This is a genomic window from Pseudomonas sp. 58(2021) (assembly GCF_017491585.1).
Lineage (GTDB): Bacteria > Pseudomonadota > Gammaproteobacteria > Pseudomonadales > Pseudomonadaceae > Aquipseudomonas > Aquipseudomonas fluorescens_BT.
In genome coordinates, this window is the sequence record NZ_JAFGYZ010000029.1 from 1 (window position 1) to 56,543 (window position 56,543).

General features: G+C 59.6%; 52 protein-coding genes, 1 tRNA gene and 1 riboswitch (1 of these 54 running past the window's edge). Of the genes, 27 read left to right on the forward strand and 26 right to left on the reverse strand.

Going from position 1 to position 56,543, the window contains the following annotated elements:
* The first annotated feature begins 251 nt into the window (after positions 1–251).
* Positions 252–1,484, forward strand: coding sequence for an SAM-dependent methyltransferase (locus J5M72_RS25585; protein ID WP_207867668.1), 1,233 nt, complete (start codon positions 252–254; stop codon positions 1,482–1,484).
* Here the strand turns inward: J5M72_RS25585 and J5M72_RS25590 are convergent.
* Positions 1,474–2,388, reverse strand: coding sequence for a DMT family transporter (locus J5M72_RS25590; RefSeq protein WP_207867670.1), 915 nt, complete (start codon positions 2,386–2,388; stop codon positions 1,474–1,476). The two genes, J5M72_RS25585 and J5M72_RS25590, sit on opposite strands and share 11 nt — an antisense overlap.
* 169 nt (positions 2,389–2,557) lie before the next feature.
* Here J5M72_RS25590 and J5M72_RS25595 point away from each other — a divergent pair, with 169 nt between their 5' ends.
* On the forward strand, positions 2,558–3,139 hold the full coding sequence (locus J5M72_RS25595) for a DJ-1/PfpI family protein (protein ID WP_207867672.1): 582 nt from the start codon (positions 2,558–2,560) through the stop codon (positions 3,137–3,139).
* 22 nt (positions 3,140–3,161) lie between these two features.
* Positions 3,162–3,506 (forward strand): YegP family protein, encoded by a 345-nt coding sequence (locus J5M72_RS25600; protein WP_169429208.1) that lies wholly within the window; start codon positions 3,162–3,164, stop codon positions 3,504–3,506.
* A gap of 61 nt (positions 3,507–3,567) precedes the next feature.
* Here the strand turns inward: J5M72_RS25600 and J5M72_RS25605 are convergent, their stop codons facing one another.
* Entirely contained in the window at positions 3,568–4,449 is an 882-nt protein-coding gene (locus J5M72_RS25605; protein ID WP_207867674.1) for a dihydrodipicolinate synthase family protein, read from the reverse strand.
* 26 nt (positions 4,450–4,475) lie between these two features.
* Positions 4,476–5,258 carry an aldolase gene (locus J5M72_RS25610; RefSeq protein WP_207867676.1) on the reverse strand — a complete coding sequence of 261 codons (783 nt, stop codon included), beginning with the start codon at positions 5,256–5,258 and terminating at the stop codon, positions 4,476–4,478.
* Positions 5,259–5,366: 108 nt separating this feature from the next.
* On the opposite strand from J5M72_RS25610, the gene J5M72_RS25615 reads away from it, so the two are divergent.
* Positions 5,367–5,909, forward strand: a complete 543-nt coding sequence (locus tag J5M72_RS25615; protein WP_169429211.1) for an XRE family transcriptional regulator — start codon at positions 5,367–5,369, stop codon at positions 5,907–5,909.
* Here the strand turns inward: J5M72_RS25615 and J5M72_RS25620 are convergent, their stop codons facing one another.
* The gene (locus J5M72_RS25620; RefSeq protein ID WP_207867678.1) at positions 5,910–6,929 is read right to left on the reverse strand and encodes a DUF4917 family protein; all 1,020 of its coding nucleotides are present in this window, start codon (positions 6,927–6,929) and stop codon (positions 5,910–5,912) included.
* Between the two features lie 155 nt (positions 6,930–7,084).
* Between J5M72_RS25620 and yiaY the strand changes: the two genes are divergently transcribed.
* Complete coding sequence (gene yiaY / locus J5M72_RS25625; RefSeq protein ID WP_207867680.1) at positions 7,085–8,233, forward strand: L-threonine dehydrogenase; 1,149 nt, start codon at positions 7,085–7,087, stop codon at positions 8,231–8,233.
* 137 nt (positions 8,234–8,370) lie between these two features.
* On the opposite strand, the gene J5M72_RS25630 is transcribed toward yiaY, so the two are convergent.
* On the reverse strand, positions 8,371–9,606 hold the full coding sequence (locus J5M72_RS25630; protein WP_207867682.1) for an aminotransferase class I/II-fold pyridoxal phosphate-dependent enzyme: 1,236 nt from the start codon (positions 9,604–9,606) through the stop codon (positions 8,371–8,373).
* A gap of 233 nt (positions 9,607–9,839) precedes the next feature.
* Here J5M72_RS25630 and J5M72_RS25635 point away from each other — a divergent pair, with 233 nt between their 5' ends.
* The 4 genes from J5M72_RS25635 to J5M72_RS25650 all read left to right on the forward strand — a co-directional run bounded on the left by J5M72_RS25635 (position 9,840) and on the right by J5M72_RS25650 (position 14,381).
* Complete coding sequence (locus J5M72_RS25635; protein WP_207867684.1) at positions 9,840–10,748, forward strand: LysR family transcriptional regulator; 909 nt, start codon at positions 9,840–9,842, stop codon at positions 10,746–10,748.
* Between the two features lie 103 nt (positions 10,749–10,851).
* Positions 10,852–12,045, forward strand: coding sequence for a CaiB/BaiF CoA-transferase family protein (locus tag J5M72_RS25640; protein WP_207867686.1), 1,194 nt, complete (start codon positions 10,852–10,854; stop codon positions 12,043–12,045).
* A complete protein-coding gene (locus J5M72_RS25645) occupies positions 12,042–12,968 on the forward strand; it encodes a hydroxymethylglutaryl-CoA lyase (RefSeq protein ID WP_207867688.1) in 927 nt (308 codons plus the stop codon). The genes J5M72_RS25640 and J5M72_RS25645 overlap by 4 nt, the downstream gene beginning before the upstream one ends.
* 81 nt (positions 12,969–13,049) lie before the next feature.
* On the forward strand, positions 13,050–14,381 hold the full coding sequence (locus tag J5M72_RS25650; RefSeq protein ID WP_207867690.1) for an MFS transporter: 1,332 nt from the start codon (positions 13,050–13,052) through the stop codon (positions 14,379–14,381).
* A gap of 32 nt (positions 14,382–14,413) precedes the next feature.
* Here J5M72_RS25650 and J5M72_RS25655 read toward each other — a convergent pair whose 3' ends face one another.
* Entirely contained in the window at positions 14,414–14,902 is a 489-nt protein-coding gene (locus tag J5M72_RS25655; protein WP_207867692.1) for a DMT family transporter, read from the reverse strand.
* A gap of 78 nt (positions 14,903–14,980) precedes the next feature.
* Here J5M72_RS25655 and J5M72_RS25660 point away from each other — a divergent pair, with 78 nt between their 5' ends.
* From J5M72_RS25660 to J5M72_RS25695, 8 genes are all read left to right on the forward strand, one after another.
* On the forward strand, positions 14,981–15,892 hold the full coding sequence (locus J5M72_RS25660) for a LysR family transcriptional regulator (RefSeq protein ID WP_207867693.1): 912 nt from the start codon (positions 14,981–14,983) through the stop codon (positions 15,890–15,892).
* 20 nt (positions 15,893–15,912) lie between these two features.
* Complete coding sequence (locus J5M72_RS25665; protein WP_207867695.1) at positions 15,913–16,650, forward strand: hypothetical protein; 738 nt, start codon at positions 15,913–15,915, stop codon at positions 16,648–16,650.
* A 35-nt stretch (positions 16,651–16,685) separates the two neighbouring features.
* A complete protein-coding gene (locus J5M72_RS25670; protein ID WP_207867698.1) occupies positions 16,686–17,402 on the forward strand; it encodes a hypothetical protein in 717 nt (238 codons plus the stop codon).
* Positions 17,403–17,406: 4 nt separating this feature from the next.
* A complete protein-coding gene (gene fos / locus J5M72_RS25675; RefSeq protein WP_207867699.1) occupies positions 17,407–17,823 on the forward strand; it encodes a fosfomycin resistance glutathione transferase in 417 nt (138 codons plus the stop codon).
* A gap of 60 nt (positions 17,824–17,883) precedes the next feature.
* Positions 17,884–18,522: a LysE family translocator gene (locus J5M72_RS25680; protein ID WP_169429222.1), complete on the forward strand. Its 639-nt coding sequence runs from the start codon at positions 17,884–17,886 to the stop codon at positions 18,520–18,522.
* Between the two features lie 76 nt (positions 18,523–18,598).
* Positions 18,599–19,948, forward strand: coding sequence for a GGDEF domain-containing protein (locus tag J5M72_RS25685; protein ID WP_169429223.1), 1,350 nt, complete (start codon positions 18,599–18,601; stop codon positions 19,946–19,948).
* A gap of 118 nt (positions 19,949–20,066) precedes the next feature.
* Complete coding sequence (locus J5M72_RS25690; RefSeq protein WP_082302357.1) at positions 20,067–20,222, forward strand: KGG domain-containing protein; 156 nt, start codon at positions 20,067–20,069, stop codon at positions 20,220–20,222.
* 75 nt (positions 20,223–20,297) lie between these two features.
* Positions 20,298–20,801: a DUF4142 domain-containing protein gene (locus J5M72_RS25695; protein ID WP_207867700.1), complete on the forward strand. Its 504-nt coding sequence runs from the start codon at positions 20,298–20,300 to the stop codon at positions 20,799–20,801.
* 49 nt (positions 20,802–20,850) lie between these two features.
* Here the strand turns inward: J5M72_RS25695 and J5M72_RS25700 are convergent, their stop codons facing one another.
* The gene (locus J5M72_RS25700; protein ID WP_011332870.1) at positions 20,851–21,261 is read right to left on the reverse strand and encodes a low affinity iron permease family protein; all 411 of its coding nucleotides are present in this window, start codon (positions 21,259–21,261) and stop codon (positions 20,851–20,853) included.
* A gap of 214 nt (positions 21,262–21,475) precedes the next feature.
* Here J5M72_RS25700 and tam point away from each other — a divergent pair, with 214 nt between their 5' ends.
* Positions 21,476–22,246 carry a trans-aconitate 2-methyltransferase gene (gene tam, locus J5M72_RS25705; RefSeq protein WP_207867701.1) on the forward strand — a complete coding sequence of 257 codons (771 nt, stop codon included), beginning with the start codon at positions 21,476–21,478 and terminating at the stop codon, positions 22,244–22,246.
* A 42-nt stretch (positions 22,247–22,288) separates the two neighbouring features.
* On the opposite strand, the gene J5M72_RS25710 is transcribed toward tam, so the two are convergent.
* On the reverse strand, positions 22,289–23,017 hold the full coding sequence (locus J5M72_RS25710) for a class I SAM-dependent methyltransferase (RefSeq protein ID WP_207867702.1): 729 nt from the start codon (positions 23,015–23,017) through the stop codon (positions 22,289–22,291).
* Between the two features lie 528 nt (positions 23,018–23,545).
* Between J5M72_RS25710 and J5M72_RS25715 the strand changes: the two genes are divergently transcribed.
* Together J5M72_RS25715 and J5M72_RS25720 are read left to right on the forward strand one after the other, a co-directional pair.
* Positions 23,546–23,914 (forward strand): DUF6124 family protein, encoded by a 369-nt coding sequence (locus J5M72_RS25715; protein ID WP_207867703.1) that lies wholly within the window; start codon positions 23,546–23,548, stop codon positions 23,912–23,914.
* A gap of 260 nt (positions 23,915–24,174) precedes the next feature.
* The gene (locus tag J5M72_RS25720) at positions 24,175–25,338 is read left to right on the forward strand and encodes an ATP-binding protein (RefSeq protein WP_207867704.1); all 1,164 of its coding nucleotides are present in this window, start codon (positions 24,175–24,177) and stop codon (positions 25,336–25,338) included.
* Positions 25,339–25,628: 290 nt separating this feature from the next.
* Here the strand turns inward: J5M72_RS25720 and J5M72_RS25725 are convergent.
* From J5M72_RS25725 to J5M72_RS25780, 12 genes are all read right to left on the reverse strand, one after another.
* Positions 25,629–25,702, reverse strand: a tRNA-Gly gene (locus J5M72_RS25725).
* Positions 25,703–25,872: 170 nt separating this feature from the next.
* Positions 25,873–26,757 carry an alpha/beta hydrolase gene (locus J5M72_RS25730; RefSeq protein WP_169429227.1) on the reverse strand — a complete coding sequence of 295 codons (885 nt, stop codon included), beginning with the start codon at positions 26,755–26,757 and terminating at the stop codon, positions 25,873–25,875.
* Positions 26,758–27,073: 316 nt separating this feature from the next.
* The gene (locus J5M72_RS25735) at positions 27,074–27,766 is read right to left on the reverse strand and encodes a pseudouridine synthase (protein WP_207867705.1); all 693 of its coding nucleotides are present in this window, start codon (positions 27,764–27,766) and stop codon (positions 27,074–27,076) included.
* Between the two features lie 33 nt (positions 27,767–27,799).
* Entirely contained in the window at positions 27,800–28,018 is a 219-nt protein-coding gene (locus J5M72_RS25740; RefSeq protein ID WP_207867706.1) for a cysteine-rich CWC family protein, read from the reverse strand.
* A 5-nt stretch (positions 28,019–28,023) separates the two neighbouring features.
* A complete protein-coding gene (locus J5M72_RS25745) occupies positions 28,024–29,511 on the reverse strand; it encodes a sensor domain-containing diguanylate cyclase (protein ID WP_169429230.1) in 1,488 nt (495 codons plus the stop codon).
* Positions 29,512–29,679: 168 nt separating this feature from the next.
* The gene (gene atzF, locus J5M72_RS25750; protein ID WP_207867707.1) at positions 29,680–31,452 is read right to left on the reverse strand and encodes an allophanate hydrolase; all 1,773 of its coding nucleotides are present in this window, start codon (positions 31,450–31,452) and stop codon (positions 29,680–29,682) included.
* Positions 31,453–31,476: 24 nt separating this feature from the next.
* Entirely contained in the window at positions 31,477–35,109 is a 3,633-nt protein-coding gene (uca, locus tag J5M72_RS25755; protein WP_207867708.1) for an urea carboxylase, read from the reverse strand.
* A gap of 218 nt (positions 35,110–35,327) precedes the next feature.
* Positions 35,328–35,969 (reverse strand): urea amidolyase associated protein UAAP2, encoded by a 642-nt coding sequence (locus J5M72_RS25760; RefSeq protein ID WP_207867709.1) that lies wholly within the window; start codon positions 35,967–35,969, stop codon positions 35,328–35,330.
* A gap of 11 nt (positions 35,970–35,980) precedes the next feature.
* A complete protein-coding gene (locus J5M72_RS25765) occupies positions 35,981–36,706 on the reverse strand; it encodes an urea amidolyase associated protein UAAP1 (RefSeq protein WP_207867710.1) in 726 nt (241 codons plus the stop codon).
* A gap of 13 nt (positions 36,707–36,719) precedes the next feature.
* Positions 36,720–37,508, reverse strand: a complete 789-nt coding sequence (locus tag J5M72_RS25770; RefSeq protein ID WP_207867711.1) for an ABC transporter ATP-binding protein — start codon at positions 37,506–37,508, stop codon at positions 36,720–36,722.
* Positions 37,505–38,320 (reverse strand): ABC transporter permease, encoded by an 816-nt coding sequence (locus J5M72_RS25775; protein WP_102685956.1) that lies wholly within the window; start codon positions 38,318–38,320, stop codon positions 37,505–37,507. The genes J5M72_RS25770 and J5M72_RS25775 overlap by 4 nt, the downstream gene beginning before the upstream one ends.
* Positions 38,321–38,338: 18 nt before the next feature.
* Complete coding sequence (locus J5M72_RS25780; protein ID WP_207867712.1) at positions 38,339–39,406, reverse strand: putative urea ABC transporter substrate-binding protein; 1,068 nt, start codon at positions 39,404–39,406, stop codon at positions 38,339–38,341.
* A 63-nt stretch (positions 39,407–39,469) separates the two neighbouring features.
* Positions 39,470–39,570, reverse strand: a riboswitch (guanidine-I (ykkC/yxkD leader).
* A 284-nt stretch (positions 39,571–39,854) separates the two neighbouring features.
* On the opposite strand from J5M72_RS25780, the gene J5M72_RS25785 reads away from it, so the two are divergent.
* The 5 genes from J5M72_RS25785 to J5M72_RS25805 all read left to right on the forward strand — a co-directional run bounded on the left by J5M72_RS25785 (position 39,855) and on the right by J5M72_RS25805 (position 48,551).
* Complete coding sequence (locus J5M72_RS25785; RefSeq protein WP_169429235.1) at positions 39,855–40,118, forward strand: hypothetical protein; 264 nt, start codon at positions 39,855–39,857, stop codon at positions 40,116–40,118.
* 178 nt (positions 40,119–40,296) lie between these two features.
* The gene (locus J5M72_RS25790) at positions 40,297–40,680 is read left to right on the forward strand and encodes a hypothetical protein (protein WP_169429236.1); all 384 of its coding nucleotides are present in this window, start codon (positions 40,297–40,299) and stop codon (positions 40,678–40,680) included.
* Between the two features lie 203 nt (positions 40,681–40,883).
* The gene (locus J5M72_RS25795) at positions 40,884–42,083 is read left to right on the forward strand and encodes a glycosyltransferase family 4 protein (protein ID WP_207867713.1); all 1,200 of its coding nucleotides are present in this window, start codon (positions 40,884–40,886) and stop codon (positions 42,081–42,083) included.
* Positions 42,084–42,129: 46 nt separating this feature from the next.
* Complete coding sequence (locus J5M72_RS25800) at positions 42,130–42,990, forward strand: hypothetical protein (protein WP_207867714.1); 861 nt, start codon at positions 42,130–42,132, stop codon at positions 42,988–42,990.
* 2 nt (positions 42,991–42,992) lie between these two features.
* Positions 42,993–48,551 carry a calcium-binding protein gene (locus J5M72_RS25805; protein WP_207867715.1) on the forward strand — a complete coding sequence of 1,853 codons (5,559 nt, stop codon included), beginning with the start codon at positions 42,993–42,995 and terminating at the stop codon, positions 48,549–48,551.
* 77 nt (positions 48,552–48,628) lie between these two features.
* On the opposite strand, the gene J5M72_RS25810 is transcribed toward J5M72_RS25805, so the two are convergent.
* The gene (locus J5M72_RS25810) at positions 48,629–49,741 is read right to left on the reverse strand and encodes an enoyl-CoA hydratase/isomerase family protein (RefSeq protein ID WP_207867716.1); all 1,113 of its coding nucleotides are present in this window, start codon (positions 49,739–49,741) and stop codon (positions 48,629–48,631) included.
* A gap of 133 nt (positions 49,742–49,874) precedes the next feature.
* Here J5M72_RS25810 and ung point away from each other — a divergent pair, with 133 nt between their 5' ends.
* Together ung and J5M72_RS25820 are read left to right on the forward strand one after the other, a co-directional pair.
* The gene (ung, locus tag J5M72_RS25815) at positions 49,875–50,570 is read left to right on the forward strand and encodes a uracil-DNA glycosylase (protein WP_169429241.1); all 696 of its coding nucleotides are present in this window, start codon (positions 49,875–49,877) and stop codon (positions 50,568–50,570) included.
* A 158-nt stretch (positions 50,571–50,728) separates the two neighbouring features.
* Positions 50,729–51,175 (forward strand): hypothetical protein, encoded by a 447-nt coding sequence (locus tag J5M72_RS25820; protein ID WP_207867717.1) that lies wholly within the window; start codon positions 50,729–50,731, stop codon positions 51,173–51,175.
* Between the two features lie 66 nt (positions 51,176–51,241).
* Here J5M72_RS25820 and J5M72_RS25825 read toward each other — a convergent pair whose 3' ends face one another.
* The 5 genes in view from J5M72_RS25825 to J5M72_RS25845 are tightly spaced (at most 58 nt apart) and all read right to left on the reverse strand, a layout consistent with a single transcriptional unit that may run on beyond the window.
* Entirely contained in the window at positions 51,242–52,282 is a 1,041-nt protein-coding gene (locus tag J5M72_RS25825; protein WP_207867718.1) for an AbrB family transcriptional regulator, read from the reverse strand.
* A complete protein-coding gene (locus J5M72_RS25830; protein WP_085729996.1) occupies positions 52,275–53,789 on the reverse strand; it encodes a tripartite tricarboxylate transporter permease in 1,515 nt (504 codons plus the stop codon). Before J5M72_RS25830 ends, J5M72_RS25825 begins: the two co-directional genes overlap by 8 nt.
* Before the next feature lies 1 nt (position 53,790).
* Entirely contained in the window at positions 53,791–54,249 is a 459-nt protein-coding gene (locus tag J5M72_RS25835) for a tripartite tricarboxylate transporter TctB family protein (RefSeq protein WP_169429244.1), read from the reverse strand.
* Between the two features lie 58 nt (positions 54,250–54,307).
* A complete protein-coding gene (locus tag J5M72_RS25840) occupies positions 54,308–55,285 on the reverse strand; it encodes a tripartite tricarboxylate transporter substrate binding protein (protein ID WP_169429245.1) in 978 nt (325 codons plus the stop codon).
* A 39-nt stretch (positions 55,286–55,324) separates the two neighbouring features.
* Positions 55,325–56,543, reverse strand: partial view of an OprD family porin gene (locus tag J5M72_RS25845; protein WP_207867719.1) — the 3' portion only. 74 nt of this gene lie beyond the right edge of the window; 1,219 of the gene's 1,293 nt are visible here — the last part of the coding sequence; its start codon lies off the right edge, out of view — the gene reads right to left on this strand; the stop codon is at positions 55,325–55,327.

Consider the following 56,543-nt stretch of genomic DNA (forward strand, 5'->3'; position numbering starts at 1 on the left):
AGACTAGCTGCACGGTAGACACCTCTTCCCAAGACACAGGCCATCTCCTTCGCGATGAGCAATGTGTCTATTTAAAAGTGTCCACCATGTCTCCGAACACCTGTCCACCATGTCTCCGGTACATACAGGGAGAGGGCTGGGGTGAGGGCCGCTTTTAAAAGCCGTTCGGTAAATAAGAGCGTGTCCCCAATCCCCATCCCCCCTAAACTAGCGTCCATTCCCGATTTGCCCGTCCGAGGCCGCTTTTTCCCATGTCCGTTACCGCTCCCTCCGCATCTGCCAAACCGGCGCCCGATCACCACGCCCGGTTCATCGAGCTGCTGCAAACCAGCCTCGAACAGAACGGCTTTATCAAACTGGTGCTGGCCAAGTACGTCGGCGAAGAAGCGGACCTGCAGCGGATCATCATCAAACCGGTGACGGTCAAGGCGCAGCCGTGCCTGTCGTTCGTCTATCGCTACAAGACCCGCGACATCACCAAGAATCTGCCGCTGGACGAAGCAGTGGCGACGATTGCCGGGCTGCTGCCGGCGGCGTTCAAAAATGCGCATTTGCTGGCGTTGACTGACGAAGCCCAGCTCGAATACAGCAAAAAGGGCAAGAGCTCGCTGTTCATGAGCAAGCCCCAGCAATTGCGTGAAGTGCCGTCTGCCGAGCATAACCGCGAGAAAAACCGCTTCCTCGACCTGAACCGACCGTTCCTCAAGGATCTGGGCGTCACCAACGCGCAACACGAGCTGATTCCAGCGATGTCGCGCAAGTGGAAGCAGATCAACAAGTTCATCGAAGTCTTCAGCCGTGCTTTGACTTCGTCACCGCTGGCTCTCGACAAACCGGTGCGGGTGGCGGATTTCGGTTCGGGCAAGGGTTACCTGACGTTCGCCATTCATGACTATCTGCGCAACACGTTGAAGGCCGAGGGCGAAGTCACCGGTGTCGAGCTGCGTGAAGAAATGGTCAACCTGTGCAACACCGCCGCGCAGAAGCTCGAACACCCGGGGCTGGTGTTCAAGTGCGGCGATGTGCGCAGTGTGGCGCCGAGCGAGCTGGACGTGATGATCGCCCTGCATGCCTGCGACATCGCCACCGATTATGCGATCCACACCGGCATCCGCTCCGGTGCCTCGATCATCATGTGCTCGCCGTGCTGCCACAAACAGATCCGCCTGCAGATCCAGAGCCCGGCGCTGCTCAAGCCGATGCTGCAATACGGCCTGCACCTGGGCCAGCAGGCGGAAATGGTCACCGACAGTTTGCGTGCGCTGTTCCTCGAAGCCTGCGGTTACGAGACCAAGGTGTTCGAGTTCATCTCCCTGGACCACACCAACAAGAACAAGATGATCCTCGCCGTGAAGCGCGCCGAGCCGGTGGACCCGACTCAGCTGCTGGTGAAGATCCAGGAATTGAAAGCGTTCTACCAGATCAGCGAGCACTGCCTCGAAACCCTGCTGCTCGCTGATGGCCTGCTGAAGCTCAAGGCTTGAGCTGAACCCCGGCCGGTAACGTGCCCGGTTGAGCCGGGCGCACCGCGGTCTTGCGCCCGAGCATCACCGTCGCGATCACCCCGCAGGCGAACAGCCAGGTGATCGGTTCCACGTGTTCGCCGAAGAACAGCGCGGAAAACGCGATGGTGAAGAAGATCTGCAACAACTGGATCTGACTGACCCGGGCAATGCCCCCCATGGCCAGCCCGGCGTACCAGGCGAAAAAGCCCAGGAACTGCGAAAACAGCGCGACGTAACCGAAGGCCCACCAGGTTTTCGCCGACACCGCGCCCTGATGCTGGAAACCCAGATACAGCACCGGGCCGATCAGCAGCGGCGTCGACAGCACCAGCGCCCAGCAGATCACTTGCCAGCCGCCCATCTCCCGGGCCAGACGCCCGCCCTCGGCATAACCGAGGCCGCCTACCGCGATCGCACCCAACATCAGCAAATCACCGGCCTGAATGCTGCCGGCGCCGGTATACAACGCATAGCCCAGCACCAGCGCACTGCCCAGCGCGGCACAGGCCCAGAAGGCTTTCGACGGACGTTCATGGGACAGCCACGCGGCATACAGCGCCACGCACAGCGGCTGCAAACCGTTGACCAGCGCGCCGTGGGACGCCGGCAAGGTCTGCATGGCCCAGGCCGACAGCACCGGAAAACCGAGAATCACCCCGGCGATCACCAAACTCAGGCCTTTGACCTGCTTCCAGGTCGGCCACTTTTCCCGTCGCCACAACAGCAGCGCCGCTGCCGGAATCGCCGCGAACAACGCACGGCCCAGGCCATTGAGCAGCGGGTGCAGTTCCTGCACCACGATGCGGGTGAAGGGCAGGGTAAGGCTGAAAATCACCACGCCGAGCAGGCCGAGGGCCATGCCGGTGTTTTCGCGCGAAGACATGAGGGCAACCAGATTCGAGGGTGGCAGGGAGATTCATTCATCTAGCCACAAACCACGGCAATCGGGCTGTTACAGCTGAGAGCAGAGTTATCCATACAGTTTGCGAACGCCATCGCGGTCCTTGGACTATTTTGAATACTCCTGTGCATTCACCAGAGGAGCCCTGCCCATGGCCGCGAAAAAGATTCTGATGCTGGTTGGCGATTACGTCGAAGACTACGAAGTGATGGTGCCGTTCCAGGCCCTGCAAATGGTCGGGCACACCGTCCACGCCGTGTGCCCGGACAAAGCCGCCGGCAAGACGGTGCGCACCGCAATTCATGACTTTGAAGGCGACCAGACCTACAGCGAGAAACCCGGGCATCTGTTTGCCCTGAACTTTGATTTCGCCAAGGTCGATGCCAAGGACTACGACGCACTGCTGGTACCCGGTGGCCGTGCGCCGGAATACCTGCGGCTGAACGAAAAAGTCCTGGAACTAGTGAGGGCTTTCGACAAGGCCGGCAAGCCGATTGCTGCCGTCTGTCACGGTGCGCAGCTGCTGGCGGCGGCGGGGATTCTCGAGGGACGCGAGTGCAGCGCCTATCCGGCCTGTGCCCCGGAAGTGCGTCTGGCCGGTGGCACCTACATCGACATCCCGGTCACGGACGGCCATGTCCAGGGCAATCTGGCCACGGCTCCCGCCTGGCCGGCGCACCCGAACTGGCTGGCCGGTTTCCTGGGGTTGCTTGGAACCAAAATCACCCTGTGACACATCGATAAGGAGAAACAGCATGTCCGGATGGTATGAGTTGAGCAAAAGCAGCAACGGCCAGTACAAGTTCGTGCTGAAAGCGGCGAATGCCGAAACCATTCTGACCAGCGAGCTGTACACCACCCGCACGGCCGCCGACAACGGCATCGCTTCGGTGCAGGTCAACAGCCCGCTGGACGAGCGCTACGAGAAGAAATCGACAAAGGACGGGCATCCGTATTTCAACCTCAAGGCTGCCAATCACCAGGTCATCGGCAGCAGCGAGTCCTACTCGTCCGACGCCGCGTGTGCCAAAGGCATCGCCGCCGTGAAGGCCAATGGGCCGACCAAGGTGATCAAGGATAAAACCCTGCCGGTGCTTTGAATCCAGCACAAAACCCTGTGAGAGCGAGGTTGATCCCACAGGGTTGGTGTGTACGTTGAACTCAGCTCAGGGTTTTGAGAATGGCCTGCAACTGATTGCGCCCGGCCTCGCTCAGCGGGAACACCGGCAACCGCGGATCGCCGACTTCCAGATCGGTCAGTCGCAGCCCGGCCTTGATCGTCGCCGGCAAGCCGCCCTTGAGGATGAAGTCCAGCAGCGGCAACTGGCGGTAGAACAGCTCACGCGCCTTGCCCAGATCCCCCGCCAGCGTGGCTTCGTACAAATCCAGGTTGAGTTGCGCAATCAGGTTCGGCGCCGCCGTGCACCAGCCTTTCGCCCCGGCGGCGAACGCTTCCAGCGCCAGCGGATTGCAGCCGTTGTAGAACGGCACCCGGCCTTCGCCGAGCAGTTGCAGCTTGTGCATGCGCTGGATGTCGCCGGTGCTCTCCTTGACCATGGTCACGTTTTCCACGCCGTTGACGATGCGCAGGATCAGCTCCACCGACATGTCGGTGCCGCTGGTGGCCGGGTTGTTGTAGAGCATGATCGGCACGCCGATGCTGTCGCCGATGGCGCGGTAATGCGCAAGGATCTCCGCTTCGGTGAGCTTCCAGTAGGACGCCGGCAGCACCATCACCACGTCGGCGCCGTGAGCTTCGGCAAAGCGTGCGCGACGCACCGCTTTGGCGGTGGTCAGGTCGGATACGCTGACCACGGTCGGCACCCGTTTGGCCACGTGTTTGATGCTGAACTCGGCGACCTGATCCCACTCCGCATCGCTCAGGTAAGCGCCTTCGCCGGTGCTGCCCAGCGGGGCGATGGCGTGGACGCCGCCGGCGATCAGCCGGTCGATCGAACGGCCGAGGGCCGGCAGGTCAACGCCTTCGCCGTTGGCGCCGAACGGGGTGATGGTGTAGCCGATGATGCCGTGAATGTTGGACATGTGAGTGCTCCGCAAGGATGAGGTGTTCAGTTCAGGCAATCGGCGTGCTGACGCAGGTTCTGCCGGGCGTAGTAGTTGAATGCAGCGGCGTGGCGTTTGGGTTTCGAGACCCAGTCATGGGCCTCGCGACCCAGCTCGGGGATGATCGGCTTGATCGTCCCGGCAGCCATCGCCAGCAATTGCAGCTTGGCGGCGCGCTCGATCAGTTGCGCGATGACACAGGCTTCCTCGATGGTTGTGCCGGTGGACAGCTGCCCGTGGTGGGAAAGCAGGATCGCCCGTTTGTCGCCCAACGCACCGGCAATCAACTCGCCTTCTTCGTTGCCCACCGGCACACCCGGCCAGCCTTCAAGGAACGCGCAATCGTCGTACAGCGGGCACAGGTCCATGTGGGAAATCTGCAGCGGCACTTCCAGCATCGACAGCGCGGCAATGTGCGTCGGGTGAGTGTGAATGATGCAGTTCACGTCCGGCCGGGCGCGGTACACCCAGCTGTGGAAGCGGTTGGCCGGGTTGGCCATGCCGTGGCCTTCGAGCACTTCCAGGTCTTCGTTGACCAAAAGCAGATTGCTCGCGGTGATTTCGTCGAAACCCAGGCCCAGTTGCTGCGTGTAGTAAGTACCCGGCTGAGGGCCACGGGCGGTGATCTGCCCGGCGAGGCCCGAATCGTGGCCGTTCTCGAACAGGATCCGGCAGGTCAGGGCCAGCTTTTGCCGGTCCGTCCACGTATTATCCGCCAGGTTTTTTTGCATCTGGGTCAGCGCTTGCTTGACCAGTTGGTCTTTGGGTAGTGCTAATGTCTTGGCCATATCCGTGTCCTGTGGTGGTTGCCATGGATGACACTTATGAGGCTATATGACACTTTGTGTCATTGGCAAGGACAAATCGTCTTTCCTTTGCTGGATTAATCGCTTCGCATGTCTATCCGTTTGAAATTATTGAGAAAAAAACTTGGCGTAACCCTTGAGGCGCTGGCCGAGAAATCCGGCATGACCAAGAGTTATCTGTCGAAGGTCGAGCGCGGGTTGAACACGCCGTCGATTGCCGCCGCGCTGAAACTGGCCAAGGCGCTGAACGTGAAAGTCGAAGAGCTGTTCTCCGAAGACAACGTCAGCCTCGACAGCTACAGCCTGGTGCGCAGCCACGAACGTCAGTCCCTGGCGGCCAACGATCACAGCCCGGGTTACGCGGTGCTGGCCCATCAGGTCAGTGAACGCAGCCTGCTGCCGTTCATCATCTATCCGCCGACTGAATTCACCGACAAGACCTTCAAGGAACACTTGGGTGAGGAGTTTTTGTTCGTTCACGAAGGCCGGGTCGAAGTGGACTTCATGAACGAACGGGTGTTGCTGGAGCGGGGGGACGCGCTGCACTTCAATGCGCAGAAACCGCACCGGATCCGCTCGGTGGGCGAGGAGCAGGCGCAGTTACTGGTGGTGGTGCACAGCCGCGAGGAGTGATCAGACCTCGACCGGCACCGACAGCTTTGGATTGCCCAACGCATGGCTCTTCGAGTCATAGAACCGCAATCGGGCGCCCGTGCCCTCGAACACCTTCGCGTAGTGGCGCTTCTGGTGCTGGATGAACGCCGCGCTGCGCGGGTAGATCGAGATCGCCACGGTCTTCGGTTTCGCCAGCCGCAGCGCCCGGACTATGTGCGCATCCTGCTCGCCCAGGGCATGGCCGAAGATGCACAGGTTGTCGCCGTGCGCGAGCAACTGGTCATAGCAGAACGACAGGTAATCGGAACTGCGGATGGTCTTGAGCTTGTCCGCGCTCGGCCCTTCGTTGACGAACAGTGGCACGTCATCGAGGGTCTTGATCGTGTTGTTGATCGCGAAACTGCCCAGCAGCGTGCCCTCGGTGGCGGTCAGTTTGCGGGCGGTGCCGTCCTGGTTGCGTACCAGATGCAGGCCGCCGTGCAGGTACAGCAAACGTGGTTTGTCAGTGCTGCTTTCGCACAGATCGAAGCTGGCGTCGGGGCCGTTGAACAGGTCGTCGATGGCCTCGCCCTGGTGTTGCAGGGCCCAGTAGTTGAGCAGGTCGTAATTGGTGGTGAACACCGTGCGGTAACTCGCCAGTTCGCGGTTAAGAATGCTCAGGGTCGAGGCTTCGACCAGTCGCCACGGAATGTGCAAATCGTGGACGGCGTTGATCAGCGCCTCCTTGATCGCGTAGTAGCGATTGCGCGGCGCGGCCGAGCTGACGGCCAGTGCCTTGTTGACCCGGCTGGTGGTTTTCAGCGCGCCGAGCACCTGCTCGAAGCTGCGCGTGTGCAGGGCGTCGAACACGCTCAGTTCCGACGGGCTCAACGGTTTTTCTTCCACCGTGCGGGCGTTTTCGAACAGCGAGTCGTAGCCGAAATCGTCCCACACCGCGCGACTGGCGCCGTTGCCCAGCAGCAGGCCACTGAAGTCGGTGGTGGCGCGCAACGCGTTCCAGTCTTCGAGTGTGGCGTCGACATCCAGAAAATCGGTCATTGCAGGGCACGTCTCAAAACAAAGGGGCAGATGGACGGCGACTTTATCACGAGCGGGCATTGAGCCAGATCAACATCCGCCGTGACCGATCAGTCGATCCTTTGCGCACCCGCCGAATTGCAAGCGTCGATTCGGCCCCAGTCAGGAGACGCGCCATGAGCAGCACCTTTTTCATTCCCGCGGTCAACATCATGGGCAGCGGCTGCCTTGATGAAGCCATGAATGCGATCCGCAACTACGGTTTTCGCAAGGCGCTGATCGTCACCGACGCCGGTCTGGCCAAGGCCGGTGTGGCGACGATGATTGCCGAGAAACTGGCGATGCAGGACATCGATTCGGTGATCTTCGACGGCGCCAAGCCCAACCCGAGCACCGCCAACGTCGAGTCAGGCCTGGCGCTGCTCAAGGAGAGTCGTTGCGACTTCGTCGTCTCCCTCGGCGGTGGCTCGCCCCACGACTGCGCCAAAGGCATCGCCTTGTGCGCCACCAACGGCGGGCAGATCCGCGACTACGAAGGTGTCGATCAATCGACCAAGCCGCAACTGCCGCTGATCGCCATCAACACCACCGCCGGCACCGCCAGCGAAATGACCCGTTTCTGCATTATCACCGACGAAACCCGCCACGTGAAAATGGCCATCGTCGACCGCAACGTCACGCCGCTGCTGTCGGTCAACGACCCGGCGCTGATGGTCGCCATGCCGAAAAGCCTGACCGCCGCCACCGGCATGGACGCGCTGACCCATGCGATCGAAGCCTACGTGTCCACCGCTGCCAATCCGATCACCGACGCCTGCGCGCTGAAAGCGATGACCCTGATCAGCAACAACCTGCGTTTGGCGGTACGCGACGGCAGTGACCTGGCCGCACGGGAAAACATGGCGTATGCGCAATTCCTCGCGGGCATGGCGTTCAACAATGCGTCCCTCGGCTACGTGCATGCGATGGCGCACCAGTTGGGCGGTTTCTACGATTTGCCTCACGGGGTGTGCAACGCGGTGTTGTTGCCCCATGTGCAGACGTTCAACGCATCGGTCTGCGCCGATCGCCTCACCGATGTGGCCCACGCCATGGGTGCCGACATTCGCGGCTTCAGTCCGGAGGAGGGCGCGCAGGCGGCGATTGCCGCGATCCGTTGTCTGGCCAAAGACGTCGACATCCCCGGTGGCTTGCGTGACCTTGGTGCCAAGTGCACCGACATCCCGGTACTCGCGGCCAACGCCCTGAAAGACGCCTGCGGTTTCACCAACCCACGGGCGGCGGATCAACGGCAGATCGAAGAGATTTTCCGCAGCGCGTTTTAAGCGGACTGACGATCGGGCGTGAGCCTCGTGCAGAGCACCACGCCCAACGCCAGGACGCAGCACAGCAGCGCCAACGGCCACGGTCGAGCAGGTAACAAGCAGGATGAGGCTGGGGTTCATGAGTCGTCCGTGAAGGTTCAGCGGTGGCGATGGCCGCTGTGAGTCAGTAACAGTCCGGTGATCAAATCACAGAAGTGATGGATCAGTGTCGATGCCATGTCGGCGCGCAGGGTCACGCGGATCGCGGCCTTGCCTTGGGCCACTACCGGGAAAAACACCGCGCTGGTGAAAAAGCCGTGTTCGGCCAGTTCAATGGCGATTCGATTGGCCAGAGCGGCCTCGCCGCAGTTGATCAGGCGGATGGCCATGGGGCTGCCGTGCTGTTCGGTGCTCAAGAGGCTGTCGAACAGGCGAATATTGGCCTGGAGCCGAACCTGCAAGGCGCGCAGTTCGGCACTGCGATGCAACTGGATCGACGCAAGGCCCGCGCCGATGGCCGCGCAATTGAGGCTTTGCGACCAGTTGCTCGGCCCGCCGTAACGCTGGATCAACTTCCTCTGCCGCTCATTCCCGAGCATCACCAGACCACCGCTGGCCCCGAACGATTTGGCCAGCGAAGCGACGATCAGGCAATCCTCTTCCAGCGCCGGCATTCTTGGCCGTACAAGACCGGCGCCGTTGCTGCCGACCACCGACAGCGCGTGGGAATCATCGAGGTAAAGAAACAGGCCATAACGTTCCTTCAGGTACAGCAGACCGTCCAGATTGGCCACGCCGCCCATGCTGTAGGCCCCGTCGGCTATGTAGGCGACGGCGGTATGACGCTGGCACACCGATTCGAGAAAATCCATGTCGTTGTGGGGGCAGGTCAATACCTGGGTTTCGTCGGCGCAACTGGCTTTCAAGTGATTCATCGAATAATGCGCCAGGCGATCGAACACCATCACCGGCGGGCGGTTCTGGGTGAATACGCCGCTGGCCAGCAACGGCAGGATTCCGGCACTCGCGGCGCTGCAGGACAGACTGCTCAGGCACACAGCGCCGAACAGTTCCGACAGTTCGCTTTCGTAATGATCGAGCAGCGCCAGCTTGCAGCGGTTCTTCGAGTTGGCAACGCGCAGCGTGCCGGTTTCACGCAGCGCTGTGATAGCCCCCTCAAGCAGTGCGGGATGGTGATCGAGGCCCAGATAGGACGAGGTGCAAAAGTGATGGAGAGAGCGCCCGTGCTGATCGAGCCAGTGATTACAGCCTTTGACCTCGACGTTGAGGGCGGCGATTTTTCCAGCCTCCGCAGCCTCCCAATCGTGGTCTGCCAAAGCGATGACTTTGCGGTAATTGGAGAAAGTGTTGGCGGATTCCGACAGGTGATTCACAGGCAGCTCTCCTTGAGCAGGGCAATCCATGGGGTGTTGCAAATTGTGTGTGTTGCCAGACTTTACAGAGAGCCAGGCCAGGCCAGAATCGGATCCCTCCGCAAGTACTGAGCGATTTTGGAGTTTTGCTCGTAGGGCGCTACCGGAAAAGTTTGTAAGGCAATTGAGTGTCTGTCCGAAGAGCAATCCCGGCTATTCTGCCGACACAAACGACCCACGTTATCGAGCTTGCCATGCTGCAAAAAAGCCTGATCCGCCGCCTCGACCTGATCACCCTGCAACTGTTCGTCGCCGTCCACGAGGAAGGCACGCTGACCCGTGCCGCTTCCCGCGAGGCGATTGCCGTGTCGGCGGCGAGCAAGCGCTTGATGGAGCTGGAGGAAGCACTGGGCATCAGCCTGTTCGTGCGTCAGGCCAAAGGCATGACCCTGACCCCGGCCGGCGAAACCCTGTTGCACCACGCCCGGCAGATGTTGTTCAACGTCGAGAAAATGGGCCTTGAACTGGGCGAGCACAGCCACGGCGTGCGCGGCTATGTGCGGATGCTGGCGAACCTGTCGGCGATCATTCAGTTTCTCCCCGAAGACCTGCGCGATTTCACTGCGCAACAGCCGCAGGTCAAGACCGATCTGGAAGAGCGGCCCAGCGCCGGCGTGGTTCAGGGCGTGCTCGATGGCGTGGCGGATCTGGGCATCTGTTCCAGTGACAGCGACATCAAAGGCCTGCACAGCGTGCGCTATCGCCGCGACAAACTGGTGGTGGTGATGCTGCCCGAACATCCGTTGGCGGTGCGTGAATCCGTGGCCTTCAGCGAAACCCTCGACAGCGATTACGTCGGCCTGCATGCCGCCAGTTCGATCAACATGCGCACCCATGCCGCTGCGCGACAGGCCGGCAAGGTGTTGCGAATCCGCATTCATGTTCCGGGCTTCGATGCGGTGTGCCGGATGGTCCAGGCCAACATGGGCATCGGCATCCTGCCGCAGCGCGCTTATGAGTTATTCGGTCGGGCGCTGGGGCTGCACGCGGTGCCGCTGACCGATGGCTGGTCGGATCGCGACCTGATCGTGGTGGTGCGTGACGAGGCCGGGTTGTCGCCGGTGAGCCGGATCCTGTTCGAGCATTTGCGCGCAGCCAGCTGAGCGTTCGCGTTTGGCGAACGGCCGTTGCCGAGTGACGGCTGGATCGCAGCCATGACGTTCCTCTAGCCTTGGCCGCAATTCCAAGAACAAGAGGTACCCCGCGATGACTGCCCCTTTGAGTGCGATCAAAGTGATCGAAATCGGCACCCTGATCGCCGCGCCGTTTGCCGCGCGCATGCTCGCCGAGTTCGGCGCCGAAGTGATCAAGATCGAAGCCATGGGGCAGGGCGACCCGCTGCGCAAATGGCGCAAGCTGCACGAAGGGACGTCACTGTGGTGGTACCTGCAGGCGCGCAACAAGAAATCCCTGGCGCTCAATCTGAAGTCGGCCGAAGGCATCGAGCTGGTCAGGCAATTGGCGTGCGATGCCGACGTGATCATCGAAAACCTGCGCCCCGGCGCCCTGGAAAAACTCGGCCTGGGCTGGGACGTGCTGCACGCGCTCAACCCCAATCTGACCCTGGTGCGCATTTCCGGCTACGGCCAGACCGGCCCTTACCGTGACCGCCCCGGTTTCGGTGCGATCGGCGAGGCCATGGGCGGCATTCGCTACACCACCGGCACCCCCGGTTCGCCCCCGGCGCGGGTCGGCGTCAGCCTCGGCGATTCGCTGGCTTCACTGCATGCGGTGATCGGTGCACTGATGTCGCTGCTGCGGGTCAAGACCGGGCAGGGCGGCGGGCAGGTTGTCGATGTGTCGCTGGCCGAAAGCGTGTTCAACGTCATGGAAAGCCTGGTGCCGGAATACGACATGCTCGGCCATGTCCGCGAACGCAGCGGCGGCGCGTTGCCGGGCATCGCACCCTCCAACACCTACCTCACGGCCGATGGCGCCTACGTGGTGATCGCCGGCAACAGCGACCCGATCTACAAGCGCCTGATGCAGGTCATCGGTCGGGATGATCTGGCCGAAGCCGAAGAGTTCGCCCACAACGACGGTCGTGCCGCGAAGAGTGGACTGCTCGATGCCGCCATCACCCACTGGACCAGCAGCCTGCCGATCCATGACGTACTGGCCGCACTGGAAGCCGCCGAAGTGCCGGCCGGCCGCATCTACTCGGTAGCCGACATCGTTGCCGATCCGCACTATCAGGCCCGGGACATGTTGCTCGACGCCGCGTTGCCCGGCGGGGCGACGGTGAAGATGCCGGGCATCGTGCCCAAACTCTCGGAGACCCCCGGCGGGGTGAACTGGTCGGGCCCCGGCCTCGGCCAGCACACCGATACCATCCTCGCCGGTCTGGGCCTGACCGCTTCGGACATCGAACGCCTGAAAAGCCAGGGGGTGGTGCAATGATCAGCGATTACTCGCAGACCCTGATCGTCCAGGAAGTCTCGCCCCGGGACGGCCTGCAGATCGAGCCGACCTGGGTCGAGACCGAAGACAAGATCGCCCTGATCGATCAACTGTCCCGGGCCGGATTCCGCCGCATCGAGGCCGGCTCGTTCGTCTCGCCGAAAGCGATCCCGGCCCTGCGCGATGGCGAGCAGGTGTTCAAGGGTATCCGGCGCCAGCCGGGGGTGATTTATGTCGCGCTGATTCCCAACCTCAAAGGCGCGCAACGGGCGCTGGAGTCCGGGGCCGATGAACTGAACCTGGTGATGTCCGCCAGCCAGACCCACAACCTGGCGAACATGCGCATGCGGTGCGAAGCCTCGCTGGCGGCGTTCGGCGAGATCGTGACCTTTGCCAGCGGCTCGGGCGTGCGGCTCAACGGCAGCATCGCGACGACGTTTGGTTGCCCGTTCGAGGGCAGGATCGACGAAGACCGCGTGCTGCAAATCGTCGAGGCCTATCAGGCACTCGGCATTCAGGGCATCACCCTGGCCGACACCACCGGCATGGCCAATCCGCGACAGGTCGACCGACTGGTGCGACGGGTGTTGCAGCGGGTTTCGGCGGCGGATCTGACCCTGCACTTTCACAACACCCGAGGCCTGGGATTGTGCAATGTGCTGGCGGCTTACGAAGCGGGCGCCCGGCGTTTCGACGCGGCGCTGGGCGGGCTAGGCGGCTGTCCGTTCGCGCCCGGTGCCTCGGGCAACATCTGCACCGAAGACCTGGTGAACCTCTGCGACGAAGTCGGCATTCGCACCGGCATCGATCTGCCGTTGCTGCTGAAACTGTCCCGTGGACTGCCCGCGCTGCTGGGTCATGAAGTGCCCGGTCAACTGGCCAAGGCCGGACGCAATTGCGATCTGCACCCGATTCCCGGCTGATTTCACACGCTCACTGACAACCCCCGAACCAGACAACAAAAACAATCGGACGCCCACCGGCAGTCCGCCTGGAGAAAAACTATGAGCCTCAATGTAATGGAGGCGGGCGCAAGCTCGTCCGTCGATCACGACGCCGAAAAAGCCCTGGTCAGCAAGGTCGCCTGGCGCCTGATGCCGCTGATCATGGTCTGCTACCTGTTCGCCTTCTTCGACCGCATCAACATCAGCTTCGCCAAGTTCCAGTTGCAGGCCGACCTGAGCCTGAGCGACACCGCTTACGGTCTCGGTGCCGGGCTGTTCGTGGTCGGTTACGTGCTGTTCGAAGTACCGAGCAACATGATGCTGTACAAGGTCGGCGCGCGGCGCTGGATCGCCCGGATCATGATGTCCTGGGGCGTGGCGACGGCACTGATGGTATTCGTCAACAGCGAATGGCAGTTCTACGTGCTGCGCTTTCTGATCGGCGCGATGGAGGCCGGTTTCGCCCCCGGCGTGCTTTATTACCTGACGCTGTGGTTCCCGCAGCATTTTCGTGGCCGCATCACCTCGATGCTGTTCCTGGCCTCGGCGTTTGCCGGGCTGGTCGGTGCGCCGTTCTCCGGACTGGTGCTGGAACACCTCGACGGCGTGCTGCAAATGCGCGGCTGGCACTGGTTGTTTCTGCTCGGTGGCGTGCCGTGCGTCGGGCTGGGTTTCCTGGTGCTGACCTTGCTCAAGGACCGCATCGAGGACGCTCACTGGCTGACCCCGGAAGAGAAAAAACTGCTGGCCAGCCGAATCGCCCATCACGAACCGCACAAGAGCGGCGGCTCGTTGCTGGCGGCGCTGAAGATTCCCGGTTTCCTGACCCTGGGGCTGATCTACTTCCTGATCCAGGTCGCGTCCTACGGCCTGAATTTCTGGGCCCCGCAACTGATCCGCAGTGCCGGCACCGAGAGCCCGGTGATGATCGGCCTGCTGACCTCAATCCCGTATATCTGCGGTGCGATCAGCATGGTGGTGATCGGTCGTCTGTCCGATGCCACGGGTGAGCGGCGCAAGTTTGTCGCGGGGCTGGTGATCGTCGGCGCTATCGGGTTCTTCAGCGCGGGGATTTTCGCCAGTCACACCACCTTCCTGATCGTCGCCCTTGGATTGCTGGGCGCCGGGATCATCGCGTCGATTCCGAGCTTCTGGACCCTGCCACCGAAGTTGCTGGCCGGCGCCGGGGCCGGTGCGGCGGGCGGGATTGCGGTGATCAACACCCTGGGCCAGTTCGGCGGCATCGTCAGCCCGGTGATGGTCGGCCGGATCAGGGACCTGACCGGCAGCACCACGCCGGCGCTGTATGTCATCGGCGTGGCGGCGCTGATCGCGGCGGCGTTGCTGCTGTGGGGGCTGCCGCAGAAACTGCGCACGCTGGACAAGTACTGAGGTGTCGGGCTGGTCGTGCCGATAGCGCACGATCAGCCCGCCGATGCCATGGACTTGGAAGCCGAGTCGCCAAACTGGATCAGCACCACTCCCGCCATCAACAACAGCGCGCCGAACAGGCGCGGCAATGTCAGGTGTTTCTCTACCAGCCCGAACAGGCCGAAATGATCCAGCACGATTGATGTGATCATTTGCCCGGTCAGGGCCAGCGCCAGAAATCCCGAAGCCCCCAGCTTCGGCAGCAACACCACCGCCAGCGCCACGAAGCACACTCCGAACGCTCCGCCGGTCCACATCCACAGCGGCAGCTTGCCGAGCGGGGCCAGCGACGGCAGTGGCAAGCGCAGGACGACAATCACCGGCAACAACACCAGCACGCTCACCACCAGCGAGGTGAGCGTCGCCCACAGCGGATGCCCCAACCCCCGTGCCAGATTGATGTTGATCGCACTCTGAAACGGCACCACCGCCCCGGCGAATACCGCCAAAAGCAGCAATCCGACCCACTGCATCGTTCCCATGATCGTTCTCCGGCAAGGTTTTGCTGGACTCTAGGATATTCGTCGCGCAGATTTAAATTCTGTTTTGGTATCCGGAACATGCATCGAATGAATGATCTGCGCCGCATCGACCTCAACCTGCTGGTGATCCTCGACGCCTTGCTCGGCGAGCAACACGTGACCCGCGCCGCCGAACGCCTGCACCTGAGTCAACCGGCGGTCAGCCACGCGTTGGCGCGTCTGCGCGACTTGCTGGGTGATCCATTGTTGGTGCGTGCCGGTTCGGGGCTGGTCCCCACCGCGCGGGCGCTGGAGCTGGCGGCGCCACTGGCCGAAATTCTGGCCCAGGTGCAATCGCTGCTGGCGCCGAATACCTTCGACCCGGCCAGCGCCCGTCGGACCTTTCGCATCGCGATGTCGGACTACGGCGCGGCGATCATCCTGCCCGGCCTGATTCGCACCCTGTGCACCGAAGCGCCGGGCATTGATCTGCAAATCAGCCATGCCAGCCGCGAAGGCATGGTCGAAGGCCTGCTTAACGGCGACATCGACCTCGCCGCCGGCGTGCTCCCCGAATTGCCTGGCGAACTGCGCAGCACACCGCTGTTCGAGGAGCGCTACGTCTGCCTCCTGGATCGCCAGAGCCTTCCCGCCGGAGGTGTTCTCGACCTGCCAACCTATCTCTCCCGTCCCCATGTCTTGCTGGAAATGCGCGGCAGCGGCACCCCGGAAATCGAACGCACCCTGACCGCCCTGCGCGAACGCCGCCGCGTCGCGGTCAGCCTGCCGCACTGGAGCGTTGCGCCGCGGTTCATCAGTGGCACGGATCTGATCCTGACCGTGGCTTCGCGGGCGTTGAATGAGGTGGGTGACGAATCGCTGATCGTCGTGCCGCCGCCGTTTGAAATTGCGCCGTTCACGTTTGTGTCGGCATGGCACAAGCGGCGGGGCGGGGATCAGGCGTTGAACTGGTTGAATCGGCGGATCGGGGAGGGGATAGTGCGCGACTGAAAAACATCAAGGAGCGGGGCGTGACAGTGAAGTCTGGGGTCGTTGGTTGGGTGGCGCTGTGTGGGGCGTTGATGGCGGGGCAGGTGTTGGCTGATTGTGTGCCTGAGCCGGTGACGGGCGCGCGGGATTTTTCTGTTTGCAAGGATTGGCCGGCGTTTCCCGGATTGACGCTCAAGGCCGTTTCTAAATTCGAGCCGGATCCGGTGTATGGCAAAACCGGTGATGTCGGTAGTTACGACCTTGCTCTCTCTGTTGTTTCGGTCGAGGATTCAGAACCTCTGGCCACCTATTACAAGCCTTCTGCATTTCTGTCCGATGCTTTCGCTCTGGAAAGTGTGGAGGTCGATACTGCGCGCTACAAATTGACCTCTGAAATTCGGGCTTTTGGTGTTCGGGTCGTCTTCAAGGGCTCCTCCCGCGTCAACCCCATGGATGAGACTTCGCTGTCCCTTTACGTGAAAGAGGGCGACACGTTACGCCCCGTACTGGATCGGCTTGTGGTGTATGGCTACAACGGAGAGTGGGATGGAAATTGTTCGGGCGAGCGCACCAGTACCCTCCGCACTATCGAAATTGGAAAGACCAGTTCGCACGGTTACGCCGATCTGATCGTCAAATCGGTGAGTACGGGAATTGTTGGCAAAGGTGATCCAGGCAGTTGTGATGAGAAAACCACAACCGGTAAGCCTGTGCTGACGACCCTTCGCTACGACGGAAAATCCTACGTTTTGCCTAAAGGTTTCAAAGCCATCGAGTGATACAGAGCCAACGCGACTTATTTCAAGGAAGAACAATGCTCACTCCACCCCGACTTTTCATCGCCCTCAGCTTTTTCGCGATCACCGCCCAGGCGCAGCCGGCCTGTGTAACAAAGAATCACGACGACCAGTCGCTCTCGCGCTGCAAACCATGGCCGGCGTTCAAGGAGCAGGTGATTGCCCTCAAGTCCACTTATGTACCGGATGCCGGTAATGACGATGCGGGCGTGTTTGATCTGGATCTGGCGGTGCTGAACAGCACCAACGCCAAGCCGATTGCCACTTACACCAAACCCGGCGCTTACAACTCCGATGCCATCCGGTTCGACGACCTGGTAATCGACACGGCCCGTTACCGGCTGGCTCCGGATGTCCGTGCCTTTGGTCTGCGTTCGAAGTTCGAGCACAGCTCTCGCGCCAATCCATACGAAAAAACCGATCTGGCGCTGTATGTGCGTGAAGGCGGCAAACTGCGCCCGGTACTGGAAGGTCTGGTGGTCTACAAGAACCATGGTGAGTGGATGGATGATTGCGAAGGTGAAGGACAGCAAGTACGCAGAACCATCGAAGTAGGCCCGACCAGCCACAATGGCTTGGCCGACCTGATCGTCACCTCAAGCGGCACGGCGATGAAAACCGTCAAGGCCGGCAAGGAATGCGTTTCCCAGGATTCCCCACTGAAGAAAACCCAAATCACCCTGACCTACGACGGCAAGCAATACACCGTCCCTGAAGACCTCCGAGGTTACTGACCCGATGCTCACCGGTCTCAACCACCTGACCCTCGCCGTCACCGACCTGGATCGCAGCCTCGCGTTCTACCGCGACGTGCTGCGCCTGAGAGTCGAGGCCACGTGGGACGCCGGTGCCTATCTCTCGCTCCCGGGCCTGTGGTTGTGCCTGTCGCTCGATGTACAACGCCAACCCCATCCCGCCGCCGACTACACCCACTACGCCTTCAGCCTCGGCGCAGAAGACTTTCCGCTGTTCGTCCAGCAGCTTCGCGCCGCCAACGTGCAGGAATGGCGTGATAACCGCAGCGAAGGTGCATCGTTCTACTTCCTCGACCCGGACGGTCACAAGCTCGAAGCCCACGTCGGCGATCTGGCCTCGCGACTGGCCGCGTGTCGGCAAAAGCCCTACGCCGGGATGCGTTTTTTCAACGAGTCGTGAATATTCGCCAAACGCTGGGATAGACTGGCGGCCACGTTTTCCGGGACTTGCAGGTTTTCCATGACTCCATCGTTGCTAATGGCCGTGTTGGCCTCGGGATTCATCTACGGCATCACGCCGGGGCCGGGTGTGCTGGCGGTGTTTGGCATCGGCGCCGCGCGCGGGCGGCGAGCCGGGGCGGGGTTTCTGTGCGGGCATTTGCTGGGCGATGTGATCTGGTGCAGCACGGCATTGATCGCGATTGTCGGCGCCCGGGAAATCGGCAGCACCGCGTTCGATGTGCTCGGTGTGCTCAGCGGCCTGTACCTGTTCTGGCTCGGCTGGCGTGCGGTGCGGGCCAAGCGCAGCAACGGTGAGCAGCCCCAGGGCGCGGCGCGCCAGCCGTTTTGGCACGGCATTCTGTTCGGGCTGACCAACCCCAAGGCCTACCCGGTGGCGGTGGCGACGTTCACCGCGTTGCTGTCGAGCCGGGCCGAACTGCTCAACTGGTCGATGCTGCCGATGCTGATTGCTTTGAGCTTCCTGGGTGGATTGCTCGCCTACGCTATTCTCATTGGCGTTGTCGGCGCCCGACAGGTGCGTACGCTGTATCAGCGCCATGAACTGGCCATCACCCGGTTGTGCGGGGTAATGTTCATCGGTTTCGCCATCAATGCTCTGGTGCATGCGCTGCCGGGGCTGATGCCGAACAGGAATTGATGTGATCGCAGGGATGCGAGGTCGAGGTCAGGGACGGTTGATCAGTGCTGCATTGCCCGGACACCCACGCTGAACCATGGAAAGCCGAAATTCTGCGCCCTTGGCGAGTTACATCGATCTGTTGCTGGACGCCGTTTGTGCGGTAGACAAACAAGGTCGCTTCGTTTTTGTCAGCGCAGCCTGCGAGCGGATTCTCGGCTACACCCCTGACGAGTTGATTGGCCAGTCGATGATCGACTACGTCTACCCAGCCGACCGTGAGCGCACCCTGGCTGCCGCCAGCGACATCATGGGCGGCGAGCCCAAGCACAACTTCGAAAACCGCTACGTGCGCAAGGATGGCAGCATCGTGCACATCCTCTGGTCGGCGCGCTGGTCGGAAGTCGATCAACTGCGCATCGCCGTGGCCCGGGACATCACCGAACGGAAACTCGCAGAATCCCGTCAGGCGGCGCTGTACGCGATCTCCGAAGCGGCCCATGCGGCGGAGGATCTGCTGGCACTGTTCAAGCGCATTCACCTGATCATTGGCGAGTGGCTGCCGGCGCTGAATTTCTCCGTGGCGCTGTACGACGACCATTGCGCGCAACTGAATTTTCCCTATCACGTCGACGATGACGAGTTGCAACCGGAGCAACCCGGCACTGTGACCGGTCGGCTGTGCGCAGAAGTGATCCGCAGCGGCCAGCCGATCCTGCTGACCCCGGATTGTCCGCAGGCCCCGGCGGGATTCGAAACCCTGGTGGCGGGGCAGCATTCACCGTGCTGGCTCGGTGTGCCGTTGAACTCAAAAAACGGCACCATCGGCGCCCTGATCGTCAAAAGTCTGCCCGGCGGCGAACGCTACACCGAGCGTGACAAGGAACTGCTGCAATATGTCTGCGCCCAGGTCGCCACGGCCATCGAGCGTCAGCAATTGCACGCTCGCCTGCGGCGCATGGCGCAATACGATCAATTGACCCAATTGCCCAATCGCGAATTGTTGCGTGATCGATTGAAGGCTGCGCTGACCAGCGCTCGGGAAACATCGGGGCACATGGCGCTGCTGTATGTCGATCTGGATCGCTTCAAGCAGGTCAACGACACCTTCGGCCACGGTGTCGGCGACATGCTGCTGCAGACTGTGGCCAACCGCCTCAAGGGCTGCGTGCGCGAGACCGACACCGTGGCGCGGATCGGTGGCGACGAGTTCGTGGTGCTGTTGCACAGCGTCCATGCCGCCGACGATGCCGACAGCGTGGCGGAAAAGATCCGACAGGTGCTGGTGCAACCCATGCGTCTGGACGGGCACAACCTGCACATCGAACCGAGCATCGGCGTGGCCCGCTATCCCGAGCATGGTGATGAGGAACAGCAACTGTTTCGTCACGCCGACCAGGTGATGTACGCCGCCAAACGGCAGAATCATCAAAGGTTGGACAGCTGATCGGCGCGTCACCGTTCGTCGCGGCGAAAGCAACTTTTCTAAACCTTTGGCAGTCAGGAAATTCTCAATCTAGGCGGGCACCTGCTCGCCTACGATCAATGCCAAGAGGTAGAGAATCATGCCTAACTCAAGAAACTCGAACTCGGGAAACTTTGCCAACGATCGAACGAAGGCGTCTGAAGCCGGTCGCAAGGGTGGGAAAACCACCACCACGACTGTCGACAAAGAGCCTAAAACCGAGATGGGCCGCAAGCCCGCTCAGAAATCGAAATAGTCGGTGAAGGTTGTTTTGATTGAGAGGCGGGGGCGCAAGCTCCCGCTTGAATCTGCAAAGAAGGAGGGCGCGACCATGAGCCGGATGGCCACCCGAGTAAGTAACATCAGTTTTGTCAGCCTGCTGGGGTTGTTCGCCAGCAGCGCGTTTGCCCAGTCGCCCGCCGACTTCATCAACGAAGCCTCGGCCAAAGGCATGGCCGACATCGAGGCCAGTCGTCTGGCGCACAGCAAGGCCGAGTCCAAAGAGGTCAAGGATTACACCATCGTGGTCATCAACGACCGCACCACCGCCAACCAGCATCTGGCGAAAATCGCCAAGAAACTGGACCTGCCAGTGGCGCCCCGCGAAGAAGTCGCCGACAAGGCCAAGGCGTTGATGCCGGAAGTCAAAGAGGGCGCCAGCTTCGATCAGGCCTACGCCGCCAGTCAGGTCAAAGCCACGGAAGAGGCCATTCAGCAGATCCAGCAGGAGGCCCAGACCACTGATGTGCCGGAGATCAAGGCGTTTGCCGACGAGACCCTGCCGAAACTGCAGAGTCATCTGGAAATGGCCCGGGCCCTTCAGGCCAGTCGCTGAATCCGCAGAAATGAAAACGGCGCTTTTTTAGCGCCGTTTTTTTTGCCTGTCAGCATTCATTCAGATCCTGCTTCGGCTTGCTCTTGTCCCCCAGACCTTCCAGATCAAACACCTCGTTCTCGCCCATCGCCCGGTAATGCCGACGTAACGCCTCCAACTGCTTGAGATCCAGCGACTCCAGCCCGAGCATCGCGTTCTGCGCCTCTTTGTTCACCCGCAGCAACTCATCGAGTTTCAAATGCAGGATGTCGGTGTCACGGTTCTGGGTGTTCTGGATCAGGAACACCATCAGGAAGGTGATGATCGTGGTCGAGGTGTTGATGATCAGTTGCCAGGTGTCGTTGTAATCGAAAATCGGCCCGCTCAATCCCCAGAGCCCGATCAGAATCAACGCCCCCATGAACGTCTTGGGACTGCCGGCCCATAGCGCCAGCGTTTGCGAAATCTTTGCGAATTTCATGGCCGTGTTCCTTGTTGGGGGAGCTTGAAATTCAGACATCGGGGGGGAGCTGAAAATTCTACTTACAGTTTTCTGAGTCTCTGTGGGCATGGTGAAGACAGCCCTCCCGGCGATATCGGACCTACGTAGGGGAAGGCAGATAAACACGATCGCTGTATCGTGACGGCAGCCGCTTTTCCACGTTTCGCCAGAACGTCCACGACAGGAGAACGCAATGACCTGGTCCGCCAAGCAATACGTCACTTTTGAAGATGAACGCACCCGCCCGGCCCGTGACCTGCTGGCGGCGATTCCCACGCGGGAGGCGCGTTCAGTGGTCGATATCGGTTGTGGCCCCGGCAACTCGACCGAGCTTCTGGTGACGCGTTTTCCGGGGGCGAAAGTGCAGGGGCTCGACAGTTCTGCGGACATGATCGATGCCGCGCGCAAGCGTCTGCCGCAGTTGCAGTTCGAGGTGGCGGACATCGATAAGTGGGCGGATGCAGGGCCGTTCGATGTGATCTTCGCCAACGCCGTTTTGCAGTGGGTGCCGGATCACGCGACGTTGTTGCCGGCGCTGGTGGGCAAGTTGGCGCAGGGCGGCAGTCTGGCGATTCAGATGCCGGACAACCTCAACGAGCCGTCCCACCGGTTGATGCGTGAAGTGGCTGCCAGTGGGCCGTGGGCCAGCAAACTGGCCGGTGCGGCGGGGCAGCGGACGGAAATGGCGGATGCCAGTGCTTATTTCTCGATGCTGCGGCCGCATTGTGCGCGGGTCGATGTGTGGCGCACCACGTATCACCATCAGTTGGCGGGCGGGGCTTCCGGCGTTGTCGAGTGGTTCAAGGGGAGTGGTTTGATTCCGTTCCTCAGTCCGCTGACGGATGCGGAGCGGGCGGAGTATCTGGCGCACTATCTGGCGGAGGTTGCAAAGGCTTATCCGGCGCTGGCGGATGGTTCGGTGTTGTTGCCGTTTCCGCGGTTGTTCATCGTTGCCACACGTTGAAATGAAAAAGGGCCGATTGGATCGGCCCTTTCTTTTTTGCGGTCAGCGCTGTACGGCGACCAGCATCATCATTGACCGCTCGCGTTCTTCGGCGAGGGCCGGTTGCGCGGCCACGCCTGCATCGCTCGGGCCCCATTCGTTGACGTGTTGAATCGTGAACCCGGCGTCGATCAAGGTGTTGAGCAAAGTCCCGACCGTACGATGCTGCTTGATCACCCCGTCGGCCAGCCAGTTGGTCACCCGTTCGCCTTCCATCTGATAACTGTCCAGCGGCCAGCGCTTGTGGCCCTCGCTGTCGATCAGCCAGCCCGGATTGCGCGGTGCCATGAAGATCGGGTGCTCGATGGAAAACACAAAATGCGCGCCGGGTTTAAGTGCCGAATGCAGGTTGGCGAACAGCCCTGAGAGATCCTTGATGTAGTGCAGGGCCAGTGAGCTGTAGGCCAGATCGAAAGTGCACGCAGGCAAATCGAGCTGTTCCAGGTCGGCACGAACGTAGCGGATGTTCGCGGCCGAGGTGGTTTCCTTCGCCCGCTCGAGCATTTTCTCCGAGACATCCAACCCCAGCACTTCGGCAGCGCCGTGTTCGCTGGCCCAGCGGCAGAACCATCCATAGCCGCAGCCCAGATCCACCACCTGCAAACCATGGAGGGAGGGCAACAAGGCTTTCAGCGCCGGCCATTCCGGCGCGGCGTCGAGGCCGCCGATGGAGCGGTTCATCTGGCTGTAGCCCTGGAAAAATTCGGGATTGTCGTAGATGTTCTGGGTCATGGTTTGGTGCTCGTCTGAATTCGATTTGGGTGGCTTGGAGGCCAGGGTTTTGAATCCCTCGAAAGGTGATGGCGCGTATTCGTCGATGGCCGCGCAGGGGGAGGGTGGTGGGCGATGGGGAAATGCTAGCGGGTCGTGACGAGTGTGAGAACCGGGGGAGTGTTGGGGATCTGTAAACGCGGTTTTTCGATACGGGATGTTTAAAGAGTTGGCCCTGTTTACTGAACCTTCCCACAAGGTTTTCAGGTTGTCCGTCGGAAGTGCGGTCTCTAGCCTGTGAGGGTCGCTGATGAATCGGCGATCGGGATTGGAACCCCGGCAACTTCCCAAAAAAGCAAAAGCAGCTTTCATGACGTATGCTTGCCCGCCTTCATGGTGTGCACTCTGTTATGGCGGCTGTGCGCGAGAGACTTCGAGTCTGTCGGGCTTTTGGCTTTTTTCGCCCGGGTTCCAACTCGTGTACAGCTGCCACCTCTTCGATTGGAACCGAGTAGGTCAGCTCCACCTACCGACTAGAATGAAGCCATTATGAAGAAGCCAACCCCGAATCCCCCAGAAGTCGAAACCGACCCAACGTCCCCCTACACCTCAATCGACTCCAGAAAACTCCACGACGCCGCCAACCGCGCCCTCGATCACTACCTCTGCCCCGGCGCCCATGTCATGGGCACGATCAACCAGCCTGAACCGATGTTCCTCGCCAACCCGGCCTACAACACCGAATCGCTGCTCGCCAACGCCAGCGAATCCCTGGGCTCGGCCAGCGAAATGCTCAGCAACTTCGCCGCCGTGCTCGATCCGTCCCATCGCAAGACGGCCCTGGGAATCGCGCAGGTCGTGATGCTGGGGGAATTGGCGGTGAATCAGGCGCTGGATCATGTTGAGGTGAAGGACTGAGTTGCAGCTGTTCTGGCAGGTATAAAAAAACCGGTCATCGCGACCGGTTTTTAGTTTCATTTCAACTTGGCTGCAAAGCGTTGGGTGTTGTCGAATTCCGCATCGGGCGAGTATTCGAGCCAGTATTTCAGACGCAATGCTTGTGTGGGTGACAGAGTTCAGCTCAATAAATAGCAAAATATAGTGAAATCTAAGGGTGTATAGGGATATCTGCTATACATCGATATATTCGTGTAGAGACAAGCATTTGTGAGGCTTTCATGGATCCATACCTTAATCCATTTGCTCCAGGCGCAGGAAGCAGACCGCCTGAGTTGGCAGGACGCAACACAATCCTTGAGGCAGCCAGGATTTCATGTGGGCGAGCCATCAACGGACGAAGCGCCCGATCCATCATGCTTCTCGGATTGAGAGGCACAGGTAAAACGGTACTGCTGAACGAGATTGGAAAAATTGCGAGAGAAGAGGGGCTTCTCGTTTCAAAGGTAGAAGCTCCGGAGCGTGAAAGTCTTGCACGCCTTCTCTTTCCTGAAATGCGGAAAGTCATGCGCTCACTTTCTGCTGTAGAAGCTGCCAAGCAAATTGCGGCCCGTGGACTGAATGGTTTGCGCGGTTTCGCCTCTATTTTCAAGATCGATATTGCAGGCGTGGAGATTGGAGTCGAACCGGAGCCAGGATTTGCTGACAGCGGGGATCTTCAATACGATCTTCCAGACCTTTTTGCCGTGATAGGTCAAGCTGCGCAAGCAGCAGGCAAAGGCTGGATTCTTCTGATTGATGAAGTTCAGTACCTTTCCGAAGCAGATTTATCTGCGCTAATTGTGTCGATCCATCACATGTCGCAAGAAGGGCTGCCGGTACTTCTTGTCGGTGCTGGTCTTCCCCAGGTTGCTCGTTTGGCAGGCGAAGCAAAATCCTATGCAGAGCGGCTTTTTCTATACCCTGCGGTTGATGCGCTTGATCAAGTATCTGCAACTCAAGCAGTTCAGAAGCCAATCGCGGAGGAGGAAGCTTCGATCGAGCTCGCAGCACTTGGCAATATTGTTGATCGGACGAGAGGGTATCCTTTCTTCCTTCAGGAGTGGGCGTCCACTGCCTGGAACAACGCTGAAGGGCCTGAAATTACAGTCGAAGATGTGGACCACTCATACGCGGAGACGTTGGCTTCTCTTGATGCGGGCTTTTTCAGGGTGCGTATTGATCGACTGACAAAGTCGGAAGTGCAGTTCGTAAAGACGATGTCGGAGCTCGGAGATGGCCCCTATGCAATGGCCGATATTGCGAGAGCGATGGGGCGTACACAGTCATCGCTTGGTCCGACTCGGGCCAACATAATCTCTAAAGGAATGATCTACAGCACAGATCACGGCTACTTGAATTTCACCGTCCCACTTTTTGCGGAATATATGCGTCGACAAGGATGAACCGGTATCAGACGCGAGACTGAGGACAGAATGCGCGACTGATCCCGCGTGAAAGTGGAAACCGCTGGCTGCTTCTAACACCAACAGTTTGGGTCTTATCGCGGTTAAGTCGTGATAGCTCACAATTAAATGGAATTAGCTGCAGTTGAGGTTGCGCCTGCACCGTTGTTGAGTGCGTTCTGATTCATTCGGCTTACTCCAAATCCCAGACACAAAAAAACCGGCCCTGCAGGCCGGTTTTTCTGTTTCCGCATCCCCCGTCAAACCACGACGCAGGACATAAATTCGATTGGAGCGGGTGAAGGGAATCGAACCCTCGTTATCAGCTTGGGAAGCTGGAGTAATGCCATTATACGACACCCGCTCAGAGCGGCTGACTTTGTACCAGACTCGGCCACGGATTTGAAGTTTTCTTTGCACGCGCACAACGGAAAGTCTTGAAACAGAGCCGAAGTCGGTCAATCGCGGGCAAGCGCTGCGGGCTGGAGGACGGCTGAATCTCAGCCTTGCAGGCTTGCTCGCGACGACACTGTTTCAAATGGCCAATGCATGGTGATCCTGGACAAACTGGTAACGCGTTCGGCTGGCCTGTTGCGCAGGTTTCAGGAAACCGAGCAAGGCGTTCTGGCTGTCCCGGCAGGCGGATTTGTGTTCCATGTCGAGGAAGTGCCCGGTGGCCTGCAGGGTGGTGAAGGTGCTTTGCGCCACGTGGTTGCCGAACAGCCGGGCGTCTTCGGCGGCGGTGTATTCGTCCCATTCGCCATTCATGAACAGCACCGGCACGTTGATCTTTTTCGCCGCGTTCAGATAGCACTGGCGATCGCTGTTCAGCACGTTGCTGATGTGAAAGTGCATCTGCCCGTATTCGTGCTCGGCCAGGCTGCTAACGTGGCGATAGTTGAAGCGCTTGAACAGCGACGGCAGGTGTTTGCCGATGGTGTTGTTGACCAAATGGCCGACCCGGTCGCCGTCGCGTTTGCCGAGGCATTCGACGCCGCGCTCCAGGTAGTCGAGCATGTGCGCGTTGACCACCGGAGAGAACGAGCTGATCACGGCTTTTTCGATACGCCGGGGCTGGTGTGCAAGGGCAACCATGGTCGCCGCGCCACCCCAGGAAAACGACAGCACATGTTCGGCGGCGAAGTGGTCGATCAGCTCCAGCAGGATCAGACCTTCGACTTCTTTCGTCAGATGTTTCTCGTGGTGATTGTGGATTTTCGATCTGCCCGCGTAGGGCTGGTCGTAGCAAACCACGTTGAATTGCGGGTGCAGATTTTTCACGGTCTGTGCAAACGACGCAGTCGTGGCCATCGAGCCGTTGACCAGAATAATGGTCTTTTCCGCGGCGTCTGCGCGATAGAACTCCGTGTAAACCCGATACTGACCCTGTATATCCAGCACAGCGATTTCTGGCCTCATGTCATAAGACTCCTGGCAAGCAAGCGGGTATGCGCGCAAATGAGATTGCACGAGCTTTGTGACAGGTAGGCATACGCCTGGAATTTTGTGGCCCATGTCGATCCGGTACGGCAGGTCGACGGGTATTGTTATTGGCGGGCAGTCTGTCGGCTGAGGCGCAACCCTGATGGGCTGTCTACCGACAAAAAGTTTCTTGGATGTTATGTGTGACTCATCGGTCACAATTTGGCCGACGACCTGATTCAAGCAGGGGGATCCGGATCGCGCAAGTGCCGTTGGTAAATTGTTCGACAACTTCTGCTGAGCGGTCGGCTGCTTAGAACAAATGAATCTCTTCGGTGCGCAAAGCGCGGTACTCGCCCGGTTTTAGCGCGTGATCGAGCGGCAGCGGGCCCATGGATTCGCGGTGCAGGCGCAGCACTTTGTTGTTGAAGTGGCCGAACATGCGCTTCACCTGATGGTAACGACCTTCGACGATGCTCAAACGCGCCGTTCGCGGGCCGAGCATTTCCAGTAGCGCCGGTTGAGTGGTCAGGTCTTCGAAGGCGAAGTAGATCCCTTCAGCGAACTTGATCGCATATTCCGGGCCGATCTCCTGTTCGGTCTCGACGTAATAGACTTTCGGCAGTTTGGTCTGCGGCTGGGTCAGGCGCCGCGACCAGCTGCCGTCGTTGGTGATCAGCATCAGCCCGGTGGTGTTGAAGTCCAGACGCCCGGCGATGTGCAGGTCGTCCTTGTCCGGCTCGTGGATCAGGTCGAGCACGGTCGGATGCTCGGGATCGCGGGTGGCGCTGACGCAACCCTGCGGCTTGTACAGCATGAAGTAGCGCGCCGGTTTGCCGCTTTGCAGCACTTCGTCGTCGACTTCGACGCGGCTGAATTCCAGGACTTCGCTGTGGGGATCGCTGACGACTTTTCCGTCGATGCGCACGCGCTTTTCCACCAGCAACAGGCGAACCTGTTTGCGGTTGTAGCGAGGCAGGTTACTGAGGAAACGGTCGACGCGCATGATCAGGAATCGGCAGGAAGCGGGGCGCGCATCTTACGGGATCGACGGCCTGGCTGCTTGCAGTTGCGCCTCGACCCGGGCGCAGCGCGGGCACAGGCAGGACTTGTCGCGCAGTTCCGCTGGCAGGGCTTCGAGCACTGCCGGGTCAATGGAAACGCCGTAGCACCAGCAGGCACGGTCGGCGGTGCGCGGGTCGGCCAGGGTGCAGTCGTTGCGGGCGCCGCAGGCCGGGCAGAGGTCAGGTTTGTTCATGGGCTTCAGGCATAGGTCGATTGATGCGTTTCCACGCAGGTGCGGTTGCGGCCGGTCTGTTTGGCCCGGTACATCGCATGATCGGCCCGGGACAGCAGGCTGTGCAAGGTGTCATCCGGCTGCAGAGTAGTGGCGCCGATGCTGACCGTCAGATTCAGGGTGTGACCGTTGTAGGCATATTCATGCTGCTCGACGTGCTGGCGGATCTTCTCGGCGATCTTCTGACCGGTCTCGCCGTCGGTGTCCTTCAACAGAACGATAAATTCCTCACCGCCCCAACGGCAGACGATGTCGGAATGCCGCAGGCAGCTTTGCAGGTCCCGGGCAAAACCGATCAAGACCTGATCGCCGGCCATGTGCCCGTAGGTGTCGTTCAAGACTTTGAAGTGGTCCAGATCCAGCAACAGCGCCGTCAGCGGTTTCGGCTCGCGATGAGCTTCCTGCAAGGCCTGCCCGGCGAGCAAGTCGAAGCCGCGCCGGTTTGGCAGTTCGGTGAGGCTGTCGAGGGTAGCCTGGGCGTGGATCTTGTCCTGATAGCGTTTGATCAAACGATTGACCAGCGCCAGCACGATCAACGTCACCAGCAGGCAAATCAGCAGGTTGAGGTACAGCGACTGGCGAATCTCGCTCAACGCACCGTCTTCACGTTTGTCGACGAACAGGTACCAGTTCAGCTCCGGAATGAACCGCACGTTGAGGAAATGTCCCTGGCCGTGAGCGGAATATTCGTAGCTGCCGCTGTGGGGTTTGGGTAACTGGCTGACCAGACCTTTCATGCTGTCGAGATCCGTCAGGCTTTTGCCGACCCGCGCACCTTCCGGCCCGCCCTCGGCGCCGGTCAGGACCAGCCGGCCAAAGGTGTCGACGAAGTAAACGCTGCGTTGATAGCGCTGCTGATACTTGTCGATCAACTTGATCACCGCGTCCACCGTCAGTCCTACGCCGGCGGCGCCGATGAAGCGATCGTTGTAGTCGTAGACCTTGTAGTTGATGAAGAAGGTCATGTTGTCTTTGTTGGCCAGGTCCGGGTCGACGTTGATCTCGTAGGGTTCTTTCATGTCGCGCACGCGGAAGTACCAGGCGTCGCGTGGCTCGTCGATCTTCACCTGCTTGAGCACGCCCTTGGCGTGGTAGTAGGTGTGGGTGCTGTTGGAGACGAAAAACGCGGTATAGGCGCCGTAGTGGGTCATGACCTCGTCGAGGTAGCGGGTCATCTGGTCGCTGTCTTTCTCGCCGTTCACCACCCAGTCGCGCATGAAGGTGTCGCGGGACATCATCGAGGAAATCAGGATCGGTCTGACAAGGTCTTTCTGGATTTCCGAGTACACCGTGTCGGAGGTCAGCGGCAGTTCGGTGTTGACGATGTTGTCGCGGATCGACGCGCGCGAGGCGTAATAGCTGAGCAGCGAAGTGGCGAGGAAACCTGCGCCGAGGAGGGCGACCAGGGTCAGTACCAGCGAACGTTGGGAGTGAAACGCAGATCTGAGCGGCATTGGCAATTCCGTTGACAGTGACCCGATGGGCAGCATTCTAGTGGCACGGCGGGGAAAAGACTGCGGGATTTGTGCCTGAAATGCGGGGGGATCAGCCGGGCAGGGGTGTCTGGAGAATGGCTTGCTCATCCAGCCCCCTCCCGGAACGAGAGGGGGCCGATTTTCGGATCAGTTTCTGGTTTGCAGATACGCTCGCCACCCACCCAGATGGCTGATGTCGGTTGCACCTTCCAGGCCGTAAGGTTCGCAGATGAATCCGCTTTCCCACCGGCCATCCGCCAGTTGCACCTTGCCCAGGCCCAGCGGCGCGGGGATCCCGGTCAGGAACGAGCCCAGTTCACTGCTCGGTAACTCCCAGACTTCCACCGCGATGGACACGCCACCGTCGGCCACGCGCAGCATGCCCGGGCGCAACGGCGGGCCACCGGCCAAGGCATAGAGTTTGTAGTCCTTCGAGCTGTAAGTGGCCTCGATCAGGCGTGCGCCGCGTTGCCGCAACTGTCCGTTCAGGGCCAAGCCGTCCAGATGCGCGCCGCAGACCACCAGTCGCGCACGGTCATGGCGCGCCGGGTTGTTCGGCGTCGGCAGCGCGGGATCCTGCTGGCGCTGCAAGGCATCGGCCACGCCCAGCAGATACTGATCGGTGAACGCCCGACCAAACAGCGTCACGCCCCATGGCAACCCGTTGGCCATGAAGCCGCCGGGTACGGCGACGGCAGCGTAATCGAGCAGGTTCATGAAGTTGGTGTAGTAGCCCAGTTCGGAATTGCGCAGCACCGGTTCCGCGTCGAGTTCCGCCAGCGTCACCGGACGACCGATGGTGGGCGTGAGCACGCAGTCGAGTCCTTCCAGTGCTTTATCGCAAACGGCTTTCAGCGCTTGCAGGCGGTATTGCGCGCGGAACGTCTGCACGCCGCTGACGGCCGGTGCTTTGGCCAGCACCGCGCGGATCACCGGCAGCACCGCCGCAGGATTTTCTTCCATCAACTCGCCGGCCACGCTGTAGCGCTCGGCCACCCACGGCCCTTCATAGAGCAACCGCGCTGCTTCGAGGAATGGCGACAGGTCCAGTTCGACCGCTTCACCGCCCAGAGCTTTCAGACGGTCGATGGCATCGCCGAACAGCCGCGGGCTTTCCTTGCAGCCGAAAAATTCCAGGTCTTGCGCACGTGGTACACCGAAGCGGAACGGCCGTGGCACGCCGAACGCGGAACCGTCATTCCATGACGGATTGCTACGGCTGTATTCGTCCCTCGGATCGGGGTGCGCGGTCAGCGCCAGTAGCTGACTGGCTTCCCGCGCCGTTGCGGTGAACGTGGTGACGCAATCGAGCGTGCGACAGGCCGGCAGCACGCCGGCGGTGGAGATCAGCCCTTTGCTGGCCTTCAGGCCCACCAGATTGTTCAACGCCGCTGGCACCCGGCCGGAGCCGGCGGTGTCAGTGCCCAACGCGAAACTGGCCACGCCGAGCGCCACGGCCAGCGACGAACCGGCGCTGGAGCCGCCCGACGGATACTCCGGCAACACGCTGTTCGGGCAGGCGCCGTAAGGCGAACGGCTGCCGTTGAGGCCGGTGGCGAACTGGTCGAGATTGGTCTTGCCCAGCGGGATCGCCCCCAGTGCCAGCAGCCGCTCGACGATGGTTGCCGAACGTTCCGGTACGTAGGCGAACGCCGGGCATGCGGCGGTGGTCGGGACACCGGCCAGATCAATGTTGTCCTTGATCGCGAACGGCACGCCATACAACGGCAGGCTGTCGAGATCGCGACCGTCGAGGGCGGCCAGATAAGGCTCCATTTCCTCGGCGCTGAGCAGGTGGATGAACAGGTGATAGTCCGGGTTCAGCGCAGCGGCTTTTTCCCGCAACGCCAACAGCAATTGTCGGGGTGTGGTGTCGCCATTGCGGTAGGCCTGGCGCAGTGCGTCGAGTTGCAGATTCATGGGTTGATCCTTTGGCAAATGGTTTCAGTCGAGTTCCAGCACCACGACCCGTTGTCCGGCACGTACCGCCGATCCCGGCTGCACGCGAATGTCCTGCACCACCCCGGCCATGGGCGCGAGCACGGGGATTTCCATCTTCATCGACTCCAGAATCACCAGCACATCACCGGCCGCCACGCGGCTGCCGACCTCGACCTGCACCTGCCAGAGGTTGCCGGCGATGTGGCTGTCGATGCTTTGTTGGCCGCTGGTCAGCGGTGTGTCTTCGCTGCTGTCCGGCACGGCTTCTTCACTGTCGAAGTGCGCCTGGCCGCTGGCAATCCAGCGCTCGCGCTCAGCCTGGAAAGCACCCTGTTGCTGCGCCCGGAAAGCGCTGATGCTTTCGGCTTCGCGTTGCAGAAAGGCCTGGTAGTCGGCGAGGTTGAGCTGGCTGTGTTCGATGTTCAGTTCGAAGCGGCCGAGGGGAAAGTCGCGGCGGATGCGCAGCAGTTCTTCGGCGCTGACCGGGTAGAAACGGATCTGATCGAAAAACCGCAGCAGCCAGGGCTTGCCGTCAAACGCGGCGACTTCGCGATAGCGGTTCCACATCTGCAAGGTACGCCCGACGAACTGATATCCGCCCGGGCCTTCCATGCCGTAGACGCACATGTAAGCGCCGCCGATGCCCACCGAGTTCTCGGCGGTCCAGGTGCGTGCCGGGTTGTACTTGGTGGTCACCAGCCGATGGCGCGGGTCGAGCGGGGTGGCGACCGGCGCACCGAGATACACATCACCGAGGCCCATCACCAGATAGCTCGCGTCGAACACCGTGCGTTGCACTTCGTCGAGGTTGGGCAGGTCATTGATGCGGCGGATGAACTCCAGATTGCTCGGGCACCACGGCGCGTCCTTGCGCACGGTGGTCATGTATTTCTCGATGGCCAACTGGCAGGCCGGATCGTCCCACGACAGGGGCAAGTGGACGATTCGCGACGGCACTTGAAGGTCAGTAGCGCTGCACACGGCGTTCCACTCGCCGGCTACGATGCCGAGCAGATCGGCCAACGGCAGTTGCTCGGGCTGGTAGTGCACCTGCAGCGAGCGGATGCCCGGGGTCAGGTCGATCACGCCGTGCAGGGCTTTGGCTTGCAGCGCCTGCATCAGTGCGTGGGCCCGGAAGCGCAGGACCAGATCCAGTTCCGGCGCACCGATTTCCAGCAGTAGATGGGTATCGCCGGACACACGCCCGACCAGCCGCTTGTCGTCCTGACCCAACTCCAGAACCACAGGCGAAACCAAGCCGTGTGGGAGCTGGCCTGCCAGCGATGGGGCCCGAGCAGACACCGCGTCAACTTCATCGCTGGCAAGCCAGCTCCCACAGGTATCCCATTTGCGGGCGAGATCGCGGGCAGTCTTGAGATCGACCGGCACGAACTGCACTTTGTCCCCGGCCTTGAGCTGACCCAGTTGCCAGAGATCCGCTTCGATCACCGTCACCGGGCAGACAAACCCGCCAAGGCTCGGGCCATCCGGGCCGAGGATCACCGGCATGTCGCCGGTGAAGTCCACCGCACCGATGGCGTAGGGATTGTCGTGGATGTTCGACGGGTGCAGACCGGCCTCGCCACCGTCGGCGCGCACCCACTCTGGTTTCGGCCCGATCAGGCGCACGCCGGTGCGGCTGGAGTTGAAATGCACTTCCCATTGCGTGGCGAAAAAGGTGCCGATGTAGTTTTCAGTGAAATATTCAGGCGCGCCATGGGGGCCGTAGATGACGCGGATCCGGCGCACGGCAGGTAATTCGCTGACGTGATGGGGCGCCAATGTCTGCCCGGCGCTGCGCTCACTCAGGGCCGCCAGATGCAGCACGTCACCGGCGCGCAAGGCCCGTCCGCCATGACCACCAAACTGACCGAGCGTGAAGGTGCTTTTGCTGCCCAGATAATCCGGCACTTGCACGCCGCCACGCAGGCACAGGTAGCTGCGGGCGCCTGCGTCGAGCAAACCGCCGAGATGTAACTGGCTGCCCGCTTCAATCAACAGCGCGGTGTTCATCGGCACCGCTTCGCCGTCGAGTGTCAGCGTCAACGGTGCCCCGGTCACCGCCACCACCGCGTCGCAATTAAAGCGCAGCAGCGGCCCGTTCATGGTGATTTCCAGTGCCGCAGCACCCTCGAGATTCCCCAGCAGACGATTGCCCAGACGCAACGCGCGGCTGTCCATCGGCCCCGAGGGTGGCACGCCGACCGCCCAGTAACCGAGGCGACCGGGGTAGTCCTGGATGCTGGTCTGGGTGCCGGCGCTCAGCACTTCGAAGGTGTTGGCTCGATACACCAGGCCTTCCAGGCAACGGGTCCACGGCTCGCCGCTGGCAAACGGTGTATCGAGCAGAATCTGCCGCAAGTAGTCACGGTTGGTTTCCACGCCGTACAGCAGGCTGTCGCCCAGGGCCTGATGCAGATCGGCACGCGCCTGTTCGCGGGTCGGCGCCCAGCAGATGAGCTTGGCGATCATCGGATCGAAGTAGGGCGGGATCTCACAACCGGCCTCGACCCAGGTGTCGATGCGCAGTTGAATGCCGTTGGCCGCAGGAAACTCCACAGCGGTCAGCAGCCCTGGGCTCGGCTGGAAATCGCGCCCCGGATCCTCCGCGTACAGTCGCGCCTGAATCGCGTGGCCGTCCGGTTTCAGGCCCTCAAACAATGTGCTCAGCGGCGGCAGATCTCCCGCCGCCAGTTCAATCATCCAGCGCACCAGATCGACGCCCCACACCTGTTCGGTAACGCCGTGCTCAACCTGCAACCGGGTGTTCACTTCCAGAAAATAGAAGCGCTGCGCATCGCTGTCGAAAACGAATTCGACGGTGCCGGCGCTGCGGTAATTCACCGCTTTGGCCAGTTTGATCGCCGCCGCGCACAGCTCATCCGCCATGCCTTCGGGCAGGTTCGGCGCCGGGGTTTCCTCGAGGACTTTCTGGTTGCGCCGCTGCACCGAGCAGTCGCGCACACCGAGGGCGATCACTTCGCCATGGCCATCGCCGAACACTTGTACTTCCAGATGCCGTGCACGCTGGATGTACTTCTCGATGAACACGCCAGCGTCGCTGAAATTGTTCTGGCCGAGGCGCTTCACCGCCTCGAACGACTCGCTCAGTTCGCTGGCGTTACGGCACACACGCATGCCGATGCCACCGCCACCGGCAGTGCTTTTGAGCATTACCGGATAACCGACCTGCGCGCCGGCAATCAGCGCGGCGTCGAGGCTGTCGAGCAGTTCGGTGCCTTCGAGCATCGGTACGCCGTGCTGTTTGGCCAGGGCCCGTGCGGTGTGCTTGAGGCCGAACACCCGCAGTTGCTCCGGTGTCGGGCCGATGAAGGCAATGCCATGGTTTGCGCAGGCTTCGGCGAACGCCGCGTTCTCGGAAAGAAAGCCGTAGCCCGGATGGATCGCGGTGGCGCCGCTGGCTTTGGCAATGGTGAGGATTTTTTCGACGGCCAGATAAGTGCCGGCAGCGGCGCCTTCACCGAGGCTGTGGGCTTCGTCCGCTTGCAGGATGTGCAGGCTGGCGGCATCGGCTTCGGAGTACACCGCGACACCTTCGACGTGCAGTTCACGCAAGGTGCGCAGAATGCGGCAGGCAATCGCGCCACGGTTGGCGATCAGGACTTTTTCAAACATGGCAAAACCCCTGAAGGGGATGCGGGCCGTCCCGCAGTTTTTCGATGAGCGCCGGGGTCGTCCCCGACGGCAAAATCACAATTTCGAAAGTCACCATTGACCTTGTGGGAGCGGGCAAGCCAGCTCCCACAGGGTTTAGGGGTGTTTTGGGGATTTCAGACACTGGCCGGAACGGGCCTGGCACAGGGCGAAAAGCCAGCGGCGCAGACGGACGAATGTCAGTTCCATACCAGTAGCTCCGCAGGTGTCGGGTTGTAGGCGTTGCACGGGTTGTTCAGTTGCGGGCAGTTGGAGATCAGCACGATCACGTCCATCTCCGCGCGCAGGTCGACGTACTTGCCCGGCGCGGAAATGCCGTCTTCGAAGGTCAGGCCGCCGTCGGCAGTCACCGGCACGTTCATGAAGAAATTGATGTTCGGCCCGATGTCACCTTTGCCCAGCCGACCGTCATGGGCGCAGGCGCGCAGGTAGTTGTCGCGGCAGCTGTGCATGTAGCGTTTTTCCAGAGCGTAGCGCACGGTGTTGCTCTCTTGCGCGCAGGCGCCGCCGAGGGTGTCGTGGCGGCCGCAGGTGTCGGCGATGATGGTCAGCATCGGGTTGCCGAGATTGGAATACAACACGCTACCGGTGCTCAGGTACACGCTGTTCTGCCGGCGCAATGTGCGTTGCACGTCGTAGCGCTCGCGGGGATTGGCGAGGCTGTAGAACAGCGTATCGACCGCCTGGTTGCCCTCAAGGTCGAGGATGCGCAGGGTCTGGCCGGCCTTGACCTCCATCAGCCAGGGTTCGCCGGCCGGAATGGTGGCGCGGTACACCGCAGCGTCGGGTTGTTTTTGCGAAGTGGCGATAGCAACTGACATGGCGACGATCCTCAGGCGAACAAACGGTCGGTGTTGATAAAGCCGCGCTCGTTCTCCGGGCGCGAGGTACGGCAGTGCTCGGCGACGCTCGGGTCGGCGTTCATCCAGCTCAGCTTCAGCGGTTTTGGCGCATAGTCGGGCGACGGGTCCATCGGGTGTTGCAGGGCAGTGAGGACGACGAGGGTGTCCATCGGTGCGTACAGCTCGATGTAATCGCCGGCCTTCGAATGGCCTTCGACGAAATGGAAGCGCCCGGCTTCATCGACGTTGACCCGGCTGAACAGGTTGAGGGTCATCAGCAGGTCGGACAGGCCCAGCCCCCACTTGCCCAGTTCCACCAGCAGGTTGTCGGTGCCGTTGCGAAAGAAGCCGTTGCGCAGTTCCTGATAGCGGCCCTGACCGTATTTTTCCGCGACTTCCTCGGCGCACAACACACCGCCGAGGCTGTCGCTCCAGCCGCAGGTATCTGCGGTGATTGCCGCCAGCACCCTGCCCATGTCCGAGTAGAGGCAATGGCCGGCGGTCAGCTTGGCGGTGTGTTGGGACTTGAGGCTGTCGGGCAGGTTCAGGCGCTCGGTTTTCTCGTTGGCGTTGAGCAGGGTCAGGCTGACGTTGGCCCCACCGCGCAGGTCGGTCAGGCGCAGCAGCTGGCCGCGTTTCAGGACGAAGGAACGATGGCCTCCGCCTGGCAGGGTTTCTTCGGCGAAGGGTGGAAACAGTTGGGTCGAATCAGTCATGGGAGCAGTCCTCTCAGGCAATACGAAGCGTGCCGGCCAGCTCGGCGGGCAGGGCGTCGACGGCGGCGCGTTGGGCGCGGCGGTCGCTGTTCAAAGGGATGTCGTAGGTGATGCGGGCGCCATAGGCACCGGGGGCGTGCGGGTCGAGGCGGACCTTGTCGAACACCAGCAGGCGGGTGCCGAGGCTGAAACCTTCGGACAGGTCGTGGGTGACCATGAACACGGTCAGTTGCGTCTCGCGCCACAGCCCCAGCAGCAGGGCGTGCATGTCCTTGCGAATGCCCGGATCGAGCGCGCCGAACGGTTCGTCGAGCAGCAACACGCGCGGTTTCATGATCAACGCCTGGGCGATCGCCAGCCGCTGTTGCATGCCGCCGGACAGTTGCGCCGGGTACTTGTCCAGCGCATGGCCGAGGCCGACTTTGTGCAGCAGCGCCGAGGCCTGTTCGCGGGCGTCTTTTTTCGCGCTGCCGAACAAGCGCCCGAGCAGCGGAGCGCGCGGCAATTCCAGGCCGATCGCAACGTTGTCCAGCACGCTCAGATGCGGGAATACCGAGTAGCGCTGGAACACCACGCCACGGCTGGCATCCGGCTCGCGGGCCAGTGGCTGGCCGTCGAGCAGAATCTCGCCGCGACTGGCGGTTTCCTGACCGAGCAGCAGGCGCAGGAAGGTCGATTTTCCGCAGCCCGAAGCTCCGACCAGCGTGCAGAACTCACCCTCGTTGACGTTGAGGTTCAAGCCTTCGAGCACCACCTGGTCGGCGTATTGCTGCCAGACGTTTTTCACCGTGATGAAGCTCATTTGGCTGCCCCCTCATACCAGGGGAATGCGCGCCGGGTCAGGTATTTGAGTCCCCAATCCATCAGCCAGGCGAGCAGGGTGATCCAGACCACGTACGGCAGGATCACGTCCATCGCCAGGTAACGGCGCACGAGGAAAATCCGGTAGCCCAGACCGTCGGTGGAGGCGATGGCTTCGGCGGCGATCAGGAACAGCCACGCCGATCCGAGCATCAGCCGCAGTGAAATCAGCAGGCGTGGCAACAGTTGCGGCAGCACCACACGCAGCATCAGGGTCCAGGTCGAAGCGCCGAGGGTCTGCGCCTTGATCAGCAGTTCGACCGGAATGTCCCGTGCGCGCTGCTCCAGATCACGGGCGAGTGCCGGGGTGATACCGATCACGATCAGCATCACTTTCGACAACTCGCCGAGGCCGAAGACGATGAACAGAATCGGCAGGATCGCCAGCGGCGGCACCATCGACAACACCGTCAGCATCGGCGACAACGGTGCGCCGAACAGCGGCAGGGTGCCGGCCGCCATGCCCAGGCACAGCCCGGCCAGCGCCGCGATGCCGAGGCCGATGGCCAGGCGTCCGAGGCTCGACGCGGTGTCCTGCCACAACAGGTATTCACCGGTGCGGCTGTCGGCGTTGAAGGCCAGGCGTTTGACTGCATCGCTCATCTGCACCGCGCTGGGCAGCAGTTTGTCGTTGGGGTTGTCCGCCAGGCGTTCGGCCGAGCCCATAAAGTAGGCGAACAAGACCAGGGCGAAGGGCAGAATCACCAGCAGCAGGCGACTCGGTCGATCCGGGTGACGATTGATCAGGCGCATGGCCAAATCCTCCGTGGCTTACAGCTTGGCGTCGGCGGCCAGCTGCACGTAAGTCGGATCGAAACGCAGCTTGAGATTGCCGGTGTCGCCGCTGGTCACGCCGTTGGCGAAGGTCATGCCGACGGCGCTGGTGTCCTTGGCGCCTTCGCCGAGCAAACCGTGCTGGAACGAGAACTCGGCAACTTTGCGCATGGTTTCCGGCAGTTGCTTGCTGGTGGCGAACGCCAGGGCTTCTTTCGGCGTGGCGAACAGTTTGGTGGTGTCCAGTTGCGCCTGGAATCCGGCCAGATCGGTGCCCGAGGCTTTGGCCATGTGCTCAAGCGCGGCTTTGCTGGCGGCGTTCCTGGCGTTCATCAAGTCGACCACTTCGAACCACGCGCCGGTCAGCGCCTTGCCCAGCGCCGGGTTGTCTTTGAGGGTGGCGCTGTTGACCACCATCATGTCCATGATTTCGCCGGGGATCTGGCTGGAGTTGAAGACTTCGGTCACGCCGGGTTTGGCCTTGATGTCCGAGAGCATCGGGTTCCAGGTGGTGACGGCGTTGACCTGATCGGTGTTGAAGGCGGCGGAAATATCGGCGTCGGAGGTGTTGACCACTTTCAGGTCTTTTTCGGTCAGGTCGACCGAATCCAATGCGCGGGCCAACAGGTAGTGGGAGACGGAAAGCTCGACCAGGTTGACGTCCATGCCCTTGAGGTCGGCGACTTTTTTGCCTTCGCCCTTGAGGACGATGCCGTCATTGCCGTTGGAAAAATCGCTGACGATGAGCGCGGTGCTGTCGACGCCACCGGCGGCCGGAATGGTCAGCGCATCCATGTTGGTCATGGTGCAGCCATCGAACTGACCGGCGGTGTATTGGTTGATCGATTCAACGTAGTCGTTGAGCTGGACCACGTCGATCTTGATCCCGTATTTCTTCGCCCACTTATCGACGATGCCCTGACTGCCGGCATATTCCCATGGCATCCAGCCGGCGTAGATCGTCCAGCACACACTGAAATGGTCTTTCTGGGCAGCCTGGGTCTGGCTGCTGAGGAGGGCGGCGAAGGCGGCGGCGAGCAGGGCGGGGATACGTAGTCGTGACATGGCGGATTCTCCAGTTGATCGAGGGCGGACAGGAAGGCAACGCGGCACCGCGAACGGTGGCTTGTCTCCCGGGCTTTTGTCCCGCCGTGTAACCTCAACTGGAGGTCGCCAACTCTCGGACCAGCCACTCGCAGATGCGAGCCGGAACCCTAGTCAGCCATTGCAAATTGTGGTGCCGCGAACCTGTGATGACTCCTGCACGGGTTTGTTAAAGCGAGAGCCGTGCCAAGTAGCGGCGAGCCCTCTGCCACTTGGCTTGCGGGTGGATGGGCCAGGTTGGCAGGTGCAGGCAACGCTTTGTGTTGGTGCGCGCTTGCACCGTCATGCAGCGCGGTGGCCGCTGATCCGATGCCCGTTGGGGCGTGGGCACTCGGTAGCGGTTCGCCAGTCAAATCTGTTGTCAGCCGGTCTGTGCCGACTGCTGTCGCAGGTCTTTCAGGAGGCCGTCATGCGTATTTCAAAATTGCTGCGTCGGGTGCTGCTGGGTGCAGTGCTCGGTCTGGGACTGTCCGGTTGCTATTACTACGCCGGCAGCTACGATGCCTACCCCGCAACCTATTACTATCCCGGCTATTACTCTCCCTATTACTACGGTGGCTATTACGGTCCGCGTTACTACGGTGGTGCCCGCTATTACTACGGCGGCTATGGCCATCGCGGCGGTTACGGACGGGGTTATCACGGCGGCGGATATCACGGTGGCCACCATTAATCAGTGGCTGAATGAGTCGATGTTTTCGTGAATAAGGTTTCATCAATCACATGTTTCAACTTGTTACAGAAACGCACCAGTTTCAGAAAACGCTGTCAGATATTTCGTCAGTCGCCGAATGAAAGACTGACGCCTGCCAGCGTCGCTGGTGTGGCTACCCGCGGTCCAGGAGGCCGCCATGTATCGCCGAATTCTTCTGTTTACCGTGATGCTTTTTTCCCTTGGCGGATGCGTCCCTTATTCCTACGGAGATGGCTACTACAGCTCAGAGGTCTACACATCGCAGGCACCTTCGTATTACAGCGGTGGCACTTATTACACCGGCGGCACGTATTATTCGGCACCGCGCTACTACCAGCCAGCACCGCGCTACTACCAACCGGCGCCCCGGTATTATTCGGCGCCTCGTTACTACCAACCGGCTCCGCGCTACTACGAGAGCCGTCGCTGGCACGGCGATGATCGTGGACGCTGGGATGGCCATCGTCGTGGTGGCTGGGACGATCACCGGGGTCGTGGTAACTATGACCGTGGCGATCACTGGCGAGGCAACCGCTGGTAACCCCCCGCAAAAAAGCGGCGCATTGAGCGCCGCTTTTTTTGTGCCTGTTTTTTGCGTTGGTGCGGATCGCACCATCTCCTAGGCGGTTATCGGAACCCTCCTACAGTTTCATTTCTGAATATTTGTTAGCGTTTGTATGTACCTGTTGATGTTGAAAAACTTCAACTTCATGGAGGTGTATAAACGCGGAATATTGCTCAGATATGAATCTTCTTATCATTCATCAGAATTTTCCCGGTCAATTTCGTCATGTGGCCTTGGAGGCATTGCGCGGGCGTATGGGCGTCATTGCAATTGGACGCGATACAGCGCCAGGTATTGCCGGGGTAAAGTTACTTCGATATCGACCATCAAGGAAGATGATTAATGGCGTTCATGACTATTTGCATAAATATGAAGAGGCTGTTTTGGACGGGCAGCAAGTTCGACGAATATTGAAGAGACTCAGCCAGGCAGGCTTTCGGCCTGATGTAGTTCTTGCTCACCCTGGGTGGGGTGAAACGCTATTCGTCAAAGACGTGTACCCCGATGTGCCTCTGTTTCATTTCTGTGAATACTATTACCGAGCGCGTGGGGCAGACTTTGGTTTCGATCCTGAGTTTCCCTGTGCGATGGATGCGTCTTCAAGGATTAGAGTCTTGAATTCGATGCATCTCCTGAATGTTGAGCAGTGTGATGCCGGGATTGCACCTACACAATGGCAGCGCGGTCTTTTTCCGAAAATATATCAGTCCAAAATTCGCGTCATTCACGAAGGCATTGTTCAATTTGGCGAATCAGAAAAGGTCGAGTCTGTAACGCTGCCGAGTGGGCGCGTGATAAAAGCAGGCCAGCCTATCGTGACTTATGTTGCCAGAAACCTCGAGCCGTACCGAGGCTTCCATAGTTTTATGAGATCCATTCCCTATATTCAGGAAAAGTGCCCGAGCGCGCAGGTCATTGTAATGGGCGGTGATGGTGTCAGTTATGGAGGGATGCCCATTGGATACCCTAACTGGCGAAGCAAGATGGCCGCGGAGTTGGATGTTGATATTTCAAATGTTCACTTTGTTGGGAAGTTGCCTTATCAAATATACAGGTCGGTTCTGAGTCTTTCGAAGGCTCACGTGTATTTGACATATCCGTTTGTTTTGTCTTGGTCTCTGTTGGAAGCAATGGCATCTGGCTGTGTTGTCGTAGGTTCAAATACCGCTCCCGTGCAGGAAGTTATCGAAGATGGAATCAGCGGGATACTTGTTGATTTTTTTGACGCTGAAGAAATCGCCACGGCAGTGTGCAGGGTTTTAACGTCTTTCGCTGGTTTTGAGTCTATGAAGGATGCAGCGAGGTTGAAGGCAAGCGAATTCGATGTGGTTAAAGGAGTAAGCGGTTACTTTGAAGTGTTTAAGGAGTTGATGAGGTGAGTTGTTTCGAGTGATGTGATTGGTCATTTTAAAATGGAGATTTGAAATGCTTAAGATGTCTCGCAAGGAAGTTTTTCGCCAGTGCCGAAGGGGAGTTAAATATGGAGTGTTACTAGCGATCTGTTATTGGGTCGTTGATTTCTGTATCCGATGGGAGGAGGCCGCAGAAGCGCGAGAGATTTATCAGAAGAAACAAGGGGAATGCAGCAGGAAGCTGGCGGGTATGGAGCAGGTCCCGATACTTGGCGGCAGTCTGCTGGATCGTACAAGGATTCCCGGGTTCTATTTTGGATCGACATTAAGGAGCGACGGTTCCTGTATTGCCGATCTTCTTGATGGGTCATTCTGGTGGACGGGAAAAGAACTGGTTCCTGTGTATGAAACTCTTGGGGTAGAACCACCCACCAGCTGGACGCATTACCACGTTACCGCCAGGCTTTACACCAGAAGGGATACCACGGAACCGCACAATATGGGCGGGCGGCATGTGGATTGGCCGGATGAACTGATTGTTAAGCTGAAAAATTATCCAGGCCTGGAACTTTGGCTTACCGCGCCTCCACCCAGTATCAAAAATGAATTCTCTGTTCGAATTTTTGTTATGCAGGACTGGCGCCGGCGTGATGGAACACCACGGAAGATAAATTGTATTGGTTTAAATTCGCCCGAATCTAAAGCTTCTGCCAGTGGTTTGAGTAAAGCATATCTTTTGAAAATGGATAAGGAGCAGTTGGAGAATTTGGAGTTTGGGAGTTTACGTACGTATTGTACGGTCGAGTTGCACCATTTCGACTTTGCAGGTGGGGATGCTCGTATACATTTGGGTACCGAGGGTTTGCGGGGGGCACCAGAAGCGCTTAAGGCTGTCAGTGACTATCTTTCACATTCAATTATTACAAGGAAGTAAATATGAGCTATATATTCAGTGATTTGGAAAAGTCGGAAATTTTGCAGGCTGCAAATATTTGTGAGGGAATGGAATTCAATGTCGAGGATGAAGAGTATTTTGCGTTGGCAATGGAGGGGCGAAACTGCGCTGTACTTTATCGCACATTGTCGAATGTTTTGGGTGAGAAATTTTTAGACGGTTCTGCGTTCGATGAGAACGTAATGGGCATTTTTAAAGATGCCAAACTCTGGCTCGATGTAGCAATTGATGCAAATGGCGGAGTGGGCGCTTATTCTGCATTGATCCGAGCTTATACCCTGCGGCAGGGGGAGTTAAGGTTAAATAAAAAAATCAGCGATTCGAAGATGCAACAGTCATCTAATCAGGTGGCTGTCAATCTCATGAATACGTTGATAAAAGGCTCCGTTGAGCATAATTTGGCTCCATGGACTGTGCCCTCCATAAGCCAAATTGCAGCAATCGATGCGAGCGCTATTGGTAAAGTATTATTTCGTGAAGATGTTGGTGACATTGATACAGCTACCAGTCGTAATGCGGGATGGTCTGGAACAATCGGCTTTAGCCTGTTGGGTGGAGAAAAACCCTATGAAACCTGGCGACTGATCTCGGCCGGTGACCCGGATTCTCATATAAAAGGTAATCACGACCTCGCCAAGTTCAATAGGTTAGACGATCTAAAGAATATTCTGTTTGCCGTGGACTCATACAGTGTTGCATTGCACGCTGTGATCAAGAATTTCGGACTGAATATCGTCGAGAGCCTGTTTTCAGTCCTGCCCGAACAGATAAACATCGCTCTTGCCAGTGGCAGCATCAATCCGCTGATTCAGCATGTGGTGAAAGGTACGCCCATCTCACCTATTGTCAGCCTGATATTGCGATATAACCTGAATGATTTCTTTGACATGCTCAGGCGAACCTACGACGGAAACTCGGCCGCCACGCCTACCACCGACGAAACCTTCGCCTCCAATGCCTACACCTTTTTCTCCGCACTTTCTCCGTCTCAATCGCAAAGCATCGTTACCAGAACCATTGGCGAGTATGGCAGTGCCAAGGACTGGGCAACGTTGGCCAGTCAGGCAACGCCAATCGGCGCCGCGTTACGCAATTCCCTCAAGCAACTAAGCGAAATCGTGATTGAGCGGGCCGACGGTTTTTCCGAACGCGAACTGGAGCTTTACGATCCCGAAACGGGGGAGGGTTTCATCACTGAGCAGTGGCTTGCCGATCGTTCTGAAATGCTGGCCCGGCTGATTTCCCGAACCAATGGATCGTTCGGTCGAAATACTGTCCAGACCTTTTCCTATTCGGATCTGGCTTCGGGCAAACAGGCCCCGATGACCACCGGCGTCTCAAACCCTCTGGTCATGTTTGGTGATGACGGCGGTCGATCATTTGGTGGCGGAACGAATACCGATCATCTTTACGGCGGTGGCGGCAACGATTCCATGAGCGGACTGTCCGGTAATGACTTTATCCAGGGGGGGCGTGGCAATGACTCTTTAACAGGAGGCGACGGCAATGATGCGTTGTACGGTATGGCCGGTGATGATGTGTTGGCGGGTGGCAAGGGTAACGACTCTCTAACTGGCGGGCCGGGTAACGATCGGTATGAGTTCTCCAGCGGAGATGGAGTAGACGAAATTTTTGATGCGGACGTTGGGGGCGGATTGCTGATAAATGGACTTCCGATCCAACCTCTCGAACGCAGTGCTCCGCTCAGCAATATCTGGCTTACGGAAGATCGAGCCATCAGCTTGACGCTCATTGAAGATCAGGCTGAAAACACGCTGAACATTAAATACGGACTGAGTGATCTCATCGTCGTAAAGAACTTCAAGCCGGGGATGCTCGGCATTGATCTTCCTGATTACCAGGGCCAGACGTTCCCCGCTCCCGATCTGGTCCTTCAAGGCGACTGGAAAGTCAAAGATAACGACCCAAATGTTCGCGGAGATCAGCCTTCCTTTGATGAGTTGGGCAACGCCGTGCATTTGCCCAATGTTAAGCAGAGGAACAAAGCCGACCTGCTTTACGGATCACCGAAAGATGACCTCATCGTTGGTCTTGGCGGGTCTGATCGATTGTTCGGCAAAGAAGGCAACGATCGTTTATTCGGCGACAAGCAGACGACGCTGGAAAATGCATTTGCCGATGCAACAAAAGGAAAGGCCAGCCGTGGCGACTGGCTGGATGGTGGGCAGGGTGATGACCTGCTTGTCGGCACTGCCTCGCGAGACGTGCTGCTCGGCGGCAACGGTCGAGACACGCTGATTGGAGGAGCAGGTGATGACAATTTGTCCGGTGATCAAACAACCGGAGCACATGAGCAAAATTGGACAGTCAAGCGCATCGACGTTCCACTCAGTGATGGCGTCATCAGCATGCGTAGCGTCTTTGACAAATTTTCATTAAATAGTCCCACCGAGGGCAGTGACGACATCCTCTATGGGCAGGGTGGCCGAGATTTTATTATTGGTGGCTGGGGAGATGACCTGCTCGATGGCGGAAGTGACGACGACACACTGTGCGGCGAAGAGGGTAATGACACGCTGGCTGGCGGGAGTGGCAATGACACATTGCTGGGAGACAACCTGGATTGGGGTGGCGGTCTCGACAGTCGCCATCATGGCAACGATTTGTTGGCGGGTGGCAGTGGCGATGACTCCCTTGCCGGAAACGGTGGTAGCGACGTGTTGTACGGCGGCAGCGGCAATGATGTGCTGAAAGGTGATGACGAGGTGCTGCGAGGCGTTTCGGGTGATGCCGCAGACTTTTTCGGAAGTGATTTTCTGGATGGCGGTGAGGGAAATGACACCCTTTGGGGCGGCGGTGCCGGTGATTCGCTTTTCGGTGGCGGAGGGAATGACGAATTGGTCGGTGATTACCATGAACACCCGATTCGTTATCACGGTGATGATTATCTTGATGGCAGTACGGGAGACGACACACTCCGTGGATTGGGTGGCTCCGACACACTGGTAGGCGGATCAGGTGCAGATGCTCTGGATGGTGATGAGCCTGGCTTGAAAGCGGGCGGAACCAATGATGACCACATTCAAGGTGATGCAGGAAACGATACGCTCTGGGGAGGTTTGGGCGCCGATACGCTTTTGGGCGGTGCCGATGATGATTTTTTGATGGGGGACTACGAGCAAACATCCGAAGCAGAACATGGCGCCGATTATCTTGACGGCGGTTCAGGCAACGACACTTTGCTGGGCGGTGGCGGAAACGACACGCTGGTTGGCGGGGAGGGAGTCGATTATTTGCGCGGCGGCCCTGGCGATAACGTGTTTGAGGGTGGTGCCGGCAACGATTATCTGGAAGGGATGCAGGGTAACGATGTTTTCTACTTCGGAGTGGGCGATGGAGTGGATGTTGTTAGCGATACAGGTGGCAACAATGTCGTAAGTTTTGGCGGTGGATTTTCTGCTGAGAGCTTGCAGGCCGAGATCGTCAATCTTGATGCGGGCACAGCGTTGCGGCTGTCGAATGGTACTGGTGACGCGCTTCTGATTCGTCACCATGAAAATTGGGCAAGTTCTACGTTCAGGTTCAACGATTGTGTGATCCTGAGTTTCCAGGATGTAATCAAATTAACGGTGCAATCGGTAGACGTAACGGATCCGTCTGCGACATTTGCTGCGGTACCCGATCCCGAAAAAAAGCAGGACATTGAGAGTGAGAGCGTAGCAGTCGTCCAGACACAGCCCGATGACTTAGCTCCTTCTACTGAGAAGGAAGGCAGTGAAACGGGTCGTCACACCGGGTGGGATAGCCTTTTTCTTTCGGAACTGAACACAAAGCGCTCAGCGGCCCGGCAGGCATCAGGATTTGCACTGAACGATCAGGGTGTTTGGGTTAGAAGTCATATTGCTACCGACGAAAGTGGCTATGCCATTAGCGCCGAACTGATCCATGAGGACGTTGAAGCCGGAGTCTTTTCCAGAACACCCGAGTGGATGGGGGCGATTGCCGCTGACGCCGTGGTGACTGAAAGGCAGTCAATCTCTGCAACGAAAACTACATTCAAGTTTGTAAAAACTGAAGCAGCGCAATTACCAACACAAAAGCCAAAGTATTATCCGTCTGGCTCCAGTTATTCGGGGTTTTCGTTCAATTTGGGCGATGCTGTAGTCGAAGATATCGATCATTCGGGCGCCATTCAGGGGTGGTACGTGTACCCCGCTGGCAGTTTCGAAAGTCATGAAACTGTTCGTAAAGCGTTTCGCTGGAGTTCTACTACTCAAACGATCAAGCATAAAGTTGTTCATGGTAATGACGCTGGTGGCAGGGTAAATCTCGAAGTGGGAAATCTCTTTCATGGCGGTGCAGGAGATGACTTGGTGGTTACCTATGCTGGTTCGGTGCTTGAGTACGGCGAGGTGAACGACAGGATCCCAGGCGCATTTTTATCAGCTGGCGCAGGCAACGACACACTGCTCGGCTCCGCGGGTGCCGATTATTTGATCAGTGGGCCGGGAGAAGATTGGCTTTACGGCGAAAACGGTCCCGACACTTACATAGTTGAAGCGCATGATGGCGCAACCACCATTATTGCCGACGTGCTTAACCCTGTTTTTTTGCGCCCCGAGGTTGGAGCCTCTGGGTGGCATGAAGAGTTTGGGGGGCTTGATATTGATACCGTCGTTCTTCCGGAAGAGGCGAAACCAGATAAGTTGAAACTAACCTGGGGCGCTGTGTTGGTTGAGGCGGTAAATATTGAACTGTCACCCACCCCACCACGTGGGGCTCATCGTCAACCGCCTCGGGCCCAGATGCTGTACACCACACTCGATATCGAATGGGGCGGAACTCAAAAAGTACGAATCGTTTTGCCCAATCCGAACGATCTCAGTGGTTCCGGAATTGAACGGGTGAGGTTTGCTGACGGCTCGAGCATCAATTTTAAAGACGTCGTTAGCCGCTTAGGCATCGCCCCCGATACTTATCATCATGGCATCACCGTTCAGTACGCTACTCAGGTCAAGTCTTTTCGAGACAACCGTTTTCTACCGCTCGTGGGCGGTCGCGGTAATGACACCCTCAGCGGCACTGGTGAAATAAGAGGGATGCAAGGAGATGATCTGCTTGGCGGTGGCTCAGGTGATGACGTGCTTTACGGTGGGCCGGGCAATGACACCTTGTCCGGTGGCGGGGGCAATGATGTGTATAAATATGATGGGCTTGGGCGAGACCTGGTAATCAATGCCGGTGGCGGAACTGACGGTATAGACTTTTCGGAGGTCGGACTGTCGATTGATCAACTCAAGTTCCACCGTGAACGGGATGATCTCGTCATCGTAGTCAGCTATGGCATGTCTCCAAAGATTCGTGTCTCCGAACACTTTTCAGGAGGCGATGCCGCTATCAGCTTCATCAGCGTTCAAGGAGACGAGGGAGCTGTTGAAAATTACACGGCGAATCAACTCGCTGAGCTTTTGCACCCTCTACCTCCGTTACGGGATGTAGAGGATATCTTGTCGAGAAATGATGAAGAGTCGTTGCAGGCAATGAAGGAAATAATCGCGTTTTACGAGTTGAATGTTTGATCGCAGATGATTTCGCAACTGGCTCAAACTTCCCGCGACAGAGCTCGAGAGACTGCCATCGCGGGCAATGATCGGTTTTAGTATTGCGACAGATCCGCCAACGGATGCCGCCCCTCCCACACCTTGTGAAAGTGCGCCTCGACCACCGCGTCCGGCACCCGGGCGATGTCCGGCCAGTGCCAGTGCGGTTTGTGATCCTTGTCGATCAGCCGCGCCCGGACCCCTTCGCTGAACTCCGGATGTCGGCAGCAATTGAGGCTCAGGGTGTATTCCATCTGAAAGACTTCGGCCAGCGACAAGTGGCGGGCGCGGACGATCTGTTCCCAGACCAGATGCGCCGTCAGTGGCGAGCCTTCACTCATGGTTTTCGCCGCACGGGCAATCAACAGATCGCTGCTGTCGCGATGCAGGCTGATGGCTTTCCAGGCGCAGGTCACATCGCTGACATCCAGCCATTCATCGATCTGCTGCCGACGCGGCAGCCATTGCGCCTCAGGTATTTGTGCCACGGCTTCCTGCTGCAACGCCTTGAGCAGGCTGTTGAGTTGCATGGCGGTCTGTTCCTGCCAGTTCAACTGCAACAAACCGTCGATCAGTTCCTGTTGCTGTTCGTCGAGCAGGAAGCGGTCGGCCAGGTCCAGATCGATCGCATCGCGGCCGTTCATGTGCGCGCCAGTCAAACCGAGGAACAAGCCGAGCTTGCCCGGCAGTCGTGACAGAAACCAGCTGGCGCCGACATCCGGGTACAGGCCGATGCTGATTTCCGGCATCGCCAGACGACTGCTCGGCGTGACGATCCGGATGCTCGCGCCTTGCAGCAGGCCCATGCCGCCACCAAGCACATAGCCATGGCCCCAGCAGATCAACGGTTTCGGGTAAGTGTGCAGGCTGTAATCCAGACGATATTCCGCGCTGAAAAACTGCGCAGCCAGCGGCGGCACTTCGCCGGGATGGGCGCGGCAGGCTTCTACCAGACTGCGCACCTCGCCGCCGGCACAGAAGGCCTTGGCGCCGTTGCCGCGCAGCAGCACGCAGACGATTTGCGGATCCTTGGCCCAGGCGTTCAGTTTGTCGCTCAGGGCGTGGATCATCGGCAGGGACAGCGCATTGAGCGACTTTTCGGCATCCAGAGTGGCCACGCCGATGCGCGCGCCGTCGGTGCCGGTCAGTTCTTCGAAGTGCAGATTCATCGTGACCTCGATCGGGAATTTGAACGATCAGTATGACCGCTGCGTGGGAAAGTGCCGGATCTGCGTCAGATCAATTGACAAGCGTGGTCGGCTTTCCTAGGGTTCGCCCCAATTGTTTTTGCCGGATGTAACCATGACTGCTGACGACCGTATCAAACTCGAACCGAGCTGGAAGGAGGCACTGCGTGCTGAGTTCGACCAGCCCTACATGGCAGAGTTGCGCACTTTTCTGCAGCAGGAGCGGGCGGCCGGCAAGGAAATCTATCCGCCAGGCCCGATGATCTTCAACGCGTTGAATTCGACGCCGCTGGACAAGGTAAAAGTGGTCATCCTCGGCCAGGACCCGTACCACGGCCCGGGTCAGGCCCACGGCTTGTGCTTCTCGGTGCAACCGGGCGTGCCGGCGCCGCCGTCGCTGGTCAACATCTATAAAGAGTTGAAGCGCGACCTGAACATCGACATCCCCAACCATGGCTATCTGCAGAGCTGGGCTGATCAGGGTGTGTTGATGCTCAACACCACCATGACCGTCGAGCGCGCCAACGCCAATGCGCACAAGGACAAGGGCTGGCAGTTTTTTACGGACCGGATCATCGAGGTGGTCAGCCAGCGCCAGCCGCATCTGGTGTTCATGCTCTGGGGCTCCCATGCCCAGAGCAAGCAGAAGCTGATCGACGCCACCAAGCATCTGGTGCTGACGTCGGTGCACCCGTCGCCGCTGTCGGCCTATCGCGGGTTCCTCGGCTGCGGGCATTTCAGCCGCACCAACAAGTTCCTGGAGCAGAACGGCGAAGCGCCGATCGAGTGGCGCCTGCCGTCGGTTGTTTAAATACTCTTCTGAAGTCTCTCGGGTGGTGAGAGCCGCCCGTCGGATTGCTTCATCTACCTGTTATTTCTGACAGTAGATATAAAGGTGAAACCCATGTTTAGTTGTGCAGTCGGCGTCACAGGCGACTGTGCTGGTAAACAATGGAGCGGGAGAACGTCATGAATGATTTGAACATCAATGATGTAAAGTCCTTTCCGAAGGCATTGGGAAGTCTTTTTGCAAGAACTACGCGGTTTGATCCAACCAACCCTCTGAGCGTAATCGACACTAAAGATGTTTTTCTCCACAATGACGGCGTCTATTACGCCGCAGGTGGTAGGGTCGCTATTTCTGACTTCTTCACGTCGATTATTTTTGAGTTACCACCAGGTCTCGCGATTGGCGAGCACGCTCTCGGGCCCGGCGGTATCGGCGTTCGCTATTACGTTGATGACAGTGGTGGCGGTGGTGAGCAAGAATACTTCCGAGCGCTTGAGGGAAAGATCACGTTCACTGGAGTCGCCGAAGGTAGGCGTTATCAAGCCTCGGATTTTGAATTTAAAGCTCGCATCGGCTCGGCTGGTAAAACGGTAGAAGTGATGATGGGGAAACTCGATATTTCCTGATTGGGCCAAGAATACGCTTCGAGGCATGCTCTTCCGTTCTTGAAGCGTATTGGGCGTCTACATGATTTACGGGCATTCCCCGTTTCTATTCCAATACTTGAACAACGGTTCCGCCAGAAACAGCACGAACAACAGCCGCATCACCTGCATCGCCGTCACCAGCGGCACTGACAATTGCAGGGTTTCCGCCGTCAGGCTCATCTCGGCGATCCCGCCGGGCATCATGCCCAGGGTCAGCGAACGCAGATCCAGATGCGTCATTGCACTCAGTCCCAACGCCGCCAACGTCGCGATCAACATGGTCAGCGCCGTGCCGATCAACGTGCGTCCCATAAACGAGGGCGCCCGGCGGAAGAACTGCCGGTTGAAGTGACAACCCAGCCCGCTGCCGATCAGCCATTGGCCGATCTGGCTGCCGCCATTGGGCAAACCGATGTGCAGATCCCAGCCGATGCTCACTGCCGCGCTGACCAGCAGCGGGCCGAACAGCCACGGATTGGGTTGACGCAGACGTTGCCAGAGCCAGGCGAGCAGGCCGCCCGCCGGAAAAAGAATCGCCAGCCAGCGCCAATCGACGCTGCCGGCGTGAGAAGTCGGGGCGCCATCGCCCAGCAGATACTTGAACGCCGCCGGAACGCACAACACCACTACCAGCACCCGCAAACTCTGCCCGGCCGCGACATGGCTGAGCATCGCGCCGTTGCGTGCGCCGAGGTTGACCATCTCACCGGAGCCGCCGGGCATGCTGGAGAAAAACGCCGTGGCGCGATCCTCGCCGGTGCGGCGCATCAGCCACACGCCGACCACCGCCGAGAGGCTGGTGACCAGCGCGCCGAAGAAGATCAAGCCGAAGTGGCTGAGCACCTGCTCCATCACCAGCGGGGTGAAGTGCAACCCGATACCGATCCCGACGATCCACTGGCCGCATTTGCGGCCGCCAGGGATTTCGGCCAATTGCCACGGAGTCAGGCAGCGCACCAGGATGATCGCCAGCAACGAGCCGACCATCCACGGTAGCGGCCAGCCGATCTGGCTGGCGATGTAACCGCCAAGCAGACCGACCAGCGGGGTTCCCCACCAGGATTTGAGGGAAGACCGATCAAACATCGGCAATGGCGCGTTGCGCAGCCGAGCGTTTGCGCCAGATGCGCAGCAGCGGCATCAGCAACATGATCGCGGTCAGCACCCAGACGCCGAAGGTGATCGGACTCGACCAGAGGATTTCCAGGGCACCGTTGGAGATCGACAGTGCGCGGCGCAGGTTCTGCTCCATCAGGCCGCCGAGGATGAACCCCAGCAAAACTGGCGACAGCGGGAAGTCCAGTTTGCGCAGGATGTAGCCGAAGATGCCGATGCCGACCATCAGGAACAGGTCGAAGGTGGTCGCGTGCACGGCGTACACGCCGATCCCGGTAATGATCGCGATCACCGGCACCAGGGCCCAGTTCGGCACGGCGAGGATGCGGGTGAAGATGCGGATCATCGGGATGTTCAGGATCACCAGCATGATGTTGGCGATGAACAGCGAGGCGATCAGGCCCCAGACGATGTCCGGCTGTTGCTGGAACAGCAGCGGGCCGGGGGTGATGTTGTACAGCGACAGAGCGCCGATCATCACCGCCGTGGTGCCGGAACCCGGTACGCCGAGGGTGAGCATCGGCACCAGCGCGCCGCAGGCGGAGGCACCGATCGCGGTTTCCGGCGCAGCGAGGCCGCGGGCGTCGCCCTGACCAAACTTGCCGCTGGCACCGGCGATGCGTTTCTCGGTCATGTAGGCCACGGCACTGGCCAGCGTCGCGCCGGCGCCCGGCAATACGCCCATGATGAAACCGAGCAGGCCGCAACGGATGTTCACCACGAACACCGACGCCGCTTCCTTGAAGTTGAACATCATCCGCCCGGTGGCTTTCACCGCTTCCTGGCCGCGATGGGTTTTCTCCAGCAGCAGAAGGATTTCGCTGATCGAGAACAGGCCCAGTACCAGCACCACGAACTGAATGCCGTCGGTCAGGTGAATGTTGTCGCCGGTAAAACGATACACGCCGCTGTTGGCGTCGATGCCGACGCTGGACAGGAACAGACCGATCAACGCCGCAATGAACGTCTTCAGTGGTCGGTCACCGGCCATGCCGCCCAGGCAGACAATCGCGAACACCATCAGGACGAAGTATTCCGCCGGCCCGAAGGCAATCGCCCATTTCGCCAGCAGCGGGGCGAACAGCACCATGCCGCAGGTGGCGATGAACGCACCGATGAACGAGCTCCACGCCGACAGCGACAGCGCGACCCCGGCCAGACCCTGGCGGGCCATCGGGTAGCCGTCCAGAGTGGTCATCACGGTGGAGGCTTCGCCGGGAATGTTCAGCAGGATCGAACTGATCCGGCCGCCGTATTCGCAGCCCAGGTACACCGCCGCCAACAGGATCAGCGCCGACTCCGGCGGCAGGCCCAGGGCGAAAGCGATGGGTATCAGCAGTGCCACACCGTTGATCGGTCCCAGGCCCGGCAGCAGGCCGACCACGGTGCCGATCAGCGTACCGGTCAGCGCCGTGACCAGGTTGTACGGGCTCAGCGCGACGCCGAAGCCCTGTCCCAAATATCCGAGCGTATCCATATCAGTTCTCCAGAACGTCGAGCAGGCCGAGGGGCAGCGGTACGTCCATCAGACGGTCGAACAGCAGGTACAGACCGATGGCCATCAGCGTGGTCACCACGATGCTGGGTAACCATCGGCCGCCGTACAGGCGCGCCATCGGGACGCCGATCAGGCAACTGCTGAGGATGAAGCCCAGCGGCTCGAACAGACCGGCGAACACCAGCAGCAACAGCACGCAGATGCCGATCTTGGTCAGGGTTTCGCGGTCCAGCGGCGGCTCGTCTTCACTGTGTTTGATCGGCGCCGGGCGAAACACCATGTACAGCAGCGCCAGGCTCATCAGGCCGAGCATCAGCAGAGGAAACGCCCGCGGGCCGACCGGCTCGTAGGAAAACGCAGCCTGATAGGGCCACGCCATCAGTGCCAGGCCGGCACAGGCCAGCAGTAACACCGAGGCAAAAATGCGTTGAATCAGCATGAGGAACTCCTGGGCCACGACCTCGATGCGCGAGGCCACGGCCGCTAGACAGAGACGATCACTGGATCAGGCCGAACTCTTTGGCCAGCACTTTGTAATCCGCGACTTGCTTCTTCACGTAGGTGTCCAGCTCCGGGCCGGTCATGGCGAACGGGAACAGTTCACGCTGATCGCGCAGCTTGGCGAACTCTTCGGAAGCCAGCAGTTTGTCGAAGGCACCTTTCCACCAGGCGTAGTCTTCATCGCTGACTTTTGGCCCGAGGTAGAAGCCGCGCACAACCGGCCAGACGATGTCGTAGCCTTGCTCGCGAGCGGTAGGGATGTCTTTCATTTCCGGCTCGTCCAGACGGTTTTCAGCGAACACGGCCAGCAGGCGCATGTCACCGCTCTGGATGTGCGGCATGGAGTCGGAGATGTCGGTGCTGCCGACCTGGATGTGGCCGCCGAGCAGGGCGGTGGCGATCTCACCGCCACCTTCGAGGGCAACGTAACGCAGGTCGCGTGGGTTGATCCCGGCAGCTTTGGCGATCAGTGCAGTCTGCATCCAGTCCTGGCTGCCGACAGTGCCGCCGGAGCCGATGACTACGGCACTCGGATCTTTCTTCAGTGCCTGAACGAGATCATCCAGGGTCTTGTAGGGCGAATCGCTTTTCACTGCGATGGCACCGTAGCTGGTGCCGACCGCCGCCAGCCAGCGTACGTTGGTTTCATCGAAACGGCCGAACTTGCCTTGCGCCAGGTTTAACAGCGAACCGCTGGACCAGGCCACCAGCGTACCGGCGTCCGCCGGGCGCTGAGCCACGACGGCGTTGTACGCAACAGCACCGACACCGCCGGGCATGTAGGTCACGCGCATTGGTTTGGTCAGCAGCTTTTCGTTGACCAGCGCGCTTTGCGCCAGTTTGCAGGTCAGGTCGAAACCGCCGCCGGGGGAGGCCGGGGCGATGCATTCCGGGCGCTTGGGTTCGGCCATCAGTTGGCCGGCGAACAGCATGACGCCAGCGGCCAGAGCAACTTTACGCAGTGATAAGTTCATCTAAGTCTCCTTGGGAGTTGTTGTTATGGACGTACTGAATTACCAAAGGGCAACGCTATAGCTCACCAGCAGACGCACTTCATCGGCATCGCGAGCGGAGTAGTTGGAACGGTAAGTGGCATTACGCAAACGCACGGCAACGTCCTTCAGGGCGCCGCTTTGTACTACATATTTGATCTCGGTGTTGCGCTCCCACTCCTTGCCTTCATCGCCGTTCTTGAGCTTGATGTTGTCACCGCTCAGGTAGCGGCTCATGAAGCTCAGGCCGGGGATGCCGAGTCTGGCGAAGTCGAAGTCGTAACGGGCCTGCCAGGAGCGTTCTTCGGCGCCGGCGAAGTCGTTGATCTGCACGAAGTTGACCAGGTACGGGTCGCTGCCATCGACATAGGGGAAGGCGCTGTCGCCGGACATGTGCTGATAGCCGGCGGTGAACTTGTGGCCGCTCAGGGCATAACTGACCAGACCGTTGAGGGAACGGTTGTCGATCTCGCCGCCACGGGCTGCGCCCTGATCGTCACTGACGGCAAAACGCAGGTCGGTGGCGAAGGTGCCCGGTCCCATCGGCCGCGAAGCGACCAGTCCGAAGAAGTGCTGGTTATAGACGTCGTCGAGTTGGGCGAAGTGGTAGCTGCCGGTGATCTTGTCGGTGAACTTGTAGTCCACGCCGGCAAAGTCGAAGTGCCTGCCGGCGACGGTGCCGGCGAAACGGCCGTTCTTGTTGTTGAGGGCAATGTCCTCGAAATCGGTGCTGTCGCGGTCCTTGGCTTTCTCCAGACGTCCACCGGTGAAGGTCAGGTTCTTGATCTCTTTGGAGGTCAGCAAACCGCCTTCGAAGGTCTGCGGCAGGATGCGCCCGTCGTTCGGCTTGAGGATCGGCAGTTCCGGAATCAGGCTGCCGATCTTCAATTCGGTGGCGGAGATCTTCACCTTGCCGGTCAGGCCGAGTTTGGAGTACTCGTCCGCCGCGCGACCGTCATCGTGGGTCGGCAGCAGGCCGGTGCCGGTGCGGTCCGGGCTCGAATCGAGCTTGACCCCCAACATCCCCAGTGCATCGACACCAAACCCCACGGTGCCGTCGGTGTAGCCCGATTGCAGGTTGAGCATGAACCCCTGTGCCCACTCGTCGCGCTTGGACTGCTGGGCGCTGGTGCCATCGCGAAAGTCGCGGTTGAAATACATGTTGCGGGTTTCGAAGGTGGCGGAACTGTCTTCGATGAAATCGGCGTAGCTCATCGGTGCGAAACCGGCGAGGGCGGCT

What these genes read in the sequence shown, in the direction of transcription:
- J5M72_RS25585 (WP_207867668.1), top strand. Translation starts at nt 252, where the DNA reads ATGTCCGTTACCGCTCCCTCCGCATCTGCCAAACCGGCGCCCGATCAC.
- J5M72_RS25590 (WP_207867670.1), bottom strand. Translation starts at nt 2,388, where the DNA reads ATGTCTTCGCGCGAAAACACCGGCATGGCCCTCGGCCTGCTCGGCGTG.
- J5M72_RS25595 (WP_207867672.1), top strand. Translation starts at nt 2,558, where the DNA reads ATGGCCGCGAAAAAGATTCTGATGCTGGTTGGCGATTACGTCGAAGAC.
- J5M72_RS25600 (WP_169429208.1), top strand. Translation starts at nt 3,162, where the DNA reads ATGTCCGGATGGTATGAGTTGAGCAAAAGCAGCAACGGCCAGTACAAG.
- J5M72_RS25605 (WP_207867674.1), bottom strand. Translation starts at nt 4,449, where the DNA reads ATGTCCAACATTCACGGCATCATCGGCTACACCATCACCCCGTTCGGC.
- J5M72_RS25610 (WP_207867676.1), bottom strand. Translation starts at nt 5,258, where the DNA reads ATGGCCAAGACATTAGCACTACCCAAAGACCAACTGGTCAAGCAAGCG.
- J5M72_RS25615 (WP_169429211.1), top strand. Translation starts at nt 5,367, where the DNA reads ATGTCTATCCGTTTGAAATTATTGAGAAAAAAACTTGGCGTAACCCTT.
- J5M72_RS25620 (WP_207867678.1), bottom strand. Translation starts at nt 6,929, where the DNA reads ATGACCGATTTTCTGGATGTCGACGCCACACTCGAAGACTGGAACGCG.
- yiaY (WP_207867680.1), top strand. Translation starts at nt 7,085, where the DNA reads ATGAGCAGCACCTTTTTCATTCCCGCGGTCAACATCATGGGCAGCGGC.
- J5M72_RS25635 (WP_207867684.1), top strand. Translation starts at nt 9,840, where the DNA reads ATGCTGCAAAAAAGCCTGATCCGCCGCCTCGACCTGATCACCCTGCAA.
- J5M72_RS25640 (WP_207867686.1), top strand. Translation starts at nt 10,852, where the DNA reads ATGACTGCCCCTTTGAGTGCGATCAAAGTGATCGAAATCGGCACCCTG.
- J5M72_RS25645 (WP_207867688.1), top strand. Translation starts at nt 12,042, where the DNA reads ATGATCAGCGATTACTCGCAGACCCTGATCGTCCAGGAAGTCTCGCCC.
- J5M72_RS25650 (WP_207867690.1), top strand. Translation starts at nt 13,050, where the DNA reads ATGAGCCTCAATGTAATGGAGGCGGGCGCAAGCTCGTCCGTCGATCAC.
- J5M72_RS25655 (WP_207867692.1), bottom strand. Translation starts at nt 14,902, where the DNA reads ATGGGAACGATGCAGTGGGTCGGATTGCTGCTTTTGGCGGTATTCGCC.
- J5M72_RS25660 (WP_207867693.1), top strand. Translation starts at nt 14,981, where the DNA reads ATGCATCGAATGAATGATCTGCGCCGCATCGACCTCAACCTGCTGGTG.
- J5M72_RS25670 (WP_207867698.1), top strand. Translation starts at nt 16,686, where the DNA reads ATGCTCACTCCACCCCGACTTTTCATCGCCCTCAGCTTTTTCGCGATC.
- fos (WP_207867699.1), top strand. Translation starts at nt 17,407, where the DNA reads ATGCTCACCGGTCTCAACCACCTGACCCTCGCCGTCACCGACCTGGAT.
- J5M72_RS25680 (WP_169429222.1), top strand. Translation starts at nt 17,884, where the DNA reads ATGACTCCATCGTTGCTAATGGCCGTGTTGGCCTCGGGATTCATCTAC.
- J5M72_RS25685 (WP_169429223.1), top strand. Translation starts at nt 18,599, where the DNA reads ATGGAAAGCCGAAATTCTGCGCCCTTGGCGAGTTACATCGATCTGTTG.
- J5M72_RS25690 (WP_082302357.1), top strand. Translation starts at nt 20,067, where the DNA reads ATGCCTAACTCAAGAAACTCGAACTCGGGAAACTTTGCCAACGATCGA.
- J5M72_RS25695 (WP_207867700.1), top strand. Translation starts at nt 20,298, where the DNA reads ATGAGCCGGATGGCCACCCGAGTAAGTAACATCAGTTTTGTCAGCCTG.
- J5M72_RS25700 (WP_011332870.1), bottom strand. Translation starts at nt 21,261, where the DNA reads ATGAAATTCGCAAAGATTTCGCAAACGCTGGCGCTATGGGCCGGCAGT.
- tam (WP_207867701.1), top strand. Translation starts at nt 21,476, where the DNA reads ATGACCTGGTCCGCCAAGCAATACGTCACTTTTGAAGATGAACGCACC.
- J5M72_RS25710 (WP_207867702.1), bottom strand. Translation starts at nt 23,017, where the DNA reads ATGACCCAGAACATCTACGACAATCCCGAATTTTTCCAGGGCTACAGC.
- J5M72_RS25715 (WP_207867703.1), top strand. Translation starts at nt 23,546, where the DNA reads ATGAAGAAGCCAACCCCGAATCCCCCAGAAGTCGAAACCGACCCAACG.
- J5M72_RS25720 (WP_207867704.1), top strand. Translation starts at nt 24,175, where the DNA reads ATGGATCCATACCTTAATCCATTTGCTCCAGGCGCAGGAAGCAGACCG.
- J5M72_RS25730 (WP_169429227.1), bottom strand. Translation starts at nt 26,757, where the DNA reads ATGAGGCCAGAAATCGCTGTGCTGGATATACAGGGTCAGTATCGGGTT.
- J5M72_RS25735 (WP_207867705.1), bottom strand. Translation starts at nt 27,766, where the DNA reads ATGCGCGTCGACCGTTTCCTCAGTAACCTGCCTCGCTACAACCGCAAA.
- J5M72_RS25740 (WP_207867706.1), bottom strand. Translation starts at nt 28,018, where the DNA reads ATGAACAAACCTGACCTCTGCCCGGCCTGCGGCGCCCGCAACGACTGC.
- J5M72_RS25745 (WP_169429230.1), bottom strand. Translation starts at nt 29,511, where the DNA reads ATGCCGCTCAGATCTGCGTTTCACTCCCAACGTTCGCTGGTACTGACC.
- atzF (WP_207867707.1), bottom strand. Translation starts at nt 31,452, where the DNA reads ATGAATCTGCAACTCGACGCACTGCGCCAGGCCTACCGCAATGGCGAC.
- uca (WP_207867708.1), bottom strand. Translation starts at nt 35,109, where the DNA reads ATGTTTGAAAAAGTCCTGATCGCCAACCGTGGCGCGATTGCCTGCCGC.
- J5M72_RS25760 (WP_207867709.1), bottom strand. Translation starts at nt 35,969, where the DNA reads ATGTCAGTTGCTATCGCCACTTCGCAAAAACAACCCGACGCTGCGGTG.
- J5M72_RS25765 (WP_207867710.1), bottom strand. Translation starts at nt 36,706, where the DNA reads ATGACTGATTCGACCCAACTGTTTCCACCCTTCGCCGAAGAAACCCTG.
- J5M72_RS25770 (WP_207867711.1), bottom strand. Translation starts at nt 37,508, where the DNA reads ATGAGCTTCATCACGGTGAAAAACGTCTGGCAGCAATACGCCGACCAG.
- J5M72_RS25775 (WP_102685956.1), bottom strand. Translation starts at nt 38,320, where the DNA reads ATGCGCCTGATCAATCGTCACCCGGATCGACCGAGTCGCCTGCTGCTG.
- J5M72_RS25780 (WP_207867712.1), bottom strand. Translation starts at nt 39,406, where the DNA reads ATGTCACGACTACGTATCCCCGCCCTGCTCGCCGCCGCCTTCGCCGCC.
- J5M72_RS25785 (WP_169429235.1), top strand. Translation starts at nt 39,855, where the DNA reads ATGCGTATTTCAAAATTGCTGCGTCGGGTGCTGCTGGGTGCAGTGCTC.
- J5M72_RS25790 (WP_169429236.1), top strand. Translation starts at nt 40,297, where the DNA reads ATGTATCGCCGAATTCTTCTGTTTACCGTGATGCTTTTTTCCCTTGGC.
- J5M72_RS25795 (WP_207867713.1), top strand. Translation starts at nt 40,884, where the DNA reads ATGAATCTTCTTATCATTCATCAGAATTTTCCCGGTCAATTTCGTCAT.
- J5M72_RS25800 (WP_207867714.1), top strand. Translation starts at nt 42,130, where the DNA reads ATGCTTAAGATGTCTCGCAAGGAAGTTTTTCGCCAGTGCCGAAGGGGA.
- J5M72_RS25805 (WP_207867715.1), top strand. Translation starts at nt 42,993, where the DNA reads ATGAGCTATATATTCAGTGATTTGGAAAAGTCGGAAATTTTGCAGGCT.
- J5M72_RS25810 (WP_207867716.1), bottom strand. Translation starts at nt 49,741, where the DNA reads ATGAATCTGCACTTCGAAGAACTGACCGGCACCGACGGCGCGCGCATC.
- ung (WP_169429241.1), top strand. Translation starts at nt 49,875, where the DNA reads ATGACTGCTGACGACCGTATCAAACTCGAACCGAGCTGGAAGGAGGCA.
- J5M72_RS25820 (WP_207867717.1), top strand. Translation starts at nt 50,729, where the DNA reads ATGAATGATTTGAACATCAATGATGTAAAGTCCTTTCCGAAGGCATTG.
- J5M72_RS25825 (WP_207867718.1), bottom strand. Translation starts at nt 52,282, where the DNA reads ATGTTTGATCGGTCTTCCCTCAAATCCTGGTGGGGAACCCCGCTGGTC.
- J5M72_RS25830 (WP_085729996.1), bottom strand. Translation starts at nt 53,789, where the DNA reads ATGGATACGCTCGGATATTTGGGACAGGGCTTCGGCGTCGCGCTGAGC.
- J5M72_RS25835 (WP_169429244.1), bottom strand. Translation starts at nt 54,249, where the DNA reads ATGCTGATTCAACGCATTTTTGCCTCGGTGTTACTGCTGGCCTGTGCC.
- J5M72_RS25840 (WP_169429245.1), bottom strand. Translation starts at nt 55,285, where the DNA reads ATGAACTTATCACTGCGTAAAGTTGCTCTGGCCGCTGGCGTCATGCTG.